This is a genomic window from Streptomyces sp. NPDC048297 (assembly GCF_043201585.1).
Lineage (GTDB): Bacteria > Actinomycetota > Actinomycetes > Streptomycetales > Streptomycetaceae > Streptomyces.
In genome coordinates this window covers 56,256-111,327 of record NZ_JBICZA010000028.1, presented here as the reverse complement: position 1 = coordinate 111,327, position 55,072 = coordinate 56,256, and the positions used below count along the sequence as shown (strand labels likewise).

Here is a 55,072-nt window from a genome sequence, read left to right as displayed (position 1 = left end):
GGCGGCGGCCCGGACGGCGGCGGAGCAGGCCGCCCCGAACACCAGCTCGCGGAGCCGCATCGGGGGCGGTGGGGCTTGTTCAGCGGTCGTCATCTGCCGCCCTTTCTCGTTCTTCGGCTTCTTGGTCTTCGGCCTTCGCCGGTCGTTCAGGGGCAGCGGGCGGGCGGTCAGCACAGGCCCGCGGGCTTCGAGGCCCGGCAGGAGTTGCGCTGGAAGGTGTTGCCCTTGCCCGTGGCCGCGTTCACGAGGTCCGCGGGGGAGTTGTCCGACAGCAGGTTGCCCTCGACGCTGTTCTTGTCGCTGGTGACGCCGACGAAGCTCTTGAAGAGCACGACGCCGCCGGAGAACACGGACGTGCCGGAGTGGTGGGTGACCACGTTGTCGCTCACGCGGGTCTGCTCGGTGCCGGTGAGGACGATGCCGGCGCCCTGCAGGGCGGGCAGCCGCTCGGTCTTCGCGCAGAACTTGTTGTTCCGGGTGACGACGTTGCGGGTCACGGTCAGGTGGCCGGCCTTCGGCTTGTTCTCGTCGCCGATGACGAACACGCCGGCGCAGTTGCCGGTGATGCCGTTGCGCTCGACGGTGAGGTTGCGCAGGCGGCGCAGGGTGATGCCGATGCGGTTGTCGTCTAGCCGGTTGTGCCGCACGAGCGTCGCGCCGGCGTCGTAGGCGCCCGCCTCCTCCGTGATGGTGTTGGCGAGGAACACCCCGGCGTCGCCGTTCTCGTGGGCGCGGTTGTGCTCGATGACGCCGTGCACGGAGCGCTCCTGGGCGATGCCCCACACGCCGTTCTTGAAGGCGTTGACGTGGCGCACGGTCATGGTGTCGGTGGCCATGCCGAAGACGCCGGCGCGGCTGAAGCCGGTCACGGTCAGGTCGGAGACGGTGACGCCCTCGACGTTCTTCGTCTTGGTGCCGAGCACACAGATGCCGTTGCCGTCCTCGGCGCAGCTCTTCGGGGTACGGGGGGCGGTGCCGCGGCCGGCCTTCGCGGTGGTCTTCGCGGCGCCCTTCGCGGTGGTCTTCTCCGCGGCCTTCGCGGCGGCCTCCTCCGCGGCCTTCGCGGTGGTCTGCGGGGCCGTCTTCGTGGCGCCGGGCTCGATGACCGTCCGGAGGCCCGTGCCGGTCAGCGTCACCCGGGGCGTCTTGATGGTGACGCTCTCGTGGTAGGTGCCGGGCAGGACGAGGACGGTGTCGCCGGGCTGCGCGGCGTTCACCGCCTTCTGGATCGACTCGCCGGGGCGGACCAGCAGGGTCGTGTGGGTCGCCGCGGCGGGCGCCGCACCGAGACCCGTGGTGGCCAGCGCGGCCGCGCACGCGAGATAAGCGAGATGGCATTTCTTCATATCGCGTACGGTATGACCGATTAATCGGACTGTGCCCGGATAGGCCGTCCGGCGGCGTGTCCGGCGCCGCCCGTTTTCTCCTGGCGAGCGGCAGGCCCGTCGAGCGGCAGGCCCGCCAAGCGCCCCGATCACCGTGCCGACCATACTGACGTCTGTGAATCGGGTCGGCGGAACGCGGCGAGGGCTCCGGGCGGTCGCGGCGTACGTCCGCAGCGCGCCGGGGACCTACGTGTGGCTGCTGATCCTGTTCCTCACCACCGTCGCCCTGCACCACATGTCGCCGGACTTCGAGCAGGACTTCCTGCGCCAGCGCTCCACCAACATCCACGAGCTGTCGCACAACCCCGTACGGGTGCTGATCACCAGCGCGATGTGGATCGACGGCGGGCACTGGGTGCCGTACGCCGCCCTGTACACCGTCTTCCACGCCCAGGCCGAACGCTGGCTCGGCACCCTGCGCTGGTTCGCGGTGTGCGTGGCCGCGCACGTACTGGCGACGCTGATCAGCGAGTCGGCGCTGCTGAAGGCGATCCACGACGGGCACGCCCCGCAGGCGGCGGTCAACACCCTGGACATCGGCGTGAGTTACGCACTGGCCGGGGTGGCGGCGGTGCTCACGTACCGGCTCGCCCCGCCCTGGCGGTACCCGTACCTGGTGGCCCTGGCCGCCGTCTACGGCATCCCGCTCGTCACCGGCCGCACCTTCACCGATTTCGGGCATCTCGTGTCGGTCCTGATCGGGCTCGCCTGCCATCCGCTGGTCAGGGGCCGCGGAAAAGCATGGAATCCGAAGGAGACACTGGCCGCACTCAGAGGTTAACGTCCGCGCATGAGCAGCTCGGCAACGCATGCCGTCAACGGCGGCATCTCCTTCTGGTACGCGCAGGACGGCATCCCGACGGCCCGGGAGCCGCTGTCCGAGGACGCGTCCGCCGACGTCGTCATCGTCGGCGGCGGCTACACGGGACTGTGGACCGCCTACTACCTGAAGAAGGCGGCCCCCTTCCTGCGGATCACCGTCCTGGAGCAGAAGTTCTGCGGCTACGGCGCCTCCGGCCGCAACGGCGGCTGGCTGTACAACGGCATCGCGGGCCGCGACCGCTACGCGAAACTGCACGGTCACGAAGCGGCGGTCCGCCTCCAGAAGGCGATGAACGACACCGTCGACGAGGTGATCGCCGTCGCCGAGGCCGAGGACATCGACGCCGACCTGCACAAGGGCGGGGTGCTGGAAGTGGCGACCACGCCCGCCCAGCTGGCCCGGCTGAAGGCCTTCCACGAGCACGAGCTGTCGTACGGCGAGAAGGACCGGGAGCTGTACGGCGCCCGGGAGACCGCCGAGCGGATCAGGGTCGCCGACGCCGTCGGCTCGTCCTGGACCCCGCACGGGGCACGGCTGCACCCGGTGAAGCTGGTCAAGGGCCTCGCCGCCGCCGTAGAGGCGCTCGGCGTGACCATCCACGAGTCCACGCCGGTCACGGAGATCAGCGCCAAGCACGCCGTCACCCCCTACGGCACCGTCCGCGCCCCCTACGTCCTGCGCTGCACCGAGGGCTTCACCGCGTCCCTCAAGGGCCAGCGACGCACCTGGCTGCCGATGAACTCCTCGATGATCGCCACCGAGCCGCTCACCGAGGAGCAGTGGGCGGCGATCGGCTGGGACGGCCGCGAGACGCTCGGCGACATGGCGCACGCCTACATGTACGCGCAGCGCACCGCCGACGGCCGGATCGCGCTCGGCGGGCGCGGGGTGCCCTACCGCTTCGGCTCGCGCACCGACAACGACGGCCGCACCCAGGACGCGACGATCGAGGCCCTCGGCGAGATCCTCACCCGGTTCTTCCCGGCCCTCGCCGGGGTCCGGATCGCGCACGCCTGGTCCGGCGTCCTCGGCGTACCGCGCGACTGGTGCGCCACGGTCACCCTCGACCGGGCCACCGGGCTCGGCTGGGCCGGCGGTTACGTCGGCTCGGGCGTCGCCACCGCCAACCTGGCCGCCCGCACCCTGTGCGACCTCGTCCAGCAGGACTCCGGGCAGGCGGGCCGCACCGACCTGACCGAGCTGCCCTGGGTGAACCACAAGGTCCGCAAGTGGGAACCCGAACCCTTCCGCTGGCTCGGCGTCCAGGGCATGTACGCCACCTACCGCGCCGCCGACCAGCGCGAACGCCTCCACCCGGGCACCGGCTCCTCCCGCCTCGCCCAGGTGGCGGACCGGGTCGCGGGCCGCCACTGAAACCGGGGCGAGGATTCAGGGGAGGGCGGCGAGCCCGCCGTACGGCGCCACTGGCTACCCTCCCCCCATGATTCGCACCGCGACCCCGGCCGACGTCCCCGTCATCCACACCCTCATCCGCGAACTGGCCGAGTACGAGAAGGCACCGGAGGAAGCACGGGCGAGCGAGGAACAGCTACGGGAGGCCCTGTTCGGCGACCGCCCGGCGGCCTTCGCCCACATGGCCGTGGACGACACGACCGGCGAGCCGGTCGGATTCGCCCTCTGGTTCCTGAACTTCTCCACCTGGCGCGGCGTCCACGGCATCTACCTGGAAGACCTCTACGTCCGCCCCGCCGCCCGCGGCACCGGCCACGGCCGCGCCCTGCTGACCGAACTGGCCCGGATCTGCGTCGAGCGCGGCTACGAGCGCCTGGAGTGGTCGGTCCTGAACTGGAACCGCCCCGCGATCGGCTTCTACGAAACCCTGGGCGCCCGCCCACAGACCGAATGGACGGTCTACCGCCTGACGGACGGGGCGCTGACGGGGCTGGGCGCGGGGCGATAGGTACGACGACGCAGGTACGACGACGGGGGGCCGACGCTCAGCTGCGACGGATCAGGTTCGCAACGCCTCGGACTCCCGGCCGGGCGGGCGGTTCAGCTCACCGATTCCGTCACCGGGGTTTTGGCGGTCACCTCCTGGCGGGGGGATCTGGCTGTCACCAGTAGGCCCGCGGTCAGGGCGGCCAGCAGGGTGGCGCCGGCGGCCCACCAGATGGCGACCGTGTAGCCGTGCACCACGCCCGCCGCGACGACGGAGGCCTTGTCGGCGGGGTTGTGCAGGTGGGCGGTGACGTAGGCCGCGCTGCTGGTGGTGGCGATGGTGTTGAGCAGGGCCGTGCCGATCGAACCGCCGATCTGCTGGGCGCTGTTGACGGTCGCCGAGGTGACGCCGGAGTCGCGGGGGGCGACGCCGGCGGTCGCGGTGGAGAAGACCGGCATGAAGGTCAGGCCCATGCCGAGCCCCATCAGCAGCAGGGAGGGCAGGATCTCGGTGCCGTAGGAGGAGCCGACCCGCAGCCGGGTCAGCAGCATCAGGCCGGCGGAGGCCAGGAGCATGCCGGGCACCATGAGCAGGCGCGGCGGCACGCGGACCAGCAGTCGGGCCGCTATCTGCGTGGAGCCGGTGATGATCGCCGCCGTCAGCGGCAGGAAGGCCAGGCCGGCCCGGACCGGCGAGTAGCCGAGGATGATCTGCAGGTAGTAGGTCATGAACAGGAACAGCCCGAACATGCCGATCACCGCGAGCATCATCGTCAGGATCGACCCCGCGCGGTCGCGGTCCCGCAGGATGCGCAGCGGCAGCAGCGGGCTGGGCGCCCGGTTCTGCCACTGGACGAAGGCGACGAGCAGCGCCGCACCGCCCGTGAACAGGGTCAGGACCAGCGGGTCGGTCCAGCCGCGCGGCTGGGCCTCGCTGAAGCCGTAGACGATGGCCACCAGGCCGCCGCAGCCGAGCAGTACCCCGGGCACGTCGAGCCGGGCGTCGTCGCGGCGGGGGCGGTCGCGCAGCAGGGTGGCGGCGCCGACGACCGCGATGATCGCGATGGGCACGTTGACGTACAGGCACCAGCGCCAGTTCAGGTACTCGGTGAGCAGACCGCCGACGATGAACCCGATCGCCGAGCCGCTGCCGGCCAGGGCGCCGTAGATGCCGAACGCCTTGCCGCGTTCCCGGGGGTCGGTGAAGGTCGTGGTCAGCAGGGACAGCGCGGAGGGCGCGAGGACGGCGGCGAAGGCGCCCTGGAGGGCGCGGGCGCCGAAGAGCATGCCGGGCCCGGTCGCCGCGCCGCCGATCGCGGAGGCGCCGGCGAAGCCGATCAGGCCGATGACGAAGGTGCGTTTTCGTCCGGCGAGGTCGGCGACACGGCCGCCCAGCAGCAGGAGGCCGCCGAAGGCGAGGGTGTACGCGGTGATCACCCATTGCCGGTTGCCGTCGGACATGTGCAGGGCGTGTTGTGCCGAGGGGAGCGCGATGTTCACGATCGTCGCGTCCAGGACCACCATCAGCTGGGCGAGGGCGATGACGACCAGGCCCCACCACCGGCGGGGATCGGTGGCCTCGGTTCCGGTTCTCACCGGACGGGACTCACCCGTTCGGCCGATGTCCATTCGCCCAGAAGACCATGAATCAGGACGTGTCGCATCCGCGTCCGGGGGCTGTTCTCGCTGTCGCCTCACGGCTCCAGCACCACCTTTCCTGTCGTGCCGCGCGTCTGGAGCGCCCGGTGCGCGGACGCCGCCTCGGCGAGCGGGAAACGGGTGACGGCCGGGCGCAGCCGGCCCTCGGCGGCCTCGGCGAGGGCGCGCAGTTCGAGCGCGCGCAGGCCGCCTGCCTTGCGGAGCATCGCCGGGCCGAGCACGGACTCTGAGACGCCCTCGGTGAAGTGGCCCGGCTGGTCCGTGCCGGTGCCCTTGGCGTGGTGGCCTGGCTGGTTCGTGCCGGTGCCCTCGGTGAAGTGGCCCGGCTGGTTCGTGCCGGTGCCCTTGGCGTGGTGGTCCTGCCGGTCCGTGCCGGTGCCCTCGGCGGACCAGCCGAAGACCAGGTGCCGGCCGCCGGGCCCGAGCAGGGCGACCGCCTCCCGGGCGACGTCGCCGCCGACGCCGTCGTAGACGATCGTGGCGGGCCTGCCCCGCAGGTGGGCGCGGACCTCGGCGGGCCAGCCGGGGGCGGTGTAGTCGACCGCGACGTCGGCGCCCTCGGCGCGGACCAGGGCGGTCTTGCGGGCCCCGCCCGCGAGGCCCACCACGGTGGCTCCGGCGTTCTTGGCGTACTGCACGAGCAGGGTGCCGATGCCGCCCGCTGCCGCCGGTACGACGACCACGTCGTCCGGCCCCGGCTCGGCGAACCCCACGATCCCCAGCGCCGTACGCCCCGTGCCGATCATCGCGACCGCCTCGGCGAAGCCGAGCCCCTCCGGGACCTCGTGGAGGCGGTCGGCGCCGGTGACCACCAGTTCGGCGTAGCCCCCGGGCGCGAAGCCCAGGTGCGCGACGACCCGCTTGCCGAGCCACGCCCCGTCCACGCCGTCGCCGAGGGCGTCCACGACACCGGCGACCTCGCGGCCCGGGACCGTCGGCAGGGCCGGCAGTTCGGGCAACGGTCCGCGCTGCCCCTCCCGCAGGGCGGTGTCGAGCAGGTGGACCCCGGCCGCGGCCACGGCGATCCGTACCTCACCGGGGCCCGGGACCGGGTCCTCGGTCTTCTCGTAGGTCAGGTTCTCGGCCGGTCCGAAGGCGTGCAGGCGCACGGCGCGCATGGGTCCCCCACTCGTCGTGATGTCCGTTTCCGGGGCCCACTCTTCGACCTCAAGCATGCTTGAGGTCAAGGACGGGCCGGCCGAGGATCAGGGACACCGCGGTGACGTTGCCGACGACGGTGATGCGATGGCGATGCATGCTGCTTGGCCCCCTGGGTGCGCGGCTTGTCCGGTCTGCCGGACATCCGCTGCCGGGTGTCCGTCGGTCGACGTCCGTGAGTGAGACGGACCGAGCGCACCGGAATGTGACATCGCCGAGGTGGGAGACGGTGTGCCGGGGGAGGTCGTGGCAGAGGATTGTCAGTGGCGGGGTGCAGCATGGGGGCATGGCGAGGAGAGCGACGGGCACACGCGGGGCGGGGCCGAAGGGCGCACGGAGTCCGGAGGTGCGGCTGCCACCCCTGAGACCCTGGCCGGGCGGGGAGCTGGAGCCGGACGGTGACTACGACGGGCTGGAGTTCGCCGCGGTCGACCTGTCCGGGCACGACGGCGCGGGCGCCCGCTTCATGGACTGCTCGCTGGCCGACTGCGCGCTGGGCGAGACGGCGCTGGGCCGGGCCCGGTTTCTCGACTCCGTCCTCACCGGTCCGCGAGGGGTCGGCACGCACCTCGCCGAGTCCACCTTCCGTGACGTCGAGGTGTACGACGCCCGGCTCGGCGGCACGCAGATGCACGGCGCCGTCCTGGAGAGAGTGCTGATCCGGGGTGGAAAGATCGACTACCTCAACCTCCGCGAGGCCCGCCTGAAGGACGTCGTCTTCGAGTCCTGCGTCCTGGTCGAGCCGGACTTCGCCGGCGCCCGTCTGGAGCGGGTCGAGTTCGTCGACTGCGCCGTGAAGGGGGCCGACTTCGGCGGGGCGAGTCTGAAGGACGTGGACCTGCGCGGGGCCGCACCGCTGGAGATCGTCCGGGGGCTGGACCGGCTGTCCGGGGCGGTGATCAGTACGGGGCAACTACTTGATCTGGCCCCGGTGCTGGCGGCGGAGCTGGGGATCAGGGTGGAGTGAGGCGCGTTCGAGGTGGAGCGAGGCGCGTTCGGGGTGGGGTGAGGCGCGTTCGGGGTGGGGTGAAGTGCGTTCGGGGTGGAGTGAGGCGCGTTCGGGGTGGAGTGAGGTGCGTTCGGGGTGGAGTGAAGCCGGTGGGGTCATGACACCCGGGGGAAGCGGGCCTGCAGCGTCCAGATCGCCGGGTTCTCCGCGAGGTCCTCGTGGAGGTCGGTCAGGTCGGCGATCAGATCGTGCAGGAAGTCCCGTGCCTCGCGCCGCAGTTCGGCGTGCGAGAAGCTGAGCGGTGACTCCTCGGCCGGCAGCCAGTCGGAGGCGATGTCGACCCAACCGAAGCGGCGCTCGAAGAGCATGCGGTCGGTGGACTCGGTGAAGTCCAGTTCCGCGTGCTGCGGCCGGGAGGCCCGGGAGCCCATGGGGTCCCGGTCCAGCTCCTCCGCGATGTCGCACAGCGCCCACGCGAAGTCCAGCACCGGCACCCATCCCCAGGCTGTGGACAGCTCCCGGTCCGTCTTCGTGTCCGCGAGATAGACGTCCCCGCAGAACAGGTCGTACCGCAGGGCGTGGACGTCCGCGGTCCGGTAGTCGGTCTGCGGCGGGTCGGGGAAGCGGTTGGAGAGGGCGTAGCCGATGTCGAGCACGCAGGAGATGGTGTCACGTCGAGAGCCCGGTTCCGGACGCCAAACGGCTTCCGGTGGTGCGGGAGGTATGACAGCGGTCGTTTCGGCCGGCATACGCCTCCGCGCACCGCTTCGTGATCCTTGTGTGCGCCGGATGACGATCAGGACAGTTGGCACTGCTCAACCGGCTCTCGTCCTCCAGGAGGAACACATGGCAGTTGCCCGTACGACCCTCGTCGCTGTCGCCGCCGCGGCTCTCCTCTCCGCCGGCTCCGGCTTCGCTCTCGCCGCACCCACGGCGGCGGTGAGCCGGTTCGACGACGGCAGCTTCGAGTACCCCGCGGCACCGGCGAACGCCTTCTCCACCCTCGCCGCGGGGCAGTCCATCGGACCGTGGAAGGTCACGAGCGGCGCGGTGGATCTGATCGGCGCCGGCTTCTGGCAAGCCGCCGAGGGCGACCAGTCCGTCGACCTCAACGCCACCGAGGCCGGAGCGGTGGCGCAGACCTTCGCCACGACACCGGGCCGGACGTACACCGTGACGTATTCACTCGCCGCGAATCCGGCGGGCGGGCCCGCGGTGAAGACCGGGCGCGTCCTGCTGGACGGGCAGAACATCCAGGACTTCTCCTTCGACTCCACCGGTAAGACTCGCGCCGCCATGGGCTACGTGACACGCCAGGTCACCTTCGTCGCGGGCGCCGCCTCCACGACCATCGGATTCGCCAGCACCGTGCCCGGGGCCTACGGACCGGTCATCGACGACGTCCGCGTCCAGACCTGCTGCCCGTGCTCCTGCGACAGCTGACGGCGGTCGGGACGACCCCCGCCGGCATGACCCCGTCGGCATGACCCCCGCCGGCATGACCCCGTCGGCATGACCCCCGCCGGCATGACCCCGCCGGCGCCCGAGTGATCTGTCCGATACCCAACGGGAGTTGAGTGGTCCGGGCCCTGCCGCCCGGCGCTTCGGGCGCCGCGGCAGGGCACCGGACTTTGGCCGGTTCCAAACCCTTCACGTTCCTTCGCTGCCCGTAGGCCTCGCCCGTTGCCTGAAGGTTCATACAACCTCTCGGCCGGTGTGTCGCCAGGAAGCGCAGGGAAACCCTTGGGGCGGAGTGAGATTCGGCCACGCCCTCGGAGGGTGCCGTGATACCTCGCCTGCTGGCGAAAATGGTGGATCTGGGTGACACCGACGCAATGGTGCACAGGAACCGGACGTACAGCTACCGGGACATTCTGCAATTCATCGAAGAATGGCGCCTTTTCCTGGATTTCCACGAGGTCCGCGGGGGAGAGGTGGTGACCCTGGAAGGAGACTGTTCTCCGCAGGTCGTCGCCGGCCTGCTCGCCCTGGCCGAACGCGCTGTGATCGTGGTCCCGTTACGTGAGCCGACCGACCTCAAGAGGGCGGAGTACCTCACGGTCTCCGAGGCCGAGGTGACCGTAAGAGTCGGTGCGGACGGCGGCATTCGGGCGGACCGCACGGGCCGGGCGGCGGAAAACGAACTCTATGACCGGCTGCGCGAAGACGGCCGCGCGGGCCTGGTGCTGTTCAGTTCGGGAACCACCGGACGCAGCAAGGGATCCGTACTGGACATAGGGAAGATGCTCGGCCGGTACAGGGCGGGAGGAACGGCCCGGAGAATCGTCTCTTTCCTGAGTGTGGACCACATCGGCGGCGTCAACACCGTGCTGCACACGCTCAGCACCGGAGGCACCCTGGTCTGTGTCCAGGAGCGTGCTCCGGACGCGGTGTTCTCCGCGATAGCGGCGCACGGGGCCGAGGTACTGCCCACCACGCCCACCTTTCTCAACATGGCCTTGATCGCCGATGTCGCCGGGCGATACGAGACACCCTCGCTGAGTCTGATCACATACGGCACGGAACCCATGCCGCAAAGGACTCTCGAACGACTTCGGCGAGAATTCCCCCACGTACGTCTCAAGCAGACGTACGGTCTGTCCGAACTCGGCATTCTCCCCACCAGGTCCAGAAGCGACGGGGAACTGTGGCTGAAACTCGGGGGACCGGGATTCGACTGCAAGATCGTCGATGACGTGCTGTGGATCCGCTCGGACATGGCCATGCTCGGGTATCTGAACGCACCCTCGCCCGTCGACGCCGAAGGGTTCTTCAACACCCAGGACGTCGTGGTGTGCGACGGGGAATGGGTCCGGGTTCTCGGACGCCGCTCGGAGATCATCAACGTGGGCGGCGAGAAGGTGTACCCGAGCGAGGTCGAGAACGTACTGCTGGAGATCCCCAACGTGGCCGAGGCCACGGTCAGCGGTCGTCGGAGCCCGGTGACCGGCATGGTGGTGAAGGCGACCGTGCTGCTCGCCCGGGAGGAGGACGAACGCACGGTCGTCCGGCGGGTGCGTGAATACTGCGGGCAGCGGCTGGAGCCGTTCAAGGTGCCCGCCCTGGTGGAGGTGTCCACGGCACACCACCACTCCGACCGCTACAAGAAGATCCGAGGGGCGTCCTCATGACCCGCCCGGAGGAATCCGGCGGTGCGGTGGCGGTCGTCAGCGGTGGCAGCCGGGGCCTGGGCAGGCTCGTGGTCGAGCGGCTTCTCGGCGAGGGCTGGCGGGTCGCGGCCTTCAGCCGGTCGACGAACGCGTTCGTCGAGGACACGCTCGCCGCGCATCCGGACCGCTTCTGGTGGCAGTCCGTCGACCTCGCCGACCCCCGGCGCACGCGGGACTTCGCGTCCGGGGCGGCCAAGCGGTTCGGCCGGATCGACCTGCTGCTCAACAACGCCGGCCTGCTCGGCAGGCAGGAACTGCTCCTGACCACCGCGGTCAGCCGCACCCAGGAACTCATCGCCGCGAACCTGACCGGGCCGATCGTCCTGACCCAGGCGTGCGCCAAGGTGATGGCCCGCCAGAACAGCGGAACGATCCTGAACGTCTCCTCGGTCAACGCGGTACGGGGCTACCGCGGCGCCGCGGTGTACGCGGCGGCCAAGGCCGGACTCGACGGCTTCAGCCGGAGCCTGGCACGTGAACTCGGCCCCCTGGGCATCCGCGTCAATTCGATCGTGCCCGGCTATTTCGAAAGCGACATGACGACCGTCGTCACGGACGAAAGCCGGGAGCGGATCAGACGGCGGACCCCGCTCGGCCGCCTGGCGGACATGGAGGAGATCGTCGACGCCATCTCCTTTCTCGTCTCGCCCCGATCATCCTTCATCACCGGCCAGACGCTCATAGTCGACGGAGGCATCACATGCTGAACACGACCGGCGACATCACCGCCTCGGTCCACGAGACGATCAACGAGATCCTGCGTGACGCCGACGTCGATCCCATGGAATTCACCGGTTCGGAGAGGCTCGCCGATCTCGGTTTCACCTCTCTCCTGCTCGCACGGCTGATCATCCACCTGGAAACCGTCTTCGACGCCGATCCTTTCGAGGAGAAGTTCGTCGTCTCGGACATCCGCACCGTGGATGAGCTGATCTCCGCCTACCGGCAGACGATCGACGGCTCCGTCGCGTCCTGAACGTAAGGAACCACTTCGCCATGTCCCAAGACGTCCTGGTGGTCGTGGGAAACCAGTTCGCGGATTTCCGGACCAACCGCGGCACGGTGAGCGCGTCGGAGCTTCTTGAACGGTTACGTGCACAAGCCGTTCCGTATCCGCTGCACGTGTCCGTCGGACAGGGGCTGCTCGCGGGGCAGCTCGCCGAACTGAAGACCTACGCCGCCCCCGGGCGCGGCCCGCTCGTCCTCCACCAGGACGACGTGCCCGAACCCGCGGAGCACCGGGTCGTCCGCCCGCGGCACCCCCGGACCGCCCTGCTCGGACCGGTGGAGCGCGTCGCCGAAGGGCACTTCGTCGCTCCCCTGCTGCTCGACGAGCGGATCGATCCGCTGCAGGACCGCTTGAGCAGCCAGCACATCTCGGGCATCACCCTGCTCGAAGCGGCCCGGCAGACATGGAACCTGGTGACCGATCAGTACCTGCTCGACGCCGAGCGGCGGACGCGGTACGTGATCAGCGAGGTCCGTGAGATCAGAGCGGTGTACCACCGCTATCTCTTCCCGCTGCCGGCGACCGTGGAGTTCCTGCTGAGGGAGAGGGACCCCGGCCCGTTCGGCGAGAGCATCGCGTTCACCGTGTCCTTCCGGCAGAACGGCCGGCTCACCACCGAGGTGTTCGCGGAGATACGGGTCCTGCCCGAGCCCCTGGCCCGGAAACAGGAATCCCTGGCCGCCCGCCAGGCACTCCACGACGAACTCGAACGCACCCGGCAGGGCGCCACCGCTACCGCGGTCAGACGGACGAACACGCCGACAGGAGACGCCCCGTGAGACTTCGCCGTTACGAACTCACCCCGCAGATGCAGCAGTACGACGATTTCGACGACCGCGGGATGGCGCATTACCTGCCCTACCTCATGTACTTCCACCGCACCGACTACCACTCCGACGTCCTGAACACCGACCGGCTGGGGTTCCGGATCTCGTACGGGGCCACCGAGAACGCGTCGGTCGCTCAGCAGCCGTCACAGGGTCCGGTCAAGCTGTTCGTCGGCAGTTCCACCGCGTTCGGCATCGGGGCCACCAGCGACGCCGCGACCATCTCCTCCCGGCTGTGGACCCGTTACGCGCCGTCGGTCCCCTGGCTCAACTTCGGTGGACGCAGCTACAACTCCACCCAGGAGCTGATGCTCTTCACTCTCCACCTGCACCTGTTGCCGCCGGTCGAGGAAATCGTGATCATGTCCGGCTTCAACAACCTGGCCCTCAGCCGGCTGCCCGCCGGCCAGCAGGGCGAGCACGGCGCGTTCTTCTTCTGCGGTGAGTACTACGAGCAGATGGCGGAGCTGCGCCGGCGCCACAGCAAGGTCCGGCCCGGCCTCGGACGCCTCACCGGCCGCAAGTCGCCGACGGCTGAGGACGAGGACGACTCCACCGTTCCCGACACACCGGAACTGATCTCCCGGGCCGTCGAACTGACCGCCCGCCACCTGGCGGTGTGGCGCCGGCTCGCCGCCGCCACCGGCGCGCGGGTCTCCTTCGTTCTGCAGCCCCTGGCGACCTGGGTGCGGGAAGAGCACGCCCCGCAGGAAGCGACCCTGTTCAAGGAACTCGACAAGATGTCCAAGCTCGGCATTTTCGAGGACCTCTTCGGCGACACGGTGACCATGGAGAACGGTCGCGCGTACGCCGAGGCGCTGCGAGTCGCCTGCGAGAAGCAGAACGTGTCCTTCCTCGACCTCAATCCGGTACTGGCCGAGGCCGCCACGGCCCAGGACTGGCTCTATGTGGACCGCGCGCACTGCACCGACCACGGCTACGACCTGGTCGCACGGCTTCTCGCCGAGCGCCTGGACCTGCGCTGAATCCCTGGAAAACCCGCTCGGAGAACCGCAGGAAGCGAGGGAGGCCATCGTGGCGACCATACGGAAGATCCTGGCCCGGTTGTTCGGACGCAGGCGGGGCCGCGGAAAGAAGCAGGACGCGTCCATATACCCCATGTTCTGAACACCCCCATGTCCCGAGAGCGCGGACAGGAGGCACGAGGTGCACACATGGTGACGTCGCCGGCCACAGGCGTGAGCCGTGGCTCCGATTCACCCGACGGAGCCCGGACGCTCTACGCGTACGCGTCCGATCCGGAAGGACGTTTCCCGCCCGGGAACTTCGTCACGGAACTCCGGCACGAGCTGGACCGGGTGGCACGCCTGTCACCGGCCCCCGAGGGGCTCGACGCAGGTGAACGGCAGGCCGCCGCCTGGTCCGCCGAGGAGGCCCGGCGGTACCGGGTCCTGTACGACTCGGCCCCCGGCGACGCACGGCAGGTCCTCGTGGACAGGGCGGTCCTGGCCTGCGCACCGCTGGCGCTGGTCTCCGGTGCCTGGCTGCAGTGGCTGAGCGATCCGGGGAACGCGGACAGCGCGCACGCACTGCGCGTCCTCACCCTGTACGCGGGCGACGTCGGTGTCGGCCATCCGCGGGCGTCGCGGGGCAGCGCCTACGGGGAACTGCTACGCCGGCTCGAACTGTGTGACCACGCGGTGCCGGTCACCCGGCTCGCCCTCGAACGCCGCGTCAAGGACCGGGACTTCCGCCTGCCGGCCCTGCTGCTGGCGGCGAGCCGCCATCCCGACGAGTTCCGGGAGGAGATCCTCGGTGCCGACCTGTGTCTGCGCTCCGTGGGACTGCTGCCTGCGCTCGGCTTCGTGCGGGACGTGCTGGGCGGCGGGACCGACTGGAGCGCCGTCGACCCGAGCACGGCACGGCGGGAAAAGCAGTCGGCCCGAAGTCTCTGCCGGGACGCGGCCGAGGCGCTGATCGCCGAGAAGGGTCCTGGCGCCGAGGACCGGATTGGGCGGGGATTCTCCTGGGCCCTGGCCACGGTGCGCCGGTGGAGTGAGGCTCTGCACGAAGAACTCACCGCCTCCCTGGACCCCGCTCACGACATGCGTGAACTCCTGCGGCGGCGTGCCCGCGCCGCCGGTGTCTACCACCGCCGCTTCGAACTAGAGGGCCGTCCTCTGTCGGACTGGCTGCGGGAGTGCCGTACCGATCCGGGCCCCCTGCTGGACGTCCTCGCCACCAGCCGCCTGGTCAGACCGGGCAAGCCCCAGTCGAGTCCCCTGGTCAACGCGCTGGTCGGCGAGAACGGGCCGATGTTCCGCGTGTTCAGCCCGGAGGATCTGGCCGTCGTCCGCCGCTGGATCGCCTCGCTGCCCGCTGCCCCTGGCGGCGGCGCGAAACCCCCGAGGCAGGACGTCGAGTCCCCCTGCCCGTCCCCGCCGGGGACCGGTCCGGAGGGGACCGCACCGTCCGGGCTGAGGGAGGCGTACCACCAACTGCAGAGCCGCGACGGCACCGAGGCGCTGCGCCGCTTCGCCGCCGGGTACGTGCGCCGCCGGCTCGGCAGGTCACGCCAGGGGATCGACCGGTGTGCCCTGCCGTTGCCGGACCGGTGGGCCGACGAGGGGCTGCGCCCCTGGCTGCTGGAACAGCACGACCGCCACAGCGCCGAGTTCGAGGAGTCGACGGACTTCCCGCTGCCCTCACGCGAGGAACTGATCGACTCCACGGTGCAACTGGCCCCGCTGACCCTGATCGACGGCAGCTGGCTCAGGGGATTCACGGACTACGAGTACGCGTCGTCCGACGTCGGGCACTTCCTCTTCGAGACGTACTGGGACGAGCTCGGAAACGGCGAGATGAAGCTGAACCATCCGCTCATCTACCGGGAGATCCTGGACCAGATGGACGTGAGAGTGCCACTGACCGGCACCCGTGAATTCTCCGAATGGCCCGGATTCAGGAATTCCTCGTTCGAGCTGCCGGTGTACTGGCTGAGCATCGGCCGGTTCCCGAGGTCGTTCCAACCGGAGATCCTCGGGCTGAATCTCGCCATGGAACTCTCCGGAGTGGGCGGTTCGTACCGGCGGGGCCACATCGCGCTGAAGGCGCACGGGTTCAGCACCCGCTTCGTGGACATCCACAACACGATCGACAACGTCGAGACCGGCCATTCGGCGTGGGCCGCCGACGCCGTCGACGCCTACATGTCCACGCTTCCCCGCTCCGGCCCGGACGACGTCCGGCGAAAGGCCTGGGACCGGATCCGCACCGGATACCGGTCGCTGAATCCCCCGAGCGGAATTCTGGCGCACTGGTCCGGGCGCCTCAGACGGTACTCCTGAAGTTCACGATCAGCGAAAGGAGTGGATTCATGGGCGACCTGATACTGGGCATCTCGGCCTTTTACCACGACAGCGCCGCCGCGCTCGTCGCGGACGGCCGCATTGTCGCGGCCGCGCAGGAGGAGCGTTTCAGCCGACGCCGTCACGACCCTTCCTTCCCCGCGAAGGCCGTCGAATACTGCCTGCGCGAGGCCGGAACGGATCTGCGAGGTGTGTCGGCGGTGGCCTACTACGAGGACTCCGCGCTGAAGTTCCGCCGGGTCATGGCGACGCACCTGGGGTCGGCTCCGTTCGGCTTCGCCTCCTTCCGGGACACCGTGCCGGCCTGGCTCGACTGGAAGCTCGACGTCGCCAGGACCGTGCGGCGAGAACTCGGCGGACTCGGCCTGGGACCGGTGCCCGCGATCGAGCACCGCCGCCACCACGAGTCGCACGCGGCCTCGGCGTTCCTCCCCAGCCCGTACGAATCCGCGGCCGTCCTGTGCGTCGACGGGGTGGGGGAGTGGGCCACCACCACCCTGTGGCACGGCCAGGGAAACGATCTGCGCAGCGTCGCCGAGTTGAAGTTCCCCCACTCGCTCGGGCTGCTGTACTCCGCCTTCACCTACTTCTGCGGCTTCAAGGTCGACTCGGGCGAGTACAAACTCATGGGCCTCGCCCCCTACGGCGTCCCCCGCTACGCCGCGCTGATCCGCGAGAAGCTGATCGACATCAAGCCCGACGGCTCGTTCCGCCTGAACGTACGGTACTTCTCCTACCTGCGGGGACAGGTCATGACGGGAGCCGCCTTCGAGCGGCTCTTCGACGGCCCCCGCCGACAGCCCGAAGCCCCCCTCACCGAGCGGGAATTCGACCTGGCGGCCTCCGTGCAGGAAGTCACCGAGGAAGTGATGCTCCGGCTCGCCCGCACCGCCCGGCGGGTGACGGGGGAGAGCCGGCTCTGCCTGGCCGGCGGCGTGGCGCTCAACTGTGTGGCCAACGGCAGGATCATCGACGAGCAGATCTTCGACGAGGTGTGGATCCAGCCCGCCGCGGGTGACGCGGGAGGCGCGCTCGGAGCCGCTCTGAGCGTCGCCGCGGAACGCGGCGCGGAGCGCGTCCGGTTGGGCAGCGGCAAGGACGCCATGTCGGGCTCGCTGCTCGGCCCGTCCTATTCCGACGACGAGATCGAGGCGTTCCTCAAGGACCGGTCGATCCCGTGCACGCGCCTCGAACCCGACCGTCTCGCCCATGACGTCGCCGGTCGTCTCGCCGAAGGAGCCGTCGTCGGCTGGTTCCAGGGAAGGATGGAGTTCGGTCCGCGGGCCCTCGGCGCCCGGTCGATCCTCGGCGACCCCCGCAATCCCTCCATGCAGTCCGAGATGAACCTGAAGATCAAGTTTCGGGAGTCCTTCCGGCCGTTCGCGCCGGCGGTGCTCGCCACGGAGGCCAAGGACTACTTCGCGGTGCGCCAGGACAGCCCGTACATGCTGGTGGTCAGCCAGATCGCCGACGGCCAGCTGACGGAGAGCGGGACGACGGACGGCGTCACGGGGCTCGACCTGCTCCGGGTACCCAGATCCACCATCCCCGCGGTCACCCATGTCGACCGCTCGGCCCGGGTGCAGACGGTCGGCGAGGACGTCAACCCCGCCTACCACCGGCTGCTGTCCGCGTTCAAGGAGGCGACCGGCTGCCCGGTGCTGATCAACACGTCGTTCAACGTGCGCGGTGAACCGATCGTCGAGTCCCCCGAGCAGGCCTACACCTGCTTCATGCGGACCGGCATCGATGTGCTCGTCCTCGGCGGCTTCCTGCTGGAGAAGCGCGAGCAGCCTGCGTGGCGCGAGGAAGGCGACTGGCGCGAGGACATCCCCCTGGACTGACGCCGCCCGAAGGCACCCTTGAGCCTCCCGAAGGCACCCTTGAGCTGCCTGAAATCACCCGTGAGCCGCCTGAAGGCCCCCTGGAAGGAAGGACGTATCCGTCATGCGCACCGTGCTGCTCTTCCTCGTGTACACCCTGCTGATCACGCCGATCGGCCTTGTGATGCGCGTCTTCGACCGACCGCTGGCCCGCCGCAGGCGACCGGCGGCGGACAGCTACTGGACGCCGGCCGCGAGTTCCTTGCGCAGCACGGCGCAGGGGCGGCCGAGGGCGTGGTCGGTGCGCTGATCGATGACGCGGTAGCCCAGGGCGGTCCAGAAGGCCAGGCCCTTCGGGTTGTTGTCGAGGACGGCGAGCCGTACGGCCCGGTGGCCGACGGCACGGAAACGGTCCTCGACAAGGGCTGCCGCGCGTCGGCCGTACCCCTTGCTCTGCTCGCTCGCGCGGACCATCAGCAGCCCGATCCACGGGTCGGGGTCGGCCGGGTCGGGGTGGCGGGCGAGCGTGATCACGACGGCGACGAGCAGGCCCTCGGCGCGCGCGAGCAGCACCTCGGCGTCGGGGTGGGCCAGTTCGTCGGCCAGGGCGACGGCCACCTGCTCGGGGCGTACGTCGTCCGGATCCGGGAAGTCCCCGCTGAGCGCGTGGAACTCGCGGTTCGAGGCGTACAGCGCCGTCAGTTCGGTGAGCAGCGGGGCCGGGATGTCACGGCCCGGCGGCAGGGGCTGAAGGATCACGCGGGCACGGTAACGCGGGAGCGAGGGCCGGGGCCACGGCGTGCGTGTGCCGTGGCCCCGGCCCCGCCGGGTGTGAGGCCGATCAGAGGCCGGCGAGTGCGACCGTGATCCCGTGATCGGAGATCACCGTGATCGCAGATCAGACGTTGACGCCGAAGTCCTGGGCGATGCCCACCAGGCCCGAGGCGTACCCCTGGCCCACCGCGCGGAACTTCCACTCCGCGCCGTTGCGGTACAGCTCGCCGAAGACCATGGCCGTCTCGGTGGCGGCGTCCTCGGAGAGGTCGTAGCGGGCGATCTCAGCGCCGCCGGCCTGGTTCACGATGCGGATGTAGGCGTTGCGGACCTGGCCGAAGTTCTGGCCGCGGTTCTCGGCGTCGTAGATGGAGACCGGGAAGACGATCTTGTCGATGTCGGCCGGGAGGGCGGCCAGGTTGACGTTGATGGCCTCGTCGTCGCCGGAGCCCTCGCCGGTGCGGTTGTCACCGGTGTGGACGATCGTGTTGTCCGGGGTCTGCTTGTTGTTGAAGAACACGAAGTGGCCGTCGGAGTAGACCTTGCCCTGCCCGTTCACCGCGATGGCGGAGGCGTCCAGGTCGAAGTCCGTGCCGGTGGTGGTGCGGACGTCCCAGCCGAGCCCCACGGTGACGGCGGTCAGGCCCGGAGCCTCCTTGGAGAGCGAGACGTTGCCACCCTTGGACAGGCTTACAGCCATGATGTGGGAGTCCTTCCCGTTAGGAATCTGTGCCGACGAAGCTACCGTCACCGAGAAGAACGTCGAGGGGGTCGCGGTGGTTCCTGATCTCTTTACTCTTTTTACTCTCGAAAACCGGGTGACGCGGGACGGGTGAAACCGGGACCATGGGACACATGTCCGGGCCCTACATCATCCGTGGCTCGGTCTCGCTTCCCGAGGCCGAGCTGACGTGGCGTTTCTCAAGGTCGTCGGGGCCCGGCGGGCAGCACGTCAACACCAGCGACTCGCAGGTGGAGCTGCGCTTCGACCTGGCGGCCACCGAGGCGTTGCCCCCGGTGTGGAAGCAGCGGGCGCTGGAGCGGCTGGCCGGGCGCCTGGTCGACGGGGTCGTCGTCGTACGGTCCTCCGAGCACCGCTCCCAGTGGCGCAACCGCGAGGCCGCCGCCGTACGCCTCACCTCCCTCCTCGCCGAGGCCACCGCCCCGCCCCCCAGACCCCGCCGCCCCACCCGCATCCCGCGCGGCATCAACGAACGCCGCCTGCGGGTGAAGAAGCAGCGCTCCGAGACCAAGCGGGGCCGCTCGGGCCGCGACTGGACGTAGCCTCGCGCCCGGCCACGGCTGTCACATTTCCTCCGCCCGTCCGTCATCCCACCGACGGCACGAAGAGAACGGGACGGAGAGGCGGACAAGCCCATGAGTGAGCCCATGAGCGAGCCCACGAGTGGGCCCTTGAGGGGCGGCGAGGACCTCGCCGAGCTGGCCCGGCGTTTCGAGGCGCACCGCACCCGTCTCCGTGCCGTCGCCCACCGCATGCTGGGGTCGGCCGCCGAGGCCGAGGACGCGGTCCAGGAGGCGTGGTTCCGGCTGAGCAGGACCGACGCCACGCGGGTGGAGAATCTCGCGGCCTGGCTGACCACGGTCGTCGGCCGGGTCTGCCTGGACATGCTCCGCTCCCGCGGGACCCGCGCCGAGGATCCCCTCGACACCTGGCGCCCCGCACCGTCCTCGGAGCCCGACCCCGCCCAGGACGCCCTGCTCGCCGACTCGGTCGGGGTCGCCCTTCTCGTCGTGCTCGACACCCTCACCCCCGCCGAGCGGCTGGCGTTCGTCCTGCACGACCTGTTCGCCGTGCCCTTCGACGAGGTCGCCGGGGTCCTCGGCCGGCAACCGGCCGCCGCCCGCCAGCTCGCCAGCCGGGCCCGCCGGCGGGTGCGGGGCGCGGAGGCCTCGGACAGCGGTCCGGGCCGGCAGCGCGCACTCGTCACCGCCTTCCTGGCCGCCGCCCGGGACGGCGACTTCGAGGGGCTGCTCGCCGTGCTCGACCCGGACGTGGTGGCCCGCAGCGAGGCCGGCGTGGCGACCGGCGCGAGGATGGTGGCCTCCGGCGCGGTGACCTATGCGAGCTTCGGCGACGCCGCCGCCTTCGCGGTGGTCGACGGCCTGCCCGGAGCGGTGGTCCTGGACTCCGAGGGCCGCCCGGAGCGGGCCCTGCGCTTCACCGTCGTCCGCGACCGCATCGCCGTCGTGGAGATCGTGACCGACCCGGAGCGGGTGGCCGACCTCACCATCGAGACCGAGCCGACCTAGCCGCTGGGCCACCTAGCCACTCGGCCACCTAGCCACCTGCCCGGCTGCCGGCCACCTGTCAACCCGGCCACCTGGTCTCACAGGTCCAGCACGCCGACCGTCTGGCCGCCGCTCGTCTCCCCGTTCGTGCGAAAGCCCAGCCGGAGGTAGAACTCCTCGGGGCCGTCCGGGCCGGGATGCCAGGTGACGTACAACTCCTTGGTGCCCCGGCGCCGCAGCTCCCCGGCGACGGAGCCGACGGCGAACCGGCCGTACCCGTTGCCCTGTTCCCCGGCGTCGATGTTCAGCCGCCACAGCCCGGAGCGGATCACGCTGGCGTCGCCGTGCCAGTCGATGTCGAGGAAGGCCATCAGAAAGCCGACCGGGCGGTCGCCGTCCACGATCAGGCGGGGCCAGGCGACACCGGCCGGGCGGACGTACGCCTCGGCGAGGGACTCCGCGACGGGCGTGACGGCGTGCTCCTGGTCGGGGCGCACACGGACGGCGAGCGCGGCGTCGAGATTCCGGGGGGTCAGCTTTTCCAGGCGAGGTGTCATCCGCGCACGGTAGGCAGGGTCCCGCCGTCCGGGCCAGGGAATTCCGGGCGGGTCCGGCCCGTCTTCGGCTCAGCCCAACTGCCGGTACCGGCCCCGGAAGTACAGCAGGGGGCCGCCGTCCGCGCTCGGTACGTGGGCGGTCAGGACGCGGCCGATGACGAGGGTGTGGTCGCCGGCCGGCACCCGCTGCTCCGTGCGGCACTCCAGGGTGGCGAGCGCGCCGCCCACCACGGGGGCGCCGGTGGCCTCCCCGCGCAGGTAGGGGATGTCGTCGAACAAAAGCCGGTCGCTGATACGGCCCTTCATCGCGAAGCGGCCCGCGATGTGCCGCTGGCTCTCGGAGAGCACCGAGACCGCCCACAGCGGCTGTTCGTCGAGCAGGTCGTCCATGCGGGAGCCCTCGCGCAGGCTGACCAGGACCAGCGGCGGGTCCAGGGAGACCGACATGAAGGCGGTGGCGGTCATGCCGACGTCCTCCATGGCCGGCGCGTTCGGGTCGTCGGGGTCCAGTGGCGGCTCCTGCGCGGTCACCAGGACCACGCCCGCGGCCAGCCGGGACATCGCGGCCCGGAACTCGTCGTTGCTCACCCCCTCAGCATGCCCGGAAGCTGGGGTGGCGGTGAGGGAGGGGGTCTTCAGCACACCGGAAACGCTAGTGTCCGCCTCGTACGCCCCGCATCGGGCCCCGGCCCGAGCCAGGTCCTAGGACCAGCGGACCAGCGGCCGGGGCGACTGAACGGACGCGGACCGGGCGACTGAGCGGCCCGCACATCGCAACCGTTCGTGCATCATGTGCGCACCGTCACGACGCTTACCGGTCGGCAACGCAAGGGGAAGACGCAGAAACCCGACTCAATTACTCACCTTTGCCTGTGACTTGAGTCACAAGGGGCAGGAATTGTTGACCCTGAGTACCGAGTGAGCAGCGCGCTGTGATTCAGTGGCGGGGAAGCTGAGATGACCCTTGATTCGCCGCGAGGTCTCGGGGGGAGGGCGAGTATGGAAACCGAGTCGGAACCGTATGTCCGCCTTGCGTCCCTCCGTCAGCTGCACCAGGTCATGGCCGACATGAACACGGCACGCAGCCTGGCGGACACCCTGCAGACCGTCTCCGACGGCGTGGTCGGCGCCCTCGGGTACGAGATGGCGTGCGTGAACCTCGTCCGCCAGGACGGCGACCTCGTCGTCGCCGCCTTCTCCGGGAACTCCGCCGCCGAGGCCCTGATCAGCGGCCGGGTCGGCTCCCGCGAGGCCTGGGAGCGGCGGCTGACCATGGGTGAGCAGTGGGGCGACCTGGTGTTCATCCCGCACACCGAGGGCTGGGTGCTGGACGACGACGACGTCCCGCAGTGGTTCACGGACGGGCCCGCCCCGCGCTTCGAGGACGAGTGGCACCCCTCCGACCGGCTCTTCGCGCCGATGTACACGCCCGGCGTGCAGGGCGGCACCTGCGGCGAGCTGCTCGGGGTCATATCGGTCGACCGCCCGCGCAACGGCCGGCACCCCGGCGCCTGGGGCCGCGAGGCCCTGCAGATGTACGCCTTCCAGGCCGCCATCGCCATCAGCAATGCGCGTCTACGTGCGAACATGCAGCGCGCCCTGGTCCGCCTGGAGCGCGAGCAGCAGGCGCTGCGGGCCAGCGAGGAGAGCTTCCGGCAGGCCTTCGAGTACGCCCCTTCCGGCATGGCCATCGCCGAGCTGGGCGGCGACCAGCACGGCCGCATCCTGCGGACGAACGACGCCCTGTGCCGCCTGCTGGGCCGCCCCGCCTCCGCGATGCGCCGCTACTCCTTCTCCGACCTCGTCCACCCCGAGGACATCGGCACCCTCCTGCGCACCTCCGCCGAGGGTGGCCGCGCCGAGCTGCGCCTGGGCCGCCGCGACGGCAGCTACGTCTGGGTGTCCCTGCGCAACTCCGTCGTCGCGGACGCCGCCGACGGCCCCCGCTTCCTGCTCACCCACGTCGAGGACATAGAGGAGCGCAAGCGCCGCGAGCTCCAGCTCGCCCACCGCGCCTCCCACGACTCCCTGACCGGGCTGCCGAACTCCGCCGAGCTGCGCTCCCGCCTCTCGTCGCGGCTGTGCCAGCGCCCGGCCCACTCCGGCGACGGCCTGCAGTCCACGGACGCGGCCTTCAGCCATCCCGCCTTCGGTCATCCCGCCTTCGACAGCCCCGGCCACGGCTTCGACTACCTGCCCGCGCCGCAGTCGTACGACGGCTTCGACCACCACGTCCACACCGCCACCCCCGAGGACGGCGGCGACGACGGCACCAAGGGCCTCGCGGTCCTCTTCTGCGACCTGGACGGCTTCAAGTCGATCAACGACCGGTTCGGTCACAACGCGGGCGACGCGGTCCTCATCGAGGTCGCGCGGCGCCTGTCCCGGGGCGTGCGCGACGGTGACACGGTCGCCCGGCTCGGCGGCGACGAGTTCGTGATCCTCGCCGACGGCCTCGGCAAGGCCGACGCCCAGGACCTGGCCGTACGCCTGCGCAACGAGATCATCCAGCCGATCCGCGCCGAGGGCCGGGCCGTCCGGGTGGGCGCGAGCTTCGGCATCGGCTGGGCACACTGCGGCATGACTGCGGACGAAGTGTTGAAGTCGGCCGACGAGCGGATGTACGTAGAGAAACGATCTCGTCCCAAACAACATCGACGTGCCGGCTGATCCGCAGGTCAGGGAATCGGTGCGGTCTGAGTCACCCGTTCGGAGCAACCGGACCAGGTAGGCTCGCCTTTCCAGCCCTGTTTCGCATCCGCCCGCACCTGTTGAGGAGTACCTAGGGATGACGCCCGGCGACAACGGCGCGAGCACGCCCGAGGACGAGGACCCGTTCGGCTACCTCTACGCCGATGGCCAGGCCAGAGGAGCCCAGCCGCCGTCCGGCGGTTACGGCTACCCGAACTCGGTCAACAGGGTGCGCGCGGTCGGCGAGCGCCAGTACGGCCAGTCCCAGGCCCCGTACGGCCAGCCTCAGGCTCAGTACGGCCAGCCCCAGGCCACGGTTCCGCAGCAGCAGGGTGGCTACGGCCAGCCGAACGCCCACTACCAGGCCCCCGAGACCCTTCCCGGCGGCGCCCCGGCCGGCCGCCGGCCCGCGCCCACCGGTGGCGGCCGTGGCGGCCCGAACACCAAGGGCCTGCTGATCGGCGCGATCGCGGTGGTCGCCGCCGTCGTCATCGGCATCAGTGTCGCGATGATCAACGGCAACTCGGACGACTCGGCCGGCAACGACCCCACCAGTCCCCCGGCCCAGTCCCAGACCGGCGAGCCGACCCCGTCCAAGACCGGCTCCGCCCCGGCGGGCGAGCTGCCGAAGTCGGACGCCCAGGCCCTTCAGCTGGCGGGCGGCGCCGCCAAGACCACGGGTGTCGAGGGCGCCAAGTCGGATGGCGGCGTCTACGTGGGCGGCCTGAGCACGGTCGGCGCCTCGGCGACCTGGACGGCGACCGTCCCCGAGGACGGCCCGTACACCCTCTTCGTGAACTACAGCGCCCCCAGCGCCGATCCGCAGTCGATGACGGTCACCGTCAACGGCAAGGAGTTCGGCAGCAAGCTGAGCCTGCAGAACTACGCGAAGGCCCCCGAGGGCGACTTCGCCAAGGGCTGGACGACCACGTACGTGTGGCCGACCCTGAACAAGGGCGACAACACGATCTCCATCTCCTGCCAGGCCGGCGACAAGTGCAACGTCCTGCTGGACCAGTTGTGGCTGAAGAAGGGCCAGGTCAAGCGGGACAGCTAGGGCGGCCTGCCCTGAGGACCGGGCGGCCTGCCCTGAGGACCGGGCGGCCTGCCCTGAGGACCGGGCGGCCTGCCCTGAGGACCGGGCGGCCTGTCCCGAGGACCGGGTGTCCTGCCCGAGAGCCAGGCAGTCAGGTCGGTCCTAGGCCGCGTTGAACACCCTTGTCACCGTGACCCGTTCGCGCAGCTGCTCGTAGGCCGCCTGGTCGAACTCGCCTGCGGCGGGTGCCCGTACGGTGGCCGCCGACAGGGCGACCGCACGGGCGAGGCGGTCGGGCCAGGGGAGGCGTTCGACCAGGCCGGACAGCAGGCCGGCGACCGCCGAGTCGCCGGCGCCGGTCGGGTTGCCGTGGACGCGGGCGGGCGGGGCGGCGCGCCAGCGGCCCTCCGGGGTGAGCGCGAACAGGCCCTCCGCGCCGAGGGAGGCCACGACCGCGTGGGCGCCCCGGCGGCGGGCGTCCTGGGTGGCGCGTGACGGCTCGTGGGAGCCGGTGAGTTCGGCCAGTTCCCCGGCGTTCGGCTTGACGATGTCCGGGCGGGCCGCGACCCCGCGGCGCAGCGGCTCCCCGCTGGTGTCCAGCAGCACCGGGACCCCGGCGGAGCGCGCCGAGCGGACCAGGGTCGCGTACGCGCCGACCGGCACCCCGGGCGGGAGGCTCCCGGACAGGGCCACCGCCGAGGCGGCGCCCAGCAGTTCCTCGTACCGGTCCAGAAAGGCGCCCCACTCGGCCGGTGCTATCTGCGGGCCCGGCTCGTTCAACTGGGTCGTGTCACCGGAGAGTTCGTCCACGACGGCGATCGTGCGCCGGGTCGCCCCCGCCACCGGCACCAGCGCGTCGGTCAACCCGGGTGTCCCGGTGAGCCGTTCGCGCACCGCCCGCCCCGTGCCGCCGCCCGCGAACCCGGTGACCGTCACCTCGTGCCCGAGCGCGGACAGCACCCGGGCCACGTTCACGCCCTTGCCGCCCGGCCGTTCGATGACGTCCGAGACGCGGTGCGAGGCGTGCGGCCGCAGGGACCGTACGCGATAGGTGATGTCGAGAGCGGTGTTCAGTGTGACCGTGAGGAGCACCCGGTCCGACCTCCCTCGAAGTTGGCACGTCTTCGGTTTCCGGGGGGCTCGATCATGCCAAACGGACGGCGACCGGCCCAGTGGCCGGACCGGCCCCCGTCGCGGGAAGTGCGGTACGGATCAGGGCAGTCGGGGTGCTACGACCCATTCGCCCTGCCGCATCACGCCCTTCAGGTCGAAGTTCGCGTCCAGCACCACCAGGTCGGCGTCCTTGCCGGGCTCCAGCGAGCCGATCCGGTCGGACATGCCGAGCAGCCGGGCCGGGTTCACGGACAGGGCGGCGACGGCGTCCCCGACCGGCAGCCGGTCGACGGTCACCGCCCGCTTGAACGCGCGGTCCATGGTGAGCGTGGAGCCGGCGATCGAGCCGCCCTGCACCAGCCGGGCCACCCCCTCGCTGACCTCGACCTCCAGCGGGCCGAGCATGTAGCGGCCGTCGCCGGTGCCGGCGGCGTCCATCGCGTCCGTGATGAACGCGACCCGGGCCGCGCCCGCGTGGTGGAACGCCAGCTCCAGCGCGGCCGGGTGCAGATGCGTGCCGTCGTTGATCAGCTCGACCGTCACCCGCTCGTCCTCCAGCAGGGCGGCGACCGGGCCGGGGGAGCGGTGGCCCAGGGCGGGCATGGCGTTGAAGAGGTGGGTGGCGACCGTGGCGCCCGCGTCGATGGCCTCGACCGTCTGCTCGTAGGTCGCGTCCGTGTGCCCGACCGCGGCGATCACCCCGTGCTCCGCGAGCAGCCGTACGGAGTCGACACCGCCCGGCAGTTCGGCGGCGAGCGTGACCATCTTCGCCCTGCCGCGCGCCGCGTCGATCAGCTTGCGCACCTCGGCGGGCTCGGGGTCGCGCAGCAGCTCCTCGGAGTGCGCGCCCTTGCGGCACGGGGAGATGAACGGGCCCTCGAAGTGGATGCCGGCGATCTCGCCCTGTTCGGCCAGCTCGCTCAGCAGCCCGGCCTGCCGGACCAGCAGGTCCATCTCGTCGGTGACGGTGGAGGCGACGAGGGTGGTGGTGCCGTGGGTGCGGTGCGTGCGGACGGCTTTCATGATCTCGTCGGGTGTGCCGGAGAAGGAGGCTCCGCCGCCGCCGTGGTTGTGGATGTCGACGAAGCCGGGGATCACCCAGTGGTTTCGTACGTCGATGACCTGGGCGTCTGCCGGGGCCGTGCGGGTGATGCGGGTGCCGTCGACGTTCACCTGGCCGTCTTTGACGGTTCCGGTGGGGAGGACCACGTTGGCGCCGGACAGCACCAGGGGCGTTCCGGCCGTCGCGGGCTGCGGGTGGGTGGTGGCCGGTCGCGCCCACGCGGCGGAGCCGCTTGTCGACGCGTCCCGCGCCCCTGGGTCGGCTGCCATCAGGGGGTTACCTCCGTACGGTTGGTGTGGTTGAGGAGATCCCGAGCGAGAAGGCCCGCGCCCAGGCAGCCCGCCGAGTCGCCCAGGGCGGCGGGGACGATGGCCGGGAGTTTCTGGAAGGTGACCCGCTGCCGGACGGCGTCCCGCAGGGGCTGGAACAACACTTCCCCGGCCTCGGCCAGGCCGCCACCGATGATCAGGGTGCGCGGGTCCAGCAGGGTGAGGGCGGTGACCAGGCCGTCGGCGAGGGCGTCCACCGCCTCCCGCCACACCCGGACGGCGTCCGGGTCGCCGGCCGCGACCGCCGTCGCGCAGTCGGCGGCGTCGGCGCCGGGTCTTCCCTGGGCCGTCGCCCAGGCCTCGCTGACGGCGGACGCGGAGGCGTACCGCTCCAGGCAGCCGCGCTGCCCGCACGGGCAGGGGGTGCCGCCGGGTCGTACGACGATGTGCCCGATCTCGCCGGCGAAGCCGTGCGCGCCGGCCTCCACCCGGCCGTCGAGGCCGATCGCGCCGGCGATGCCGGTGCCGAGCGGCACGAACAGGAAGCGGTCGGCGCCCCGGCCCGCGCCGATCCGGCCCTCGGCGAGGCCGCCGGTGCGCACGTCGTGGCCGAGGGCGACGGGGACGCCGAGCCGCTCGGCGAGCAGGGCGCGCAGGGGCACGTCCTTCCAGCCGAGGTTGGCGGCGTAGGCGGCGATGCCGCGCTCCTCGTCGACGATGCCGGGGACCGCGAGGCCGGCCGCTGCGGCCGGTTCGCCGTACTGCTCGATCCCGTGGGCGCGCAGCTCGGCGGCGAAGCCGAGGATGTTCTCGACCACCGCGTCGGGCCCGCGCTCGCGGCCGGTGGCCCGGCGGGCGCGGTGCAGGAGTGCGCCGTCGTCACCGACGAGGGCGGCCTTCATCCCGGTACCGCCCACGTCCAGGGCGATGACATGTCTCACGCGGCCTAGTGTGGCCCTCCGACCCGCGAGAGGTCTAGTCCACTCGCGTGGTGTAGACCTTATGGGTCCACATATCGGAACGGCCGGTCAACGGACGGCCAGACAGCGGGGTTGGGGTTTTGAGGGTGCGTCGGGGCAGGGCGGGAACGATCGCGGTGGTGTCCGTACTGGGCATGACAGCGGTCCTCGGTGGCTGCGGGATCACGGGGGACTCGGACGTGACCCTCAAGCTGGTCGCGGCCGACTACGGGGACTCGGCGGCCAACAGTTCCCGGACGTACTGGGACGGCCTGGCCGACGCGTACGAGTCCACGCACCCCGGCGTGAAGATCCAGGTCAGCGTCTACTCCTGGAACGACGTCGACCGCAAGGTCCAGGAGATGGTCGACGCCGGACACGCCCCCGACCTGGCCCAGATCGGCGCCTACGCCGACTACGCCGCCGCGGGCAAGCTGTACCAGACCTCCGACCTGCTCTCCATCGGCACCCAGGCCGACTTCCTCCCCCAGCTCTCCGACGCGGGCCAGTGGAACCACCTCCAGTACGGCATCCCCTTCGCCGCCTCCACCCGGGTCCTCTTCTACAACGAGGACCTGTTCGCCAAGGCCGCCATCACCCCGCCCACCACCTGGGCCGAGCTGGCCTCCGACGCCGCCGCGCTCAAGGCGGAGGGCGTGGAGTACCCGTTCGCGCTGCCGCTCGGCCACGAGGAGGCGCAGGCCGAGACCATGCAGTGGATGCTCAGCGGCGGCGGTGCCTACACCGACGACATCGGCACCTACACCCTCGACTCCGCCGAGAACACCAGGACCTTCACCTGGCTCAAGGACGAGCTGGTCGGCAAGGGGCTGACCGGTCCCGTCGCCCCGGGCAGCCTCAACCGCGCGGACGCCTTCGCGGCCTTCGCCGACGGCAAGGTCGGCATGCTCAACGGGCACCCCACGCTGATCCAGCAGGCGGCCAGGAAGGGCGTGAAGTTCGGCATGGTGCCGATGCCCGGACGCACCGGCGGGGCCGGGGCCGCGATGGGCGTCACCGACTGGATGACGGGCTTCAAGCAGAACGGGCACGCCGAGCAGATAGGCGACTTCCTCGACTTCGTGTACGCGAAGAAGAACGTCCTCGCCTTCTCCCGCGCATACGGCCTGCTGCCCGTCACCGGCTCCGCCTCCACCGCCATGAGCGCCTCGGACGCGGCCCCCGACCAGGCCCTGCACCCCTTCCTCGACCAGCTGCCGACCTCCGAGCAGTACCCCGTCGGCAAGACGTCGTGGGCGGCGGTCAGCGCGGCCGTGAAGAAGGACATCGGCCAGGCCGTCGCCCCCGGCGCCGACCCCGCCGGCGTCCTCGGCCGCCTGCAGACGAAGGCCACGGACGCGGACACCGCCGCCGCGAACTGACCCGCTGTCGGTGCCCGGCGCTACCGTGACCCCCATGGAACTGGGCACCCGCGAGAAGGCCATCCTCGCGCTGGAACGCCGGAGCTTCTCCGGCCCCGGCGCCAAGGAACGCGCGATCCGCGAGGAACTGCGCCTCCCCCCGGTCCGCTACTACCAACTCCTCAACGCCCTCCTCGACGACCCCCACGCCCTCGCCCACGACCCGATCACCATCAACCGCCTCCGCCGCCTCCGCGAATCCCGCCGACAAGACCGCTGAACGAGAATCGGACGAGCAGCGGGCAACGCGGAGAGGGCGGGCTGGGGGCTGAGTCGAAGGGGTGGGTAGACGGGCCGGGCCTAGGGTCGGGTGCTGGGGGGACCCTGAGGGGCGGGTCGAGGGGCCGAGTGCTGCGGGAACGCTGAGGGGGCGGGTCGAGGGGGCGGGCAGGCGGGGCGGGTGAGGCGCTGAGCGCCGCGGGGCGGGTTGAGGGGCTGAGTCGCGGGGCTGAGTGCGGCGGGAAGGCTGGGGGCCGAGTCGACAGGGCGGGTAGACGGGACGGGCCGAGGACCGGGTGCTGGGGGACGCAGAGGGGGCGGGGCGAGGGGCCGAGCCGACGGGGCGGGTTGAGGGGCTGAGTCGCGGGGCTGAGTGCGGCGGGAAGGCTGGGGGCCGAGTCGACAGGGCGGGTAGACGGGACGGGCCGAGGGCCGGGTGCTGGGGGACGCAGAGGGGGCGGGGCGAGGGGCCGAGCCGACGGGGCGGGTTGAGGGGCTGCGTCGAGGGGCTGAGTGTGGCGGGAAGGCTGAGGGTCGGGCTCGGGGCTGAGTCGGCGGGGCGGGCTGAGGGGACGGGCCGAGGGCCGGGTGCTGGGGGGACGCAGAGGGGGCGGGGCGAGGGGCTGAGTGCTGCGGGAACGCTGAGGGCCGGGCCGACGGGGCGGGCCGGGTGCCCGGTACGGGGTGCCGGGGAACGCTGAGGGGGCGGGTCGAGGGGCCGGGCCGACGGGGCGGGTAGACGGGACGGGCCGAGGGCCGGGTGCCCGGTACCGGGTGCCGGGTGCCGGGGGAACGCTGAGGGGGCGGGCCGGGGGCCGGGGTGTGGGTTGTTGCGGGTTTCGGCCGGCCGAGTCGGGTGGGGGTGGGGCGAATCGGAGCCGGGGGTGGAGGTCAGGAGTGAGTGGTGGTCGGGCTGGATAGGGTCGGGGTATGGAGGACCTTCTGCCGATCCCGGTGACGCAGGCCGGCCGGGACGGACTCGATGCGCTGCTCGCAAGGCCCACCGCGGCGGTCGTCGCTCTCGACTTCGACGGCACACTCGCCCCCATCGTCGCCGACCCCGAGCAGGCCCGCGCCCACCCCGGCGCCGTACCCGCCCTCGCCGCCCTCGCCCCGAAAGTCGCCTCCGTCGCCGTGGTCACCGGCAGGCCCGCCGGTGTCGCGGTCCGCTACGGCGGCTTCGCGGGCGTCCCCGGCCTGGACCACCTGACCGTCCTCGGCCACTACGGCGCCGAACGCTGGGACGCCGTGACCGGCACGGTCACCGCCCCGCCCCCGCACCCCGGCGTCGCCGCCGCCCGCGCCGAGCTGCCGGGCGTCCTGGACAGCGTCGGTGCCTGGCACGGTACGTGGGTCGAGGAGAAGGGGCGGGCCGTCGCCGTGCACACCCGTCGCGCGGAGGACCCCCAGGCCGCCTTCGACGCCCTGCGCGGCCCCCTCACCGACCTCGCCACCCGGCACGGCCTGATCGTCGAGCCCGGCCGGATGGTCCTCGAACTGCGCCCGCCCGGCATGGACAAGGGCGTCGCCCTCCTCGACCACATCCGGGCCATCGGCGCCGAGTCCGTCCTCTACGCCGGTGACGACCTCGGCGACCTCCCCGCCTACGCCGCCATCGACAAACTCCGCTCCGACGGCGTCCCCGGTCTGCTGGTGTGCAGCGGCAGCACCGAGGTCACCGAACTGGCGGAACGCGCCGACCTGGTGGTCGACGGCCCGGGGGGCGTCGTCACCCTCCTGCGGAACCTGGCCGCGCGGCTGGGCTGAACCAGCCACCAGCCGCCGGCCGCCAGCCACCGGCCGCCAGCCACCAGCCGCCGGCCGCGCGGCCAGCCACCAGCCACCAGCCGCCGGCCGCCAGCCGCCGGCCGCCGGCCGCCAGCCGCCAGCCACCAGCCGCCGGCCGCCGGCCGCCGGCCGCCAGCCGCCAGCCACCAGCCGCCGGCCGCCAGCCGCGCGGCCAGCCGCAGGCAACCAGCCACCAACAACCAGCGATCAGCCCAACGCGTCCAGCTGGTCCAGGAACCACCGCGCCGGCGGCAACGCCGTCCCCGCCGCCGCCAGCCTCTTCGACCGTTCCGCCCGCTCGTCCGCCGGCATGCCGAGCGCCTCGTGCAGCGCCCGCGCCGTCCCCCCGATGTCGTACGGGTTCACGACGACCGCGTCCTCGCCCAGCTCCTCGTACGCCCCCGCCTCCCGCGACAGCACCAGCGCGCACCCCCCGTCCGTCACGACCGGCACCTCCTTGGCGACCAGGTTCATGCCGTCCCGGATCGGGTTGACCAGCGCGACGTCCGCGAGCCGGTACGCGGCCAGCGACCGCGCGAAGTCGTCCTTCACATGGAGCACCACCGGCGTCCAGCCGGGCGTGCCGAACTCCCCGTTGATCTCCTGTGCGACCCGCCGCACCTCGGCCGTGTAGTCCCGGTACACGGCGAGGTCCTGCCGGGACGGATACGCGAAGGCCAGATGCACCACCCGCTCGCGCCACTCGGGGTGGTCGGTCAGCAGCCGCCGGTACGCCAGCAGTCCGCGCACGATGTTCTTCGACAGCTCCGTCCGGTCCACCCGGACGATCGTCCGGCGCCCCTCGCCGATCTCCTCCCGCAGCGTCGCCATCCGCTCGGACACGTCCGGCCGCCGCGCCCGCTCGCGCAGGAAGTCCGCGTCCGCCCCGAGCCCGTGCACCCCGATCCGGGTCCCGGACGGGATACCGGGGCCCAGGATCGCGTGGCAGCAGTCGGTGAACGCGTCCGCCCACCGCCGGGTCAGGAACGCCGCCCGGTCCGCGCCGAGGATGCCGGTGAGCAGCTCGGCCGCGATGTCGTCGGGCAGGAGGCGGAAGTAGTCCAGGGGCGCCCAGGGGGTGTGCGAGAAGTGGCCGATGCGCAGGTCCGGGCGGAGCTGGCGGAGCATCCGGGGGGCGAGCGCCAGGTGGTAGTCCTGGATCAGGACCGCCGCGCCCTCGGCCGCCTCCTCGGCCAGCGCCTCGGCGAAGGCGTGGTTGTAGGCCCGGTAGGCCTCCCACTGCCGCCGGAACTCCGCGTCGAAGACCGGCTCCAGCGGGGTCTGGTAGAGCATGTGGTGGACGAACCAGAGCACCGAGTTGGCGATGCCGTTGTAGGCGCCCGCGAACACCTCCGGGTCGATGCCGAGCATCCGCACCCGCTGCCCGCCGGTGTCCTCGTCCGGCAGCGGCCCGCCGCCCGCGCGCCGTACGGCCTCGCGGTCGCCCGCGCCGAGCGCCGCGCACACCCACACCGCGCCGGCCTCCGGCCCGATCGCCGACAGCCCCGAGACCAGCCCCCCGCCGCCCCGCTTGGCGTGCAGCGAACCGTCCTCGCGGACCTCGTACGAAACCGGGCCGCGGTTGGACGCGACCAGCACCTCAGCACCGTGGGTGGAAGCCATAAGACTGAACCTAGCCCGGCCCGGAAACGCTCAAACGCACGGTCTGCCCCGGAAGGGGGCTGTATACAGCCGGATACAGCCGGATACAGCCGATCACAGCCAGACACGGCCGAATACAGCCGGGCACAGCCGCGCACAGCCGCGCCAAGCCGGGCCCAGCCGCCGACCGCTTCCGCGCGCGCCCCTCACGCCACCCTGCGCGCCGCGTACTCCGCGATCTCCGCCATCGGCGGCCGTTCCTCGGTGTCCACCGAGTAGGTGCGCGGCTCGAACCCGTCCTCGCCCCGTTCGAACTGGGTGAGGGAGGGCCGCACGAGGTGCCCGCGGGCGAGCCGGAGCTGTGCCGTGCGGTAGATGGCGGCGGCCATCCGGCCCAGCGCCTGCCCGTCCTGGTGCCGGTGCCTGCGCACGCCCACGTCGACCTGGGCCAGCGCGTCCAGGCCCACCAGGTGCAGCGCGTCGACCAGCATGCCCAGCTCCACCCCGTACCCGACCGGGAACGGCAGCTGCTCCAGCAGGGAGCGGCGGGCCGCGTACTCGCCGCCCAGCGGCTGCACGAAGCCGGCCAGCTGCGGCCAGTGCATGTTCAGCAGCGGGCGGGCCATCAGTTCGGTGACCCGGCCGCCCTGCCCGGCGGCGCCGGCGGCGGGGGGGAGCCCGTCGTCGGACACCGTGAGCGGGCGGTCGTACATCGCCTTGACCAGGTGGACGTCCGGGTCGGTGAGCAGCGGTCCGACGATGCCGAGGACGAAGTCGCTGGAGAACTCCCGCAGGTCGGCGTCGACGAAGCAGACGATGTCGCCGCTGGTGACCAGCAGGGAGCGCCACAGCACCTCGCCCTTGCCGGGCACGGCCGGGATGCGCGGCAGGATGCTGTCGCGGTGGACGACCCGCGCGCCGGCGGTGGCCGCCGCCTCGGAGGTGCGGTCGGTGGATCCGGAGTCGACGACGACGATCTCGTCGACCAGCGGGATCTGCCCGGCCCGTCCCATGAGGTCGCGGCGGATCGCCGCGACGATGTCGCCGACGGTCTCCTCCTCGTTGAGCGCGGGCAGGACGACGGAGACGGACTGGCCGGTGCGCTGCTTCGCGGCCAGCACCCGGTGCAGCGGTCGGTCGGCCATGGACCAGGAGCGGGTGGCCAGCCAGCGCTCGACTTCTTCCAGCACGGTCTGCGGCTCCTCACTGTCGTGATCACCCGGTGGATGATCCATCTCGCGGTTCGGACGACTCTCTCAACTGTCCTGGCCTTCGGTTACAGTCTTGAACAACGCCGATGACCACCGCCTGTCGGGGGTCGCCCGCGTTCACAACCGAATACCGCTCATCCAGAGGGGCAGAGGGATACGGCCCGATGAAGCCCCGGCAACCCTCCAGTCGGTCACTCGTTCACGCGAGGCTCCCGGCTAGGGAAGGTGCCAAATCCGTCTCGCGGCGAAGTGCGTCGTGAGGAAGATGAGGAGAAAGGGCCTCGCCTCCATGGCTGTGCAGACAGTTGCAAGCACCGGAAATCCCACCGTCGACCTCGGCCCCGCCGCGGCGTTGAGCTGTCGCGAGTGCGGTCACCGGGTACCCCTCGGACCGGTCTTCGCCTGCGAGGAGTGTTTCGGCCCGCTGGAGATCGCGTACGACTTCTCGGCCTACGAGCCCGAGGAACTGCGCAAGCGGATCGAGGCCGGCCCCGCGAACATCTGGCGTTACGCCCCGCTGCTTCCGGTCCCGGCCGACGTGGCCGACAAGCCGAACATCAACCCCGGCTGGACCAGGCTCGTCAAGGCCGACAACCTGGCGCGCGAGCTGGGCGTCACCGGCGGCCTGTACGTGAAGGACGACTCCGGCAACCCGACGCACTCCTTCAAGGACCGTGTCGTCGCCCAGGCCCTGGAGGCCGCGCGCGCCTTCGGCTTCACCACGCTCTCCTGCTCCTCCACCGGCAACCTGGCCGGCGCCGTCGGCGCCGCCGCCGCCCGCGCCGGCTTCCGTTCCTGCGTGTTCATCCCGCACGACCTGGAGCAGGGCAAGATCGTCATGGCCGCGGTCTACGGCGGTGAACTCGTCGGCATCGAGGGCAACTACGACGACGTGAACCGTTTCTGCTCCGAGCTGATCGGCGACTCGGCCGGCGAGGGCTGGGGCTTCGTCAACGTCAACCTGCGGCCGTACTACGCCGAGGGTTCCAAGACCCTGGCGTACGAGATCTGCGAGCAGCTCGGCTGGCGGCTGCCGGACCAGCTCGTGATCCCGATCGCCTCCGGCTCCCAGCTCACGAAGATCGACAAGGGTCTTCAGGAGCTGATCAAGCTCGGTCTGGTCGAGGACCGGCCGTACAAGATCTTCGGCGCCCAGGCCGAGGGCTGCTCGCCGGTGTCGACCGCGTTCAAGGCCGGGCACGACGTGGTCCGCCCGCAGAAGCCGGACACCATCGCCAAGTCGCTGGCCATCGGCAACCCGGCCGACGGGCCGTACGTCCTCGACATCGCGCGCCGCACCGGCGGTGCCGTGGAGGACGTGACGGACGAGCAGGTCGTCGACGCCATCAAGCTGCTGGCCCGCACCGAGGGCGTGTTCGCCGAGACGGCGGGCGGTGTGACGGTCGGCGTCACGAAGAAGCTGATCGAGAACGGCGTCCTGGACCCGACGCTCACCACGGTCGTCCTGAACACCGGTGACGGCCTCAAGACCCTGGACGCGGTGGCCGGCACCGGCCTGACCGCGACCATCCGCCCGACCCTGGACTCCTTCCGAGAGGCTGGCCTCGCATCATGAGCGTGACCGTTCGCATTCCCACGATCCTGCGCACCTACACCGGCGGTCAGGCCGAGGTCCCCGCCGAGGGCGGGACCCTCTCCGAGGTCATCGCGGACCTGGAGAAGAACCACACCGGGATCGCCGCCCGCGTCCTGGACGACCAGGGCAAGCTGCGCCGCTTCGTCAACGTGTACGTGAACGACGACGACGTCCGCTTCGAGCAGGGCCTGGAGACGGCCGTCCCGGACGGGGCCGGCGTCTCGATCATTCCGGCCGTCGCCGGCGGCTGAGAATTCCCCAAGGCGACGACAGCTACGGACTGTTCATCGAATGGCCCCCTCCGTGAGAGAAGCGGAGGGGGTCATTCTGTGTGATTGAGCGCGGTACAGTTGGGGAACGCGTTCCCGCCCGGACGGGGTGGGGGCCCTGAAAAGATGCCGCGCACCCGATAAGAAATAGCCAAAAGGCTCGGGTTATATGCGGCATTTGTGGTTTTTGCGGGGCCCGACTTGCCCTGCCTTCGGGCGACTTCTCGCCACATTCCGGACCGGTCACGTCCAGATTTCTCGTCCGATTGACCTGTTGCAGACGGCAGTTGGACAGATACATTCAGCCGCGGTCGACGCGTTCCGGCGCACGCCCCCGACCGATTGGGGGGTGAGGTCTGACCCGGATCCGCGAAGTGCGGATCTGTGCAAGGGCCAGTAATAGGGGAGTTGGGCATGGCTCAGGGCACCGTCAAGTGGTTCAACGCGGAGAAGGGGTACGGCTTCATCGCGGTCGACGGTGGTGCGGATGTTTTCGTCCACTACAGCGCGATTCAGATGGACGGATACCGCACCCTGGAAGAGGGGCAGCGGGTCGACTTCGAGATCTCGCAGGGCCAGAAGGGCCCGCAGGCGGACATGGTCCGGCTGGCGACCGGCTGAAGCACGCGTCGACTGAAAACGACGTTCTTCTTCGAAGGGCCCGTGCCTCCTGGGGCACGGGCCCTTCGGCGTGCCCGGACGTGACCTGGCCGTGCCCCGGGCGCGTCCTCGTCGCCCTGTTCGCGCGCGGCTGACGCCACCTCCCACATCCCGTGAGCCGCTTGCACTCGACCATGCCGAGTGCTAATCATTGGCGTTAGCACTCTGAAGGTGAGAGTGACAAAAAAGGACCGGGTCGGTGAGGCCCGCAGGCCACGTGGGGCAAGGAACCACAGGCCGGCGAGCCGTCCGTCGCGGGCGCGGGCGCGGTCCGAAGGAATCACCCCCAGTCCTGGAGGGACCACTTCACATGGCCAAGATCATCGCGTTCGACGAGGAGGCGCGGCGCGGCCTCGAGCGCGGCATGAACCAGCTCGCGGACGCCGTCAAGGTGACGCTCGGCCCCAAGGGCCGCAACGTCGTCCTCGAGAAGAAGTGGGGCGCCCCCACGATCACCAACGATGGTGTATCCATCGCCAAGGAGATCGAGCTCGAGGACCCGTACGAGAAGATCGGCGCCGAGCTGGTCAAGGAAGTCGCCAAGAAGACGGACGACGTCGCCGGTGACGGTACGACCACCGCGACCGTTCTCGCCCAGGCCCTGGTCAAGGAAGGCCTGCGCAACGTCGCCGCCGGTGCCAACCCGATGGCTCTGAAGCGCGGTATCGAGAAGGCCGTCGAGGCCGTCTCCGCCGCCCTGCTGGAGCAGGCGAAGGACGTCGAGACCAAGGAGCAGATCGCCTCCACCGCGTCCATCTCCGCCGCCGACACCCAGATCGGCGAGCTGATCGCCGAGGCCATGGACAAGGTCGGCAAGGAAGGCGTCATCACCGTCGAGGAGAGCAACACCTTCGGTCTGGAGCTTGAGCTCACCGAGGGCATGCGCTTCGACAAGGGCTACATCTCGGCGTACTTCGCGACCGACATGGAGCGCATGGAGGCGTCGCTCGAGGACCCCTACATCCTCATCGCCAACTCCAAGATCTCCTCGGTCAAGGACCTGCTCCCGCTGCTGGAGAAGGTCATGCAGTCGGGCAAGCCGCTGCTGATCATCGCCGAGGACGTCGAGGGCGAGGCCCTGTCGACCCTGGTCGTCAACAAGATCCGCGGCACCTTCAAGTCCGTCGCCGTCAAGGCCCCGGGCTTCGGTGACCGCCGCAAGGCCATGCTCGGCGACATCGCCATCCTCACGGGCGGCGAGGTCATCTCCGAGGAGGTCGGCCTCAAGCTGGAGAACGCGACCCTGGACCTCCTGGGCCGCGCCCGCAAGGTCGTCATCACCAAGGACGAGACCACCATCGTCGACGGCGCCGGCTCCTCGGAGCAGGTCGGCGGTCGCGTGAACCAGATCCGCGTCGAGATCGAGAACAGCGACTCGGACTACGACCGCGAGAAGCTGCAGGAGCGCCTGGCGAAGCTCGCCGGCGGTGTCGCGGTCATCAAGGCCGGTGCCGCCACCGAGGTGGAGCTCAAGGAGCGCAAGCACCGCATCGAGGACGCCGTCCGCAACGCGAAGGCCGCCGTCGAGGAGGGCATCGTCGCCGGTGGTGGCGTGGCCCTGCTGCAGACCACCGGTGTCTTCGAGAAGCTGGAGCTGGAGGGTGACGAGGCGACCGGCGCCAACGCCGTGAAGCTCGCCCTTGAGGCCCCGCTGAAGCAGATCGCCGTCAACGCCGGCCTTGAGGGCGGTGTCGTGGTGGAGAAGGTGCGCAACCTGACCCCGGGCCACGGCCTGAACGCCGCGACCGGCGAGTACGTCGACCTGGTCGCCGAGGGCATCATCGACCCGGCGAAGGTGACCCGTTCCGCGCTGCAGAACGCCGCCTCCATCGCCGCGCTGTTCCTCACCACCGAGGCCGTCATCGCCGACAAGCCGGAGAAGGCCGCCGCGGCTGCTCCGGGCGGCATGCCGGGCGGTGACATGGACTTCTGATCGGCCTCTGGTTGATCGACGTCCTTACCGAGGGCGGCACTTCCTGTCTGCGACAGGGGGTGCCGCCCTCGGGCGTGTCCGGGATCACAACAGGCCCGGGGGCGGGCGGAATACCGGGGGCCGTACTCTCGTTCACTTAAGAATATGCACCAATGCGCGTGCACATACTGACCGGTCAATACTGCTACTCACGAGGAGCCCCCTACGTGACCGCCACGACGCCCGACACCGCGATCGACACCGCGCCCGGCTCGGCACCCGGCACCGCGCCCGCCGCCTCCCGCGCCGCCCAGATCCTGTCCCGCCCGATCCGGCTGGGCGGGCTGACCGTGCCCAACCGGATCGTGATGGCGCCGATGACCCGGATGTTCTCCCCGGGCGGCATCCCCGGCGAGGACGTGGTGTCGTACTACGCCCGCCGTGCCGCCGCCGGTGTCGGCCTGATCGTCACCGAGGGCACGTACGTCGGTCACGCGTCGGCCGGCCAGAGCGACCGTGTGCCCCGGTTCCACGGCGAGGAGCAGCTCGCGGGCTGGGCGAAGGTCGCCGAGGCCGTGCACGCGGCGGGCGGCACGATCGTGCCGCAGCTGTGGCACATCGGCATGGTCCGCAAGCAGGGCGAGCCGCCGTTCGCGGACGCTCCCGCGGTCGGCCCGTCCGGCCTGGTCACCGAGGGCGCCGAGCTCACGGGCAAGGCCATGACCCAGGAGGACCTGGACGACGTCGTCAACGCGTTCGCCCAGGCCGCGGCCGACGCCGAGCGCATCGGCTTCGACGGCGTCGAACTCCACGGCGCCCACGGCTACCTCGTGGACCAGTTCCTGTGGGCGGGCACCAACCGCCGCACGGACGCCTACGGCGGCGACCCGGTGGCCCGCACCACGTTCGCGGCCGAGATCGTCGCGGCGGTCCGCAAGGCCGTCTCCCCCGACTTCCCGGTCATCTTCCGCTTCTCGCAGTGGAAGCAGCAGGACTACTCCGCGCGTCTCGCCGAGACCCCCGAGGAGCTGGAGGCGATCCTCACCCCGCTGGCCGCCGCCGGCGTCGACGTCTTCCACGCCTCCACCCGCCGCTACTGGCTCCCCGAGTTCGAGGGCTCCGACCTCAACCTCGCGGGCTGGACCAAGAAGCTCACCGGCAAGCCGGTCATCACCGTCGGCTCGGTCGGCCTCGACGGCGACTTCGTCAACGCGTTCCGCGGCGAGGGCTCCCCGGTCAAGGGCATCGACGACCTCCTCGACCGGCTGGAGAGCGAGGAGTACGACATGGTCGCCGTCGGCCGCGCGCTGCTCCAGGACCCCGAGTGGGCCGCCAAGGTGCTCAGCGACCGCGTCGACACGCTGAAGCCGTACGACGCTGCCGCGGTGAAGACGCTCAGCTGAGGCGGATGTGAGCAGGTGAACTGGTGAACTGGTGAACAAGCCAACAGGTGAACTGGTGAACCAGGTGAACCAGGTGAACGTGGGGGCGCGCCGTGGCGCCTACAGGTTGCCCATCGGCTCGATGTCGACGTACACGGGCGTCCCCCACACCCGCAGCACCTCGTAGTCCGTGAACTCGTGCACGAGCCGGTACGCCATGGCGGGCCGGGACCCGCGCCGCTGAGCGGCCAGATACGCCTCGGCCTCGTGCCGGTCCCGCCGGGGCGTGCCGCACAGGTGCCACTCCCGGCCGTTCCACGCCTCCGGCAGCCAGCGCTGCTGGGGCTGCGGCCGGTCGGCGCGCACGCCGTACCGGGAGGGCGCGCTCGCCGGCGCCTCCGCGCCCTGCCCGCGCCCGCCCCCACCCCCGTACTCCGCGCGCCGCGCCGCCCGGCGCCGGGTCTCGCACAGCAGGCACAGATCGGGCGCGCTCTCGTCGACCGGCCCGTTCGGATGCTCCGGGCACCGGGTGCTGGGCGCGCTGGTGGCGACACTCTCGTCCAGCAGATCGAGCGCCCTGCGCAGATCGGCCTTGATCTCGTGCAGCCGTCCGTCCGGGGTGTCGGCGGTCAGCGCCTCCCCGTGCTCCCCGAGCACCCGCAGTGCCCGCCCGAGCGCCGTCAACTGGGCGTGGTTCATGCCTCCCAGCTTCTCACCCGCGGCTGCCGGGGTCAGCCGCCGTGGTGGAGCAGGCTTCCCTCGCCGCACGCGGGGGCGCTCTCGTTCAGGGGCAGCGGGGAGACGGCCTTGACCACGGGGACGACGGTGAGGTCGGCGGCGCACCTGGTGGTGCCGGTGGCCGTCCAGCGGCCGTCGTGGTCGCCGGTGTGGGGTTGGGCGGGGGAGGGGGCGGCCAGTGCGGGGGCGGTGGCGGTGAGGGCCGCGGTGGCGGTGAGGGCGGCGGTGGTCAGGAGCTTCTTCATCATGACCGGGGAAACGAACGCCCGGAGGGTGCGTCACGCGGGGCGCACCCCGGCGCGCAGCTGGCCGCCGGACTCCTCCAGGAGGCGGGCGGCCGTCGGGGCGTCGACGCCGTCGAGGACGGCCAGGACCGCGTTCCTCACCTCGCCGTCCGCCAGTTGCTCGCGCAGGTCTTCGGCGGTCATGGGGGCGGCTCTCTCGGGTTCGGGTACCGATTCGCGGCCGGTCGTCACCGGGGGCTGGTGCGATGCCGGTGGGCGAGTGCCTCGTACGAAGCGGCCAGCGCGGGCGCTGCCGTCTCGTACGTCCGCTGCGCAACGCCCACGAACAGGCAGTCCACCACGAGCAGTTGACTGGTCCGCGAGGACATCGCGGCCGGGCGCAGTTCGGTCTCCCGTGAGGTGGACGTGGTCAGCACGTGGTCGGCGTACTGGGTGACCGGCGAGTCGGGCCGGCCGGTGATGGCCACGGTCGTGGCCCCGCGCTCGAAGGCGACCCGGAGCGGTTCGATGACGTCCCCCGTCGACCCCGAGTGCGTGATCGCGATCGCCACGTCACCCGAACGGAGCTGCACCGCGTTGGTCACCGCGAGATGCGGATCGCTGTGCGCGTGGGCTATCACCCCTATGCGGAGCAGCTTCTGCGTGAGGTCCTGCGCGACGAGCCCCGACGCCCCTATGCCGTACACGTCGGTGCGGCGGGCTCCGGCCAGCGCGGTGACGGCCGCGCCCAGTTGGACGGTGTCGAGTCCGGCGGCCGTGTCCGCGAGGGTCTGCTGCTCCTCGTACGCCAACTTCGTGACGACGTCGGCGATCGGGTCGTCCACCGCGATGTCCGTCGTGATCGCGGGCGCGCGGCCCGACTCCTGCTGGGCGGCGAGGCCCGCGAGAGCGAGCCGCAGATCGCGGTAGCCGGGGTAGCCGAGCAGCCGGGCGGTGCGGACGACCGTCGCCTCGCTGGTGCCGGTGAGTTCGGCGAGGCCGGTGACCGTGAGGGCGGCGCAGCCGGCCGGGTCGCCCGCGACGGCCTCGGCGACGCGCTGCATGGACCGGGTCATGGACGGGGCGAGGGTGCGCACCTTCGCGGCGAGCGAGCCACCCGGCATGCCGAAAATTTCCTTCACGTCCTGGGTCACACATGAAAGATATTTTCGGTTCGGTGTCGTGGTCAAGAGTGCGCACAATGGGGGCATGGACCCCATCAGCCCCCTTGAACAGGCGTTGCACGCGGCCCGCGCCCTGGTGCTCGCGGATCTGGTCGCCGGACAAGTCGCCCAAGCCGACGTGGTATCGCTGGTGGAGGACTCCCTCGCGCAGCGCCGCTGGTGGGTCGAGCAGTGGCCGGAGGGCATCGCCTACGTGGCCGGGCTCGTCGCCCAGGACGTACAGGACGCCCTGCTGGAGCGCCACGGCCGCTGGCCGCTGTGCCCGGTGTGCGGCTCCGGCGACCCGCACGCGCTCGACGTCGAACCGGAGCTGGGCCCCGACCCCTACTGGGTGTGCCACAAGGCGGGCGTGAAGGTCGCCTCCGTCGGCGGACTCGGCCGGGCGACCGGCGGGATGTCGTCCTCGTGAGGCGGCACCCGTGACGGTCTACATCGACCCGCCCGCCTGGCCGGGCCACGGCCGCATGTGGTCGCACCTGGTCAGCGATGTGTCGTACGACGAACTGCACACGTTCGCCGAGACGTTGGACGTACCCCGCCGGGCCTTCGAACGCGACCACTACGACATCCCGTCCCACCGGTACACGGACGCGGTGGCGGCCGGCGCGGTGGAGGTCAGCAGCCGCGAGGTGGTGCGGCTGCTGACGGCGGCGGGCCTGCGCAGGAGGAAGAGAACTCAGGCCCGGCGGTAAAGGGAAGGGGCGGTAAAGGGAAGGGGCGGTGAAGGGAAGGGGCGGTAGAGGGAGGAACCGGTTGCGGAGGGGGACTCAGGCCCGGCGGTAGTAGAGCTGGAGCCCGCTGTCCGCGCCGTGTTCCTCGTGCGCCGTCCGCTCCTCCTCCACGGTCGCCCGGGTGAACCCCGCCCGGCCGAGGACGTGCTGCGAGGGGAGGTTGGCCGACTCGACGGTCGCGATCACCGTGTCGACGTCGTCCCGGGCCAGCGCCCACCGCGTCAGCGTGCGGACGGCCTCGGTGGCGTAGCCCTGGCCGCGGGCGCCCTCGACGAGGTCGTAACCGATCTCCACGCGGCGCTCCTCGTCGGGCACGCCGTGGAAGCCGATGCCGCCGATCGCGCGGCCGTCCTCGTGCCGGACGAGGGTGAAGACCCCGAACTCGGGCCGGTGCACGCCCGCTTCGTACGCCTTCACCAGGAAGCCGGCCGCCTCCCGCGTCCCCTCGTACGGCCCGCCCTCGATCCACGTGAAGCCGCCGTCGCCGCCGAGGCGGAGATCGCGGGCGGCGGCCGGGCGGACGCCGGTGAGCGTGAGGCGTTCGGCGGGCAGGACCAGGTTGTTGGACCAGCGCCACTCGGTCACCGGCGTGCGGCCGGGCAGTTCGCCGCGGCCGGTCGCCCACAGCAGGGTCGGCCACGGCGCGGGACCGGGCTGGACGTGCGGGAAGAGCAGGCCCAGGACGGCCTCGGCAAGCTCCTCCGACGGCGCGTAGGCGACCCCGAGCCCCTCGGCGACGTCATGCGTGTGCAGCAGGACCTCGGCGACCCCCATCGCCGCGAAGCCCTCGCGGTCCGCGCTGCGGAACGGGTACGGGTGGAAGGCGCGGACACCGGGCGGTGCGGTCCGCACGGCCGCGGCGAGCAGGGCGCCGGTCGACTCGATGACGTGCACCAGGGCCGCGTTGTCGGCGCCCTCGTCGAGGGTGATCTCGAACGGAACGTACGCGTCCTGCGCCCGCCCGGCCAGGTTGGCGGCGTACGCGATGAGATCCTCCGCGATGTGGAACGCCGTGGCCCGGCAGTCCCACTCCAGCCGCCCGGCCTTGACCGCCCCCCAGTCCTGTTCCGCCGCCCCCCGCAACACCGCGGCACAACCCGCCACGGCCTCGGTCACATGATCTCCGCCCATAACCCCGCCCATATCCCCGTCCATCGCTCGCATGGGGCGAACCCTAGGGGGGCGGGTGCGTCAGGTCGACAGCATTTCCAGTTCGGAGGTCAGGTTGTAGCGGGCCGTGGCCTCCCAGTGTTCCCGGCCGTAGGGGGTGCGGAACAGGCTCGGCAGGGCGAGGAGTTGGCGGAGGATCGCCGAGCGGCCCTCGCGGAAGGTGGCGGTGGGGATGAAGTGGTATTCCTCACGGACTTCGGCGGTGTAGGCGGCGTAGGCGGAGGGGGGTGCGGCGAGGATGGCGAGGTCGGCGTCGCAGAGGACCTGGCCGTCGCGGTCGTCGGCGGTGGGGGCGTGGGTGGTGGTGAGGCGGACCAGCCGGGCGACCTCGGCCGTCCTGGCCGCCGGGACGCCCGCCTCGGGCAGGGCGCGCTCGGCCAGGTGGGCCGACCGCTCCTCGTTCTCGGAACGCTCCGGTGCGTAGACCGCGTCGTGGAACCAGGCGGCCAGACGTACGACGTCCGGGTCGGCGGCGTACGCCTCCAGCGTGTCGATGTGATCGAGGACCGCGGTGAGGTGGGCCAGCGTGTGGTAGTGCCGCTGGGGCTCCTGCCAGCGGGCGAGGAGATTGTCGGCGTAGGGGGCCGGGTCGGGCCCGGCGCCGGGGGCACGGGCGCCTTCCAGAGCGCGGGCGAAACGGAGACGCAGAGCGCCGAGGTCGGCCGTGGGATGCAGCATGTCTCTCATTCTTCCGTGGCGTGGAGTGGTGCGGCTGCTTCCGTGGCGTGGAGCGGTGCGGCTGCTTTCATGACGGCTGGGGTGCTGGCGCACCGTGGCCTACTCCCAGCCGAGTGAGCCGTCGTCGCGTGCAACGGCCGTGCATTCCGCTGTCTCCTCGCCGGATTCCAGGGCATGGGCTGTCTGTTCCAGGAGATCGGCGAAAGAGGTCCACAAGCCGACCGATGCGCTGTCGTGGGTGAGGAGTTCACCGACGCTGCCTTGACGCGGGCCTGGACGCTGGTCCACGAAGAGGGTGTCACCGCTGATGGTGGTACCAGCTGGTGGGGCCGGTGGGGCCGGTGGGGGTGGTGGCGGTGGTGGGGAGGGAGCTGAACATCTTCAGGTGAGAGGGGCTCGGGCGGGCGGGGTGCGGGCGTACTCTTGAATTGGACTAGACCTGTAGCCCGCCGATGAATGGGGTGCCATGAGCAAGCGTGCAGTCCTGGAGGTGATCGCCCTCGACGTCGAGGACGCGGTCGCCGCCCAGGCCGGAGGCGCGGACCGCCTGGAGCTGGTCACCGAGATGGCGGCCGACGGGCTCACCCCCGCGCCGGCGACGGTCGCCGCGATCAGGGCCGCCGTCGACATCGACCTGCGCGTGATGCTGCGGCTGGCGGACGGTTTCGCGGCCGGTGACGTGGACCGCCTGGTGGAGGTCGCCGGCGAGATGCGGGGCGCGGGCGCGGATCAGTTCGTGCTCGGGTTCCTCGACACCCACGGGGGTGTCGACCTGGCCGCGGTGGAGCGCGTCGTCGGTGCGCTCGGCGGCTGCCGCTGGACCTTCCACCGGGCGATCGACCGGGCCGCCGACCGCGGCGCCCTGCGCAAGCAGCTCGCCGACCTGCCCGGCCTGGACACCTACCTGACCGCCGGTTCCGCCACCGGCGTGGACGACGGCCTGCACACTCTCTTCGCCGAAGCGGGCCGCCGAGGCGAACCCGGTTACGGCCAGACCCTGCTCGTCGGCGGCGGCCTCCGCCTCGAACACCTCCCCGCCCTCCGCCGCGCCGGCCTCGACGCCGTCCACATCGGCGGCGCCGCCCGGCCGGCGGGCTGGGAGGGGCCGGTCTCGGCGGAGGCGGTCGCGCGGTGGCGGGCGGTGCTGGACGCGGGGACCGACTGACACGGGCTCAGCCGACTCGTATGCGCTCAGCCGACTGGCACGGGCTCACCGGAGGGGATGCAGGCACAAGGAGATGTCGCCGTCCTTGCTGTACTCGGGGTAGGCGATGTAGTCCCCGTCCGCGCACGTGCCGCCCGGCGGCTCGGTGACCTTGAACTGTGCCTCGGTGGAGCCGCAGTTCACGGCTTGGAGATCCTGCTCGGGCCACGTGGCGCTGTTGCGGGCGCACGATCCGACCGTCAGGGTCGGCCGGCTGTCGTCGGAGCCGCCGGTCGTGAGACCGATGAGGATCAGGACCGGGACGGCAGCCGCCACCAGCCCGGCCAGGCACAGCGGTATCAGGGCGAGTTTCCGGCCGGCCGCCTGAAGATCGGCTTGCCCGGGTCCAGCGGAGGCCGCCACCCGGGCGCGACCGGTGCCGGCATGCGCCCGATGGCGGAGAGAACGCGAAGGTTGGCCAGCAGGGTGAGGGGCGTGAAGAAGACCGACAATGGCCCCCACCAGCCCAAGAGCATGGTGTCCGCCTGCATGTCCCGGAACGAGGCCAGCGCGCAGGTACGGCAGAACATCCCCTCCCGCCGCAGGAACCGCATCACCAGCACCATGCCCTGGTGGCCGCGGATCAGCATCGGCGCGGCCGGCGAGGCCCCGCACACGTGACACGCCGTCGCTGCCGGGGATGGGTACGGGGCAGGGGCCGGGTACGGGTACGGGTACGGGTACGGGGCAGGGGTCGGGTTCGAGTACGAGTGCGGGTACGGACCAGGGTGCTGCGGATACACGGGACGTGACGGCGGCGGCGTGGTCAACGGAGGCCTTTCCAGGGGAACATGCCGGGACGGCACAGCACCCTACTGAACGGCCCCGTGCCTCACTGTGCGACCTGCGCGACCTGCGCGACCTGTGCGCCCTGCGCGCCCTGCGTGAGCTGCGGAGGCAGCGGCGCCGCGTGCGTGACGATCAGGCCCGACACCGCTCGGGTCAGAGCAACGTACAGGCGGCGCAAGCCCGTTCGCTCGTCGGGTTCGCCGTCGACCACCGCCTGCGGCTCGTCCAGGACGACGTAGTCGTACTCCAGGCCCTTGGCGAGGGAGGCCGGGACGAGGGTCAGCCGGGTCTCGCGGGTGGTCTCCTCGCCCGGGGCCAGGTAGGCGATCCCGGCCGCGGTCAGCGCCTCGGCGAGGGCCGGAACGCGCGCGTCGGCCGCGATCAGACCGGTCGAGCCCTCGTTGCCCAGCAACTCCTCGCAGGCGGCGATCACTTCGGCCGTCTTCTCCGCCGTACGGACCTCGAAGAAGCCGGGGTTCTCACGGACGGAGGCCACCGGGGTGAGGCCGGGGGCGATGTGCGGGAGGAGGCGGGAGGCGTACGTGATCACGTCCGTGGGGACGCGGAAACCGGCCGTCAGCTCCTCGATGACGCCCTCGCGCTTGCCGAGATGGGCCAGCGCCTCGTCCCAACTCCGCGTCGCCCAGGGCGTGGTGCCCTGCGCGAGGTCGCCGAGGACGGTCGCGCTGCCGGTGGTGCAGCGTCGGCCGACGGCCCGGTACTGCATGGGGGACAGGTCCTGCGCCTCGTCCAGGACGACATGGCCGAGCGAGTGCGTGCGCTGGATCAGGTCGGTCGCCTCGTCGACCAACACCGCGTCCGCCGCCGACCACTTGGCCGACTTCACGCTGCGCACGGGCTTCGCCCACAGGATCGTCTTCTGCTCGTCCTCGTCCAGGATCCCGGCGGCGTGCTCGGCGAGGAAGTCCGCGTCGGTCAGCAGCCGCAGCACCAGCTTCGCCGGGTCGACCACCGGCCAGCACACCTTGACGGCCGCCTTCACCGCGCTGTTGCGGGCGACCGCGTCCTGCACCCGGTCGTCCGGCGCCTCGCCGGCCCGCTCCATCTGCACCAGCACCGCGTGCGCGATCCGCTGCGGCAGGGCCTCGCGGGCGGCGCCGTAGCGGATGTCCCGTGCGAGCAACTCCCGTACGAGTTCCTCCAGTTCGTACGACGGAACACGCCAGCGCCGTGATCCGCGCACCACGACGACCGGCTCGGTGGGCAGGGTCACATGGGAGTACAGGGCCCGGCGCAGCACCTCGGCCGTCCGGGCGTCGCCCTTGATGATCGCGGCGGGCGCGTCGTCCGTACCGCGCACCTCCACGTGGGAGACCAGGTCGTCCACGGTCGCCTGCTGCACGCTCAGCTCGCCGAGCGCCGGCAGGACCTGCTCGATGTAGTGGAGGAAGGACCGGTTCGGCCCGATGACGAGCGTGCCGGTGCGGGCGAGCCGATCCCGGTGGGCGTACAGCAGATAGGCGACGCGGTGCAGGCCGACGGCGGTCTTGCCGGTGCCGGGTCCTCCCTGGACGCAGACCGTGCCGGACAGCCCGGAGCGGACGATCTCGTCCTGCTCGGGCTGGATGGTGGCGACGATGTCCCGCATGGGGCCGACGCGCGGCCGTTCGATCTCCTGCTGGAGCAGCTTGCTGGTGGCGGCGGTCTCGGCGGGGTCGGAGAGGTGCTCGTCCTCGTACGCGGTCAGGTCGCCGCCGGTGTAGCCGAACCGCCGGCGCAGCCCGACGTCCATCGGGTCCTTCTTCGAGGCCCGGTAGAACGGCTGCGAGACCGGGGCGCGCCAGTCGATGACCATGGGGTCGCCGTCGGCGTCGTGCACATGCCGCCGCCCGATGTAGAACTGCTCGCCCTCGGCCCCTTCGGCCTGCGACGCGCCCGGGGCGTGCAGGTAGTCGAGCCGCCCGAAGAAGAGGGGGGTGTCGCTGAGGTCGGCCAGCGCCTTGATGCGGTCGTCGATCTGGCGGGCGAGCACGGCCGCGTTGACCCAGTTCGCGGTGACGTCCTTGATGTCCAGCGCCTCGACGTCCTCGCGCATGGCGCGCAGGGCGGCGCGGGAGCCGGCGAGGTGGGACCGCTCTCGCGCGAGCGGGTCGCTCACGGGGGCGTCGAGAGGGTCGCCGAGGGGGTCGCTCGCGGGGGCATCGAGGGGGTCGCCGAGGTGGTCGCGGGCGGGCGTGGACAAGGGAGTGCCTCCGGGTGGTGGGCCTGATGCGTGCGGTACGCGGCTACGACGTGTGCCGTCCGGTTTCCGGTACGACGAACGCCGTCCGGTTCGGGTACGACGCGTGCCGTCCGGCTTCCGGTACGACCTGTGCCGTCCGGTTTCCGGCCGGACGACGGCACTCCGTGGGGGAGGCGGGCAAGAGCGGAGATTCTAGGCGGGCGACGGTCACAGGGCCAATGGATTTTCCTGCCGCCGATTCCGTGTCGGTTTTCCCGCGCCCTTTCCCTTGCGCCCCCGCGCTTTCCCGCGCGCCCTCCCCCCCACGCCCTCCCTCGCGCCCTTTCCCGTGTGCCCCTAGGGGACAGGGGCCGTCGGGTGTAGGGGAGAGGTCCACCCGGGGGGCGAGCCGGAGGCCTCCAGAATTGGACCCGGAGACCGATGCCGGATCGATGGGCGAAGTTCCACTATGGAGACATGAGCGCAGCAACCATTTCCCCAGCCCCGACCCGACCACCGACCGGCGCCACGGCCATGGACGGCCCCCGCCACCACCCACTGGGCAACGCCCTGCGTGCGATCAAGGTCTACGTGGAGGCCGCGTTGCGTGTCGTGATCCTCGGTGAGTACGGCGAGGAGGCGGGCATACGCCACAAGTGACCGCATAGGGTCGTCCCCGTGCCGAAACGGTCGGTGATGTCCCTCCCCTTGCTCGCGGTCCCCCTGCTCGCCGTCTCCTTCTGTTCCTTCGCCGCCCTGTGCGTGCTGCAACGGGCCCCGATGGCCGACCTGCTGGTCTACCGGGCCGAGGGCACCGCGGTGTCCCACGGCAGTGACCTGTACGGCTTCACGGTCACCGAGTGGCGGCTGCCGGCGACCTACCCGCCCTTCGCGGCGGTTCTGTTCGTCCCCACGACGTGGATCCCGGTCCCGGCCCTGAAAGCGGCGTTCCTCGCGGTCAACGCGCTCCTGCTCACCGGCCTCGTCGCCCTCTCCGCGCGCCTGGCCTCCCGCACCCTCCCCCTGCCCGTCCTGTGCACGGCCACCGCCCTCGCCGTCTGGCTCGAACCGGTCTTCCAGACGCTCCTGTTCGGCCAGATCAACCTCGCCGTCACCTGCCTGGTCCTCTGGGACCTGACCCGCCCACCCCGCACCCGCCCCGCAGTCCGCCCCACAGGTCGCGCCACCGGCCTCGCCCTCGGCCTGGCGGCGGGGATCAAGCTCACACCGGCGATCTTCATCGCCTACCTGTTCCTGCGCGGACGCAGAAGGGAGGCGGCCACGGCGACGGCCGCCTTCCTCGGCACGGTCCTGCTCGGCGCCGTGCTGCTTCCCTCCGCCACCGCCGAGTTCTGGACCGCACGCCTCTACGACACCGGAAGGGTGGGCAAGGCATGGATCGTGGACAACCAGTCCCTGCAGGGCATGATCGCCCGTGCGCTGCACGACCCGGCACCGGGCCTCGCCTGGGCGGTGCCGGCGGCGGCCGTGGGCACGGCGGGACTGTGGCTGGCGGTCCGCGCGGGCGCCCGCGCCGAGCGGTACGGCGTCCTCCTGACCGCCCTCACCGCCCTGCTGGTCTCCCCGATCAGCTGGTCCCACCACTGGGTGTGGTGCGTGCCGTTCCTCGCGGTGCTCCTGGCCGAGGACCGCGTCCGCCTCGCGGCCCTGACCGCGGCCCTCTTCACCGCCCGCACCCTGTGGCTGGTCCCGCACGAGGGCGACCGGGACCTGCGGCTGCCCTGGTGGGAGCAGCCCCTGGCGTCGCCGTACCCGCTGCTGGGCCTGGCCCTGCTGGGCACGGCGACCTTCGTCACCCAGCGCTCGCGGCGGATCCCCGCGGGGGCGGCTCAGCCCTCGGAGAGGATCTCGTCCGCGTCCACGATCCGGTAGGCGTAGCCCTGCTCGGCCAGGAAGCGCTGGCGGTGTGCGGCGAAGTCCTGGTCGATGGTGTCGCGGGCGACGACCGAGTAGAAGTGGGCCTGGTGGCCGTCGGCCTTCGGACGCAGCACGCGGCCGAGGCGCTGGGCCTCCTCCTGGCGGGAGCCGAAGGTGCCGGAGACCTGGATGGCGACCGTGGCCTCGGGCAGGTCGATGGAGAAGTTGGCGACCTTGGAGACGACCAGCACGCTGATCTCGCCCTCACGGAAGGCGTCGAAGAGCTTCTCGCGCTGGGCGTTGGACGTCTCGCCCTTGATGACGGGGGCGTTCAGATGCTCGCCCAGCTCGTCCAGCTGGTCGATGTACTGGCCGATGACGAGGATCTGCTGCCCCGCGAACCGGCGGACGATCGCCTCCGTCACCTTCCGCTTGGTGTCGGTGGTGGCACAGAAGCGGTACTTCTCCTCGGTCTCGGCGGTGGCGTACGCCAGCCGCTCGGAGTCCGTGAGGGTGACGCGGACCTCGACGCAGTCGGCGGGCGCGATGTAGCCCTGCGCCTCGATCTCCTTCCAGGGCGCGTCGAACCGCTTCGGCCCGATCAGAGAGAACACGTCCGACTCGCGGCCGTCCTCACGCACCAGGGTCGCGGTCAGCCCCAGCCGGCGCCGCGCCTGGAGGTCGGCCGTGAACTTGAAGACGGGGGCCGGCAGCAGGTGCACCTCGTCGTAGACGATCAGACCCCAGTCCCGCGAGTCGAACAGCTCCAGGTGCGGGTAGACGCCTTTCCGCCGGGTCGTCAGCACCTGGTAGGTGGCGATCGTGACGGGCCGGATCTCCTTCCTCGTCCCGCTGTACTCGCCGATCTCGTCCTCGGTCAGCGAGGTCCGCTTCACCAGCTCGTGCTTCCACTGCCGCGCCGAGACGGTGTTGGTGACGAGGATCAGGGTGGTCGACTTGGCCTGCGCCATGGACCCGGCGCCGACCAGCGTCTTGCCCGCACCGCAGGGCAGGACGACCACACCGCTGCCGCCGTGCCAGAAGTTCTCGACGGCCTGCTTCTGGTACGGGCGCAGCGTCCAGCTGTCCTCCAGCAGCTCGATCGGATGCGCCTCACCGTCCACGTACCCGGCGAGGTCCTCGGCGGGCCAGCCCAGCTTCAGCAGGGTCTGCTTGATCTGCCCGCGCTCGGAGGGGTGCACGACCACGGTGTCCTGGTCGATGCGCGCCCCGACCAGCGGGGCGATCCGCTTGGACTTGAGCACCTCCTCCAGCACCGGCCGGTCGGTGGTGGTGAGGACGAGCCCGTGCGCGGGGTGCTTGCTGAGCGTCAGCCGCCCGTAGCGGTCCATCGTGTCCGCGATGTCGACCAGCAGCGCGTGCGGCACCGGATACCGGCTGTACTGCACGAGCGCGTCGACCACCTGCTCGGCGTCGTGCCCCGCCGCCCGCGCGTTCCACAGCCCGAGCGGCGTGACCCGATAGGTGTGGATGTGCTCGGGCGCCCGCTCCAGCTCGGCGAAGGGCGCGATGGCCCGACGACAGTCGTCCGCCTGCTCGTGATCCACCTCAAGCAGCAGGGTCTTGTCGGACTGGACGATTAGGCAGGACACACATACCTCCACGGATTGGATCTCCAGCGTGACAGACAGCGCACCTGCCACGGCTCGGGCCATGCCCCGTGCCCGGCGCCGGAAGGGCGTACCGGCCGGCGCGCCGGGGATGCGCGCCGCTCTCTATGTTCGCCTATCCCGTGAAACGGACGAGACGACTTCTCCTGAGCGCCAGCGTGCGGCATGTGAGGCGCTGTGCGAGGCACGTGGCTGGGACGTCATAGCCGTCGAGGAGGACATCGACGTCTCCGGCTTCTCCCGGGGGCTCGACCGGCCCGGACTGCAACGCATCCTGACCCGGCTCGCCGAGCTGGACGTGATCGTGTTCTTCAAGATCGACCGGCTCGCACGCTCGACGGTCGACTTCGCGGAGATCATGCGGCTCGTCGAGCACCAGAGCGTGGCGCTCGCGTCGGCGACGGAGCCCCTCGACCTCACGTCGTCCATGGGCCGGGCCATGGCCAAGGTGATCGCCGTCTTCGCGGAGCTGGAGTCCGACACCATCGGCATGCGGGTGTCCAGCGCCCATGAGCACCTGCGCCGCGAGGGCCCCTACACCGGCGGCCGGGTCCCGTACGGGTACATGGTCGTCTCCAATCCCAACGGGGCGGGCAAGGTCCTCACGGTCAACGAGGACGAGGCCAGGACGATCAAAGGGATCGTGGAGCGGGTGTTGGCCAAGGACTCGCTGATGCAGATCATCAACGACCTCAACAAAGAGGGCATTCCCTCGCCCGGTCACACCTCACGCCAGACCTCGGGGAAGCGCAGCGACTCCAGGCAGTGGTACACGACGACGCTGCGCAAGCTCCTGGGCAATCCGCAACTGCTCGGCCAGGTGATCGAGGACGGAATGCCGATCCTGCGGACGGACGGGCTGCCCCTGGTCAACCGCCCGCCGATTCTCGACACGGACACCTGGCAGGCACTCCAGGACGAGCTGCGGCGTCGGGCCAACCCGGCGGAGAAGCGCCGTGAGGGGACATCGCTGCTGCGCGGCATCATGCACTGCGGAGTCTGCGGTGAGCGCATGTACACCTTCAGCGGGCGCGACGATCAGCTCCGGTACCGGTGCATCGGTCCGCTGAAGTACCGCCAGCGGACGGCCAAGGGGGACGCGAAGCCGGGCGAGAGGTGCTACGGGCCGACCGTGGCCGGGGTGACAACCGAGGCGTACGTCACCGAGGAGTTCCTCGCGAAGTACGGGCACCTTCCCGTGATGCGGATGGTCCAGGAGGTGGGCGAGGACTTCCGCCCCCAGATCCGGCAGGCCGAGGAAGCCCTGTCCGACTTGCAGAAGGACCACTACGACCGGGGTCTGTTCAAGGGCGACGACGGTGCGCGGCGGTGCGCGGCGGTACGCGGAGCAGTACGCCAGGCTGGAAGACCGCCTGGCTTCCCTGAGGGAGAAGCAGCGAACGGCGAAGCCCGGCGGTGTGAAGGCGGAGCCGACCGGGGAGACGCATGCCGAGCAGTGGAGGCGCTCGGACGTGGCCGGTAAGCGGGACCTGCTGCTGAACGCGGGTGGCTACGTGGAGGTGGCACCCGCGCGGCGCGGCGGGAAGAAACTGGACACATCGCGGCTGTCGGTGCACTTCGGTGAGGAAGGGCACCTGCACCGGGCGGCAGCGGAGAAGAGGAGCGGGCACGGCGGGACGTCCCAGAACGACGCAGGCTGACGCCGCCGGGCCTGAGTCCGGTCGAGCGGTCCGGTCGCGCGGTCCGGTCGCGCGGTCCCGGGGGCTAGTCGTCGGCCAGTTCGGCGACGCCCGTGACGCGGTGCAGGGGGTAGGTGCGGACTTCGTCGGCGGTGTGGTCGTAGGCGGTGACGAAGCCGCCTTCGACGCGGATGGGGGCGATGACGCGCTGGCTGGCGG

Annotated in this window: 56 protein-coding genes and 1 riboswitch (2 of these 57 only partly in view); of the genes, 32 read left to right on the top strand and 24 right to left on the bottom strand. The window is 71.3% G+C overall.

The window, feature by feature from the left end; genetic code table 11:
* Both ACGFYV_RS27405 and ACGFYV_RS27400 read right to left on the bottom strand, forming a co-directional pair.
* Positions 1-93, bottom strand: the 5' portion of a protein-coding gene (locus ACGFYV_RS27405) for a methyltransferase (protein ID WP_393881142.1). It extends 936 nt beyond the left edge of the window; the window shows 93 of its 1,029 coding nt (coding positions 1-93); the start codon lies at positions 91-93; its stop codon lies beyond the left edge, outside the window.
* A gap of 74 nt (positions 94-167) precedes the next feature.
* A complete protein-coding gene (locus tag ACGFYV_RS27400) occupies positions 168-1,346 on the bottom strand; it encodes a nitrous oxide reductase family maturation protein NosD (protein ID WP_393881141.1) in 1,179 nt (392 codons plus the stop codon).
* 154 nt (positions 1,347-1,500) lie between these two features.
* On the opposite strand from ACGFYV_RS27400, the gene ACGFYV_RS27395 reads away from it, so the two are divergent.
* The 3 genes from ACGFYV_RS27395 to ACGFYV_RS27385 all read left to right on the top strand — a co-directional run bounded on the left by ACGFYV_RS27395 (position 1,501) and on the right by ACGFYV_RS27385 (position 4,129).
* Positions 1,501-2,166 (top strand): rhomboid-like protein, encoded by a 666-nt coding sequence (locus ACGFYV_RS27395; RefSeq protein ID WP_393881140.1) that lies wholly within the window; start codon positions 1,501-1,503, stop codon positions 2,164-2,166.
* Between the two features lie 9 nt (positions 2,167-2,175).
* Entirely contained in the window at positions 2,176-3,582 is a 1,407-nt protein-coding gene (locus ACGFYV_RS27390; RefSeq protein WP_393881139.1) for an NAD(P)/FAD-dependent oxidoreductase, read from the top strand.
* Between the two features lie 67 nt (positions 3,583-3,649).
* Positions 3,650-4,129, top strand: a complete 480-nt coding sequence (locus ACGFYV_RS27385) for a GNAT family N-acetyltransferase (RefSeq protein ID WP_393881138.1) — start codon at positions 3,650-3,652, stop codon at positions 4,127-4,129.
* A gap of 92 nt (positions 4,130-4,221) precedes the next feature.
* Here the strand turns inward: ACGFYV_RS27385 and ACGFYV_RS27380 are convergent, their stop codons facing one another.
* Together ACGFYV_RS27380 and ACGFYV_RS27375 are read right to left on the bottom strand one after the other, a co-directional pair.
* The gene (locus ACGFYV_RS27380) at positions 4,222-5,736 is read right to left on the bottom strand and encodes an MFS transporter (RefSeq protein WP_393881137.1); all 1,515 of its coding nucleotides are present in this window, start codon (positions 5,734-5,736) and stop codon (positions 4,222-4,224) included.
* A 65-nt stretch (positions 5,737-5,801) separates the two neighbouring features.
* Positions 5,802-6,884, bottom strand: a complete 1,083-nt coding sequence (locus ACGFYV_RS27375; RefSeq protein ID WP_393881154.1) for a zinc-binding dehydrogenase — start codon at positions 6,882-6,884, stop codon at positions 5,802-5,804.
* Between the two features lie 326 nt (positions 6,885-7,210).
* On the opposite strand from ACGFYV_RS27375, the gene ACGFYV_RS27370 reads away from it, so the two are divergent.
* Positions 7,211-7,891: a pentapeptide repeat-containing protein gene (locus tag ACGFYV_RS27370; RefSeq protein ID WP_393881136.1), complete on the top strand. Its 681-nt coding sequence runs from the start codon at positions 7,211-7,213 to the stop codon at positions 7,889-7,891.
* 137 nt (positions 7,892-8,028) lie between these two features.
* Here the strand turns inward: ACGFYV_RS27370 and ACGFYV_RS27365 are convergent, their stop codons facing one another.
* Positions 8,029-8,529 carry a hypothetical protein gene (locus ACGFYV_RS27365; protein WP_393881135.1) on the bottom strand — a complete coding sequence of 167 codons (501 nt, stop codon included), beginning with the start codon at positions 8,527-8,529 and terminating at the stop codon, positions 8,029-8,031.
* Positions 8,530-8,719: 190 nt separating this feature from the next.
* Here ACGFYV_RS27365 and ACGFYV_RS27360 point away from each other — a divergent pair, with 190 nt between their 5' ends.
* The 8 genes from ACGFYV_RS27360 (at position 8,720) to ACGFYV_RS27325 (ending at position 18,052) form a co-directional block, all read left to right on the top strand.
* The gene (locus tag ACGFYV_RS27360; protein WP_393881134.1) at positions 8,720-9,316 is read left to right on the top strand and encodes a choice-of-anchor C family protein; all 597 of its coding nucleotides are present in this window, start codon (positions 8,720-8,722) and stop codon (positions 9,314-9,316) included.
* 365 nt (positions 9,317-9,681) lie between these two features.
* Positions 9,682-11,004, top strand: coding sequence for a fatty acid--CoA ligase family protein (locus ACGFYV_RS27355; protein ID WP_393881133.1), 1,323 nt, complete (start codon positions 9,682-9,684; stop codon positions 11,002-11,004).
* On the top strand, positions 11,001-11,750 hold the full coding sequence (locus ACGFYV_RS27350) for an SDR family NAD(P)-dependent oxidoreductase (protein WP_393881132.1): 750 nt from the start codon (positions 11,001-11,003) through the stop codon (positions 11,748-11,750). Before ACGFYV_RS27355 ends, ACGFYV_RS27350 begins: the two co-directional genes overlap by 4 nt.
* A complete protein-coding gene (locus ACGFYV_RS27345) occupies positions 11,744-12,019 on the top strand; it encodes a phosphopantetheine-binding protein (RefSeq protein WP_393881131.1) in 276 nt (91 codons plus the stop codon). Before ACGFYV_RS27350 ends, ACGFYV_RS27345 begins: the two co-directional genes overlap by 7 nt.
* A gap of 20 nt (positions 12,020-12,039) precedes the next feature.
* Positions 12,040-12,831, top strand: a complete 792-nt coding sequence (locus ACGFYV_RS27340; RefSeq protein ID WP_393881130.1) for a hypothetical protein — start codon at positions 12,040-12,042, stop codon at positions 12,829-12,831.
* Complete coding sequence (locus ACGFYV_RS27335; RefSeq protein ID WP_393881129.1) at positions 12,828-13,865, top strand: Inducer of phenazine A; 1,038 nt, start codon at positions 12,828-12,830, stop codon at positions 13,863-13,865. Before ACGFYV_RS27340 ends, ACGFYV_RS27335 begins: the two co-directional genes overlap by 4 nt.
* A 189-nt stretch (positions 13,866-14,054) precedes the next feature.
* A complete protein-coding gene (locus tag ACGFYV_RS27330; RefSeq protein ID WP_393881128.1) occupies positions 14,055-16,187 on the top strand; it encodes an iron-containing redox enzyme family protein in 2,133 nt (710 codons plus the stop codon).
* A 29-nt stretch (positions 16,188-16,216) separates the two neighbouring features.
* Positions 16,217-18,052 carry a carbamoyltransferase gene (locus tag ACGFYV_RS27325; protein WP_393881127.1) on the top strand — a complete coding sequence of 612 codons (1,836 nt, stop codon included), beginning with the start codon at positions 16,217-16,219 and terminating at the stop codon, positions 18,050-18,052.
* A gap of 216 nt (positions 18,053-18,268) precedes the next feature.
* On the opposite strand, the gene ACGFYV_RS27320 is transcribed toward ACGFYV_RS27325, so the two are convergent.
* A complete protein-coding gene (locus ACGFYV_RS27320; protein ID WP_393881126.1) occupies positions 18,269-18,790 on the bottom strand; it encodes a GNAT family N-acetyltransferase in 522 nt (173 codons plus the stop codon).
* Between the two features lie 139 nt (positions 18,791-18,929).
* Positions 18,930-19,505 carry a TerD family protein gene (locus ACGFYV_RS27315; protein WP_393881125.1) on the bottom strand — a complete coding sequence of 192 codons (576 nt, stop codon included), beginning with the start codon at positions 19,503-19,505 and terminating at the stop codon, positions 18,930-18,932.
* A gap of 146 nt (positions 19,506-19,651) precedes the next feature.
* On the opposite strand from ACGFYV_RS27315, the gene arfB reads away from it, so the two are divergent.
* Positions 19,652-20,089: an alternative ribosome rescue aminoacyl-tRNA hydrolase ArfB gene (gene arfB / locus ACGFYV_RS27310; protein WP_393881124.1), complete on the top strand. Its 438-nt coding sequence runs from the start codon at positions 19,652-19,654 to the stop codon at positions 20,087-20,089.
* A 105-nt stretch (positions 20,090-20,194) separates the two neighbouring features.
* Positions 20,195-21,076, top strand: a complete 882-nt coding sequence (locus ACGFYV_RS27305; protein ID WP_393881123.1) for a sigma-70 family RNA polymerase sigma factor — start codon at positions 20,195-20,197, stop codon at positions 21,074-21,076.
* Positions 21,077-21,153: 77 nt separating this feature from the next.
* On the opposite strand, the gene ACGFYV_RS27300 is transcribed toward ACGFYV_RS27305, so the two are convergent.
* Together ACGFYV_RS27300 and ACGFYV_RS27295 are read right to left on the bottom strand one after the other, a co-directional pair.
* Positions 21,154-21,612 carry a GNAT family N-acetyltransferase gene (locus ACGFYV_RS27300; RefSeq protein WP_393881122.1) on the bottom strand — a complete coding sequence of 153 codons (459 nt, stop codon included), beginning with the start codon at positions 21,610-21,612 and terminating at the stop codon, positions 21,154-21,156.
* A gap of 69 nt (positions 21,613-21,681) precedes the next feature.
* Positions 21,682-22,254, bottom strand: a complete 573-nt coding sequence (locus tag ACGFYV_RS27295) for a flavin reductase family protein (RefSeq protein ID WP_393881121.1) — start codon at positions 22,252-22,254, stop codon at positions 21,682-21,684.
* Positions 22,255-22,611: 357 nt separating this feature from the next.
* Between ACGFYV_RS27295 and cdgB the strand changes: the two genes are divergently transcribed.
* Positions 22,612-24,282: a diguanylate cyclase CdgB gene (cdgB, locus tag ACGFYV_RS27290; RefSeq protein WP_393881120.1), complete on the top strand. Its 1,671-nt coding sequence runs from the start codon at positions 22,612-22,614 to the stop codon at positions 24,280-24,282.
* A gap of 118 nt (positions 24,283-24,400) precedes the next feature.
* On the top strand, positions 24,401-25,360 hold the full coding sequence (locus ACGFYV_RS27285; protein ID WP_393881119.1) for a carbohydrate-binding protein: 960 nt from the start codon (positions 24,401-24,403) through the stop codon (positions 25,358-25,360).
* 141 nt (positions 25,361-25,501) lie between these two features.
* On the opposite strand, the gene ACGFYV_RS27280 is transcribed toward ACGFYV_RS27285, so the two are convergent.
* From ACGFYV_RS27280 to ACGFYV_RS27270, 3 genes are all read right to left on the bottom strand, one after another.
* The gene (locus ACGFYV_RS27280) at positions 25,502-26,431 is read right to left on the bottom strand and encodes a 1-phosphofructokinase family hexose kinase (protein ID WP_393881118.1); all 930 of its coding nucleotides are present in this window, start codon (positions 26,429-26,431) and stop codon (positions 25,502-25,504) included.
* Positions 26,432-26,551: 120 nt separating this feature from the next.
* A complete protein-coding gene (gene nagA, locus ACGFYV_RS27275) occupies positions 26,552-27,679 on the bottom strand; it encodes an N-acetylglucosamine-6-phosphate deacetylase (protein WP_393881153.1) in 1,128 nt (375 codons plus the stop codon).
* A 104-nt stretch (positions 27,680-27,783) separates the two neighbouring features.
* Complete coding sequence (locus ACGFYV_RS27270; protein WP_393881117.1) at positions 27,784-28,725, bottom strand: ROK family protein; 942 nt, start codon at positions 28,723-28,725, stop codon at positions 27,784-27,786.
* 155 nt (positions 28,726-28,880) lie between these two features.
* Between ACGFYV_RS27270 and ACGFYV_RS27265 the strand changes: the two genes are divergently transcribed.
* From ACGFYV_RS27265 to otsB, 3 genes are all read left to right on the top strand, one after another.
* Positions 28,881-30,125: an extracellular solute-binding protein gene (locus ACGFYV_RS27265; protein ID WP_393881116.1), complete on the top strand. Its 1,245-nt coding sequence runs from the start codon at positions 28,881-28,883 to the stop codon at positions 30,123-30,125.
* Positions 30,126-30,159: 34 nt separating this feature from the next.
* Positions 30,160-30,384 carry a DUF3263 domain-containing protein gene (locus ACGFYV_RS27260; RefSeq protein WP_393881115.1) on the top strand — a complete coding sequence of 75 codons (225 nt, stop codon included), beginning with the start codon at positions 30,160-30,162 and terminating at the stop codon, positions 30,382-30,384.
* Between the two features lie 929 nt (positions 30,385-31,313).
* Positions 31,314-32,150 carry a trehalose-phosphatase gene (gene otsB / locus ACGFYV_RS27255; protein ID WP_393881114.1) on the top strand — a complete coding sequence of 279 codons (837 nt, stop codon included), beginning with the start codon at positions 31,314-31,316 and terminating at the stop codon, positions 32,148-32,150.
* Between the two features lie 228 nt (positions 32,151-32,378).
* Here otsB and ACGFYV_RS27250 read toward each other — a convergent pair whose 3' ends face one another.
* Together ACGFYV_RS27250 and ACGFYV_RS27245 are read right to left on the bottom strand one after the other, a co-directional pair.
* Complete coding sequence (locus ACGFYV_RS27250; RefSeq protein WP_393881113.1) at positions 32,379-33,794, bottom strand: trehalose-6-phosphate synthase; 1,416 nt, start codon at positions 33,792-33,794, stop codon at positions 32,379-32,381.
* A gap of 185 nt (positions 33,795-33,979) precedes the next feature.
* Complete coding sequence (locus ACGFYV_RS27245; protein ID WP_393881112.1) at positions 33,980-34,963, bottom strand: glucosyl-3-phosphoglycerate synthase; 984 nt, start codon at positions 34,961-34,963, stop codon at positions 33,980-33,982.
* 152 nt (positions 34,964-35,115) lie between these two features.
* Positions 35,116-35,256, top strand: a riboswitch (SAM riboswitch).
* A gap of 17 nt (positions 35,257-35,273) precedes the next feature.
* On the opposite strand from ACGFYV_RS27245, the gene thrC reads away from it, so the two are divergent.
* The 5 genes from thrC (at position 35,274) to ACGFYV_RS27220 (ending at position 40,825) form a co-directional block, all read left to right on the top strand.
* Positions 35,274-36,560 carry a threonine synthase gene (thrC, locus tag ACGFYV_RS27240; protein WP_393881111.1) on the top strand — a complete coding sequence of 429 codons (1,287 nt, stop codon included), beginning with the start codon at positions 35,274-35,276 and terminating at the stop codon, positions 36,558-36,560.
* Complete coding sequence (locus tag ACGFYV_RS27235; protein WP_393881110.1) at positions 36,557-36,832, top strand: MoaD/ThiS family protein; 276 nt, start codon at positions 36,557-36,559, stop codon at positions 36,830-36,832. Before thrC ends, ACGFYV_RS27235 begins: the two co-directional genes overlap by 4 nt.
* A 432-nt stretch (positions 36,833-37,264) precedes the next feature.
* Positions 37,265-37,471, top strand: coding sequence for a cold-shock protein (locus tag ACGFYV_RS27230; RefSeq protein WP_007493268.1), 207 nt, complete (start codon positions 37,265-37,267; stop codon positions 37,469-37,471).
* Positions 37,472-37,820: 349 nt separating this feature from the next.
* A complete protein-coding gene (gene groL, locus ACGFYV_RS27225) occupies positions 37,821-39,443 on the top strand; it encodes a chaperonin GroEL (RefSeq protein WP_393881109.1) in 1,623 nt (540 codons plus the stop codon).
* A gap of 233 nt (positions 39,444-39,676) precedes the next feature.
* The gene (locus ACGFYV_RS27220; protein WP_393881152.1) at positions 39,677-40,825 is read left to right on the top strand and encodes an NADH:flavin oxidoreductase; all 1,149 of its coding nucleotides are present in this window, start codon (positions 39,677-39,679) and stop codon (positions 40,823-40,825) included.
* A 99-nt stretch (positions 40,826-40,924) separates the two neighbouring features.
* On the opposite strand, the gene ACGFYV_RS27215 is transcribed toward ACGFYV_RS27220, so the two are convergent.
* Genes ACGFYV_RS27215 through ACGFYV_RS27200 form a run of 4 tightly spaced genes read right to left on the bottom strand, consistent with a single transcriptional unit; the run spans position 40,925 to position 42,920 of the window.
* Positions 40,925-41,503: a hypothetical protein gene (locus ACGFYV_RS27215; protein ID WP_393881108.1), complete on the bottom strand. Its 579-nt coding sequence runs from the start codon at positions 41,501-41,503 to the stop codon at positions 40,925-40,927.
* 32 nt (positions 41,504-41,535) lie between these two features.
* A complete protein-coding gene (locus ACGFYV_RS27210; RefSeq protein WP_393881107.1) occupies positions 41,536-41,790 on the bottom strand; it encodes a hypothetical protein in 255 nt (84 codons plus the stop codon).
* Between the two features lie 30 nt (positions 41,791-41,820).
* Positions 41,821-41,970: a hypothetical protein gene (locus ACGFYV_RS27205; protein WP_393881106.1), complete on the bottom strand. Its 150-nt coding sequence runs from the start codon at positions 41,968-41,970 to the stop codon at positions 41,821-41,823.
* Between the two features lie 44 nt (positions 41,971-42,014).
* The gene (locus ACGFYV_RS27200) at positions 42,015-42,920 is read right to left on the bottom strand and encodes a MurR/RpiR family transcriptional regulator (protein WP_393881105.1); all 906 of its coding nucleotides are present in this window, start codon (positions 42,918-42,920) and stop codon (positions 42,015-42,017) included.
* A 55-nt stretch (positions 42,921-42,975) separates the two neighbouring features.
* Here ACGFYV_RS27200 and ACGFYV_RS27195 point away from each other — a divergent pair, with 55 nt between their 5' ends.
* Both ACGFYV_RS27195 and ACGFYV_RS27190 read left to right on the top strand, forming a co-directional pair.
* Positions 42,976-43,359: a hypothetical protein gene (locus tag ACGFYV_RS27195; RefSeq protein ID WP_393881104.1), complete on the top strand. Its 384-nt coding sequence runs from the start codon at positions 42,976-42,978 to the stop codon at positions 43,357-43,359.
* 10 nt (positions 43,360-43,369) lie between these two features.
* Positions 43,370-43,642, top strand: a complete 273-nt coding sequence (locus ACGFYV_RS27190; protein WP_393881103.1) for a DUF4031 domain-containing protein — start codon at positions 43,370-43,372, stop codon at positions 43,640-43,642.
* A gap of 75 nt (positions 43,643-43,717) precedes the next feature.
* On the opposite strand, the gene ACGFYV_RS27185 is transcribed toward ACGFYV_RS27190, so the two are convergent.
* Positions 43,718-44,797, bottom strand: a complete 1,080-nt coding sequence (locus ACGFYV_RS27185; RefSeq protein WP_393881102.1) for a GNAT family N-acetyltransferase — start codon at positions 44,795-44,797, stop codon at positions 43,718-43,720.
* 75 nt (positions 44,798-44,872) lie between these two features.
* Entirely contained in the window at positions 44,873-45,529 is a 657-nt protein-coding gene (locus ACGFYV_RS27180; protein ID WP_393881101.1) for a hypothetical protein, read from the bottom strand.
* A 466-nt stretch (positions 45,530-45,995) separates the two neighbouring features.
* Here ACGFYV_RS27180 and ACGFYV_RS27175 point away from each other — a divergent pair, with 466 nt between their 5' ends.
* Complete coding sequence (locus ACGFYV_RS27175; protein ID WP_393881100.1) at positions 45,996-46,694, top strand: copper homeostasis protein CutC; 699 nt, start codon at positions 45,996-45,998, stop codon at positions 46,692-46,694.
* 45 nt (positions 46,695-46,739) lie between these two features.
* Here ACGFYV_RS27175 and ACGFYV_RS27170 read toward each other — a convergent pair whose 3' ends face one another.
* Complete coding sequence (locus ACGFYV_RS27170) at positions 46,740-47,096, bottom strand: hypothetical protein (protein ID WP_393881099.1); 357 nt, start codon at positions 47,094-47,096, stop codon at positions 46,740-46,742.
* A 72-nt stretch (positions 47,097-47,168) separates the two neighbouring features.
* On the opposite strand from ACGFYV_RS27170, the gene ACGFYV_RS27165 reads away from it, so the two are divergent.
* Complete coding sequence (locus tag ACGFYV_RS27165) at positions 47,169-47,354, top strand: hypothetical protein (RefSeq protein ID WP_393881098.1); 186 nt, start codon at positions 47,169-47,171, stop codon at positions 47,352-47,354.
* Between the two features lie 211 nt (positions 47,355-47,565).
* Here the strand turns inward: ACGFYV_RS27165 and ACGFYV_RS27160 are convergent, their stop codons facing one another.
* The gene (locus ACGFYV_RS27160; RefSeq protein WP_393881097.1) at positions 47,566-49,725 is read right to left on the bottom strand and encodes a HelD family protein; all 2,160 of its coding nucleotides are present in this window, start codon (positions 49,723-49,725) and stop codon (positions 47,566-47,568) included.
* Between the two features lie 456 nt (positions 49,726-50,181).
* On the opposite strand from ACGFYV_RS27160, the gene ACGFYV_RS27155 reads away from it, so the two are divergent.
* Both ACGFYV_RS27155 and ACGFYV_RS27150 read left to right on the top strand, forming a co-directional pair.
* Positions 50,182-50,364 (top strand): hypothetical protein, encoded by a 183-nt coding sequence (locus ACGFYV_RS27155; RefSeq protein ID WP_393881096.1) that lies wholly within the window; start codon positions 50,182-50,184, stop codon positions 50,362-50,364.
* A gap of 18 nt (positions 50,365-50,382) precedes the next feature.
* Complete coding sequence (locus tag ACGFYV_RS27150) at positions 50,383-51,597, top strand: glycosyltransferase 87 family protein (RefSeq protein WP_393881095.1); 1,215 nt, start codon at positions 50,383-50,385, stop codon at positions 51,595-51,597.
* Here the strand turns inward: ACGFYV_RS27150 and ACGFYV_RS27145 are convergent.
* Positions 51,555-53,195, bottom strand: a complete 1,641-nt coding sequence (locus ACGFYV_RS27145) for a DNA repair helicase XPB (protein WP_393881094.1) — start codon at positions 53,193-53,195, stop codon at positions 51,555-51,557. The two genes, ACGFYV_RS27150 and ACGFYV_RS27145, sit on opposite strands and share 43 nt — an antisense overlap.
* Positions 53,196-53,256: 61 nt before the next feature.
* On the opposite strand from ACGFYV_RS27145, the gene ACGFYV_RS27140 reads away from it, so the two are divergent.
* Both ACGFYV_RS27140 and ACGFYV_RS27135 read left to right on the top strand, forming a co-directional pair.
* Entirely contained in the window at positions 53,257-54,696 is a 1,440-nt protein-coding gene (locus ACGFYV_RS27140; RefSeq protein ID WP_393881093.1) for a recombinase family protein, read from the top strand.
* Entirely contained in the window at positions 54,686-54,874 is a 189-nt protein-coding gene (locus tag ACGFYV_RS27135; RefSeq protein WP_393881092.1) for a hypothetical protein, read from the top strand. Before ACGFYV_RS27140 ends, ACGFYV_RS27135 begins: the two co-directional genes overlap by 11 nt.
* A 64-nt stretch (positions 54,875-54,938) precedes the next feature.
* Here the strand turns inward: ACGFYV_RS27135 and ACGFYV_RS27130 are convergent, their stop codons facing one another.
* On the bottom strand, positions 54,939-55,072 hold the end of the coding sequence (locus ACGFYV_RS27130; protein ID WP_393881091.1) for a helicase-associated domain-containing protein. 2,443 nt of this gene lie beyond the right edge of the window; 134 of the gene's 2,577 nt are visible here — the last part of the coding sequence; its start codon lies beyond the right edge, outside the window; it ends in the stop codon at positions 54,939-54,941.

Excerpts from the sequence above, each read along its gene's own strand:
- ACGFYV_RS27155 (WP_393881096.1), top strand. The coding sequence starts at position 50,182 with ATGAGCGCAGCAACCATTTCCCCAGCCCCGACCCGACCACCGACCGGC.
- otsB (WP_393881114.1), top strand. The coding sequence starts at position 31,314 with ATGGAGGACCTTCTGCCGATCCCGGTGACGCAGGCCGGCCGGGACGGA.
- ACGFYV_RS27400 (WP_393881141.1), bottom strand. The coding sequence starts at position 1,346 with ATGAAGAAATGCCATCTCGCTTATCTCGCGTGCGCGGCCGCGCTGGCC.
- ACGFYV_RS27345 (WP_393881131.1), top strand. The coding sequence starts at position 11,744 with ATGCTGAACACGACCGGCGACATCACCGCCTCGGTCCACGAGACGATC.
- ACGFYV_RS27210 (WP_393881107.1), bottom strand. The coding sequence starts at position 41,790 with ATGATGAAGAAGCTCCTGACCACCGCCGCCCTCACCGCCACCGCGGCC.
- ACGFYV_RS27205 (WP_393881106.1), bottom strand. The coding sequence starts at position 41,970 with ATGACCGCCGAAGACCTGCGCGAGCAACTGGCGGACGGCGAGGTGAGG.
- ACGFYV_RS27325 (WP_393881127.1), top strand. The coding sequence starts at position 16,217 with ATGGGCGACCTGATACTGGGCATCTCGGCCTTTTACCACGACAGCGCC.
- ACGFYV_RS27180 (WP_393881101.1), bottom strand. The coding sequence starts at position 45,529 with ATGCTGCATCCCACGGCCGACCTCGGCGCTCTGCGTCTCCGTTTCGCC.
- ACGFYV_RS27330 (WP_393881128.1), top strand. The coding sequence starts at position 14,055 with ATGGTGACGTCGCCGGCCACAGGCGTGAGCCGTGGCTCCGATTCACCC.
- ACGFYV_RS27230 (WP_007493268.1), top strand. The coding sequence starts at position 37,265 with ATGGCTCAGGGCACCGTCAAGTGGTTCAACGCGGAGAAGGGGTACGGC.
- groL (WP_393881109.1), top strand. The coding sequence starts at position 37,821 with ATGGCCAAGATCATCGCGTTCGACGAGGAGGCGCGGCGCGGCCTCGAG.
- ACGFYV_RS27315 (WP_393881125.1), bottom strand. The coding sequence starts at position 19,505 with ATGGCTGTAAGCCTGTCCAAGGGTGGCAACGTCTCGCTCTCCAAGGAG.
- ACGFYV_RS27235 (WP_393881110.1), top strand. The coding sequence starts at position 36,557 with ATGAGCGTGACCGTTCGCATTCCCACGATCCTGCGCACCTACACCGGC.
- thrC (WP_393881111.1), top strand. The coding sequence starts at position 35,274 with ATGGCTGTGCAGACAGTTGCAAGCACCGGAAATCCCACCGTCGACCTC.
- ACGFYV_RS27285 (WP_393881119.1), top strand. The coding sequence starts at position 24,401 with ATGACGCCCGGCGACAACGGCGCGAGCACGCCCGAGGACGAGGACCCG.
- ACGFYV_RS27305 (WP_393881123.1), top strand. The coding sequence starts at position 20,195 with ATGAGCGAGCCCACGAGTGGGCCCTTGAGGGGCGGCGAGGACCTCGCC.
- ACGFYV_RS27355 (WP_393881133.1), top strand. The coding sequence starts at position 9,682 with ATGGTGGATCTGGGTGACACCGACGCAATGGTGCACAGGAACCGGACG.
- ACGFYV_RS27140 (WP_393881093.1), top strand. The coding sequence starts at position 53,257 with ATGCCCCGTGCCCGGCGCCGGAAGGGCGTACCGGCCGGCGCGCCGGGG.
- ACGFYV_RS27215 (WP_393881108.1), bottom strand. The coding sequence starts at position 41,503 with ATGAACCACGCCCAGTTGACGGCGCTCGGGCGGGCACTGCGGGTGCTC.
- ACGFYV_RS27380 (WP_393881137.1), bottom strand. The coding sequence starts at position 5,736 with ATGGACATCGGCCGAACGGGTGAGTCCCGTCCGGTGAGAACCGGAACC.
- ACGFYV_RS27370 (WP_393881136.1), top strand. The coding sequence starts at position 7,211 with ATGGCGAGGAGAGCGACGGGCACACGCGGGGCGGGGCCGAAGGGCGCA.
- ACGFYV_RS27300 (WP_393881122.1), bottom strand. The coding sequence starts at position 21,612 with ATGACACCTCGCCTGGAAAAGCTGACCCCCCGGAATCTCGACGCCGCG.
- ACGFYV_RS27195 (WP_393881104.1), top strand. The coding sequence starts at position 42,976 with ATGGACCCCATCAGCCCCCTTGAACAGGCGTTGCACGCGGCCCGCGCC.
- ACGFYV_RS27390 (WP_393881139.1), top strand. The coding sequence starts at position 2,176 with ATGAGCAGCTCGGCAACGCATGCCGTCAACGGCGGCATCTCCTTCTGG.
- ACGFYV_RS27340 (WP_393881130.1), top strand. The coding sequence starts at position 12,040 with ATGTCCCAAGACGTCCTGGTGGTCGTGGGAAACCAGTTCGCGGATTTC.
- ACGFYV_RS27375 (WP_393881154.1), bottom strand. The coding sequence starts at position 6,884 with ATGCGCGCCGTGCGCCTGCACGCCTTCGGACCGGCCGAGAACCTGACC.
- ACGFYV_RS27175 (WP_393881100.1), top strand. The coding sequence starts at position 45,996 with ATGAGCAAGCGTGCAGTCCTGGAGGTGATCGCCCTCGACGTCGAGGAC.
- ACGFYV_RS27350 (WP_393881132.1), top strand. The coding sequence starts at position 11,001 with ATGACCCGCCCGGAGGAATCCGGCGGTGCGGTGGCGGTCGTCAGCGGT.
- ACGFYV_RS27250 (WP_393881113.1), bottom strand. The coding sequence starts at position 33,794 with ATGGCTTCCACCCACGGTGCTGAGGTGCTGGTCGCGTCCAACCGCGGC.
- ACGFYV_RS27385 (WP_393881138.1), top strand. The coding sequence starts at position 3,650 with ATGATTCGCACCGCGACCCCGGCCGACGTCCCCGTCATCCACACCCTC.
- ACGFYV_RS27260 (WP_393881115.1), top strand. The coding sequence starts at position 30,160 with ATGGAACTGGGCACCCGCGAGAAGGCCATCCTCGCGCTGGAACGCCGG.
- ACGFYV_RS27360 (WP_393881134.1), top strand. The coding sequence starts at position 8,720 with ATGGCAGTTGCCCGTACGACCCTCGTCGCTGTCGCCGCCGCGGCTCTC.
- arfB (WP_393881124.1), top strand. The coding sequence starts at position 19,652 with ATGGGACACATGTCCGGGCCCTACATCATCCGTGGCTCGGTCTCGCTT.
- cdgB (WP_393881120.1), top strand. The coding sequence starts at position 22,612 with ATGGAAACCGAGTCGGAACCGTATGTCCGCCTTGCGTCCCTCCGTCAG.